This window comes from Streptomyces nanhaiensis (genome assembly GCF_046614825.1).
Lineage (GTDB): Bacteria > Actinomycetota > Actinomycetes > Streptomycetales > Streptomycetaceae > Streptomyces > Streptomyces radiopugnans.
Window position 1 is genome coordinate 1 of sequence record NZ_JBKJFM010000032.1, and the last position, 43,243, is coordinate 43,243.

Sequence of the window (43,243 nt, forward strand, 5' to 3'; positions counted from 1 at the left end):
TCCTCAACCACACCCGCTACAAGCAGGAGCAGGAAAACGGGCTGCATCTGCCGAAGCAGAGGAATGCGTCTCCGAAGCGGAGGAAGAAGGCAGATTCGGAGGAGGAAAAGTTCCAGGACGGGCTGTTCGCACCTCCCGGCGGACTCTTCTGACCGGTCTCACAGCCCGCGTCCCGCGCCCGGCCGGAGCCGGACGCGGGACGCGGGCTGTTGGGGTCAGCGGCCTGCCGTGCGCGACAGGAAGTCGGCCCATGCGGCAGGCGCGAAGGCGAGCTGCGGGCCCTGTATGTCCTTAGAGTCGCGGACATGGATGGCGCCAGGGGTGGCCGCGACCTCGACGCAGTCGTTGTTGTCGCTGCCGCTGTAGCTGCTCTTGACCCAGTTCGGCGCGGAACCGTCTCCGGCGGAGGGCTTGAGCGTCATGTGATCTCTCCCAGCAGTTTCTCGATGAAGGCCGAGGACTCCCGTGGGCTGAGAGCCTGGGCGCGGATGATGCCATACCGCAGCTCAAGCACCTGCACCTCTTTGGGGTCGGAGACCAGGTGGGTGATGAGCTGCGCCTCGGAGTACGCCACCGCTGTGCCGTCCTTCAGCTTCAACACCTGAAGCTGACCTCCCATCCCTGCGTGGTCCTCACGATCCAGCGGCATCACCTGGATCTCGACATGCCTCAACTGACCGATTTCCAGAAGGTGTTCGAGCTGGTGGCGCAGCACCATTCTGCCCCCGAGCGGGCGTCGGAGCGTCGCCTCGTCCAGGACAAAGCCCAGTGTGGGAGTGGGTGTCCGCTCGAAGATCCTCTGTCGAGCCAGACGCGCCGCCACATGCCGTTCGAGATCATCCTTGGAGTAGGCGGGGCGCCGCATGTTGAACAGCGCCCTTGCGTACTCCTCTGTCTGCAACAAGCCGTGGATGTTGTGGCTGCCGTAAGCGCCCAACTCAACGGCGTCGGCCTCCAGCTTGGCCAGATCCCGCACCTTCTTGGGGTACCGGGCTTCCTCCACGTCCTTCTTCAACGCGGCGAGCTTGCCGCCCGCGCCCACGACCTCGTCCGCCTTGCCCAGGAACTCCGGGTGCGGCAGGCGCCTGGCGCGCTCGACCGCCGAGACCATGCCCAGGCTGTAGCCGATGGCGTCGCCCAGCTCCTGCTGGGTCAGCCCGGCCGACTCCCGCCACAGCTTGATCTGGCGGCCGGCGGCCTTCACCACCGGTGCGTACTCGTCGTCCCAGTCCGGTTCCCAGGACGTGCCGTCCGCGCCGTCCGTGGTGTGGCTCCCGCGTGCCGCGCCCTCGTTGTCCACAGCCATGTGCACCAGCCCCTCCGTGTTCGCCGTGCCCGTGTCCAACAGGACCCGAACCGAAGCCGTCACGCCGTACAGGCCGCACAGTCCCGGCCCGCACCCGCACAGCCGCTCCCCGTTCGAGCACCGTCACCGAGAGTCACATTAGGCACGGAGGGTCCACTAACGCACTCATTCGGCGGAAAATCCCTCGAACAGGAAATTCCAGTTCATACAGTCGTTCCGTCGGAGCCATGAGCGGGACCGGCGGACTCGGGCGCGGCGGGACGACGAGGCCCCTGCCCGTCGCGCCGGTGGTCGCGTCCACCAGCGCTTCGGACAGGGGCCTCAGTGGCCGGCGTCCCCTACCGGGTCACGCCCTTACGAGTAGTTCCAGCGCTGCCCGTCGGCGCGCTGCTTGCAGTAGATGATCCGGCCGGCGGAGTTGTGCGTCTGCATACCGAGGTGCTTGTTGGCGCAGAACTGGCCCGCCTGGTAGCAGTTGCCCGCCGGGGAGGTCAGTTCGCACTGGCCGTTCCACTGGGCGGTACCGCCGGAGCCGCCCGAGGAGCCGGAACCGCCGGTGGAACTCGAACCACTGGCGGCCGGAGGCGGCGGCGGGGTGTAGTCGGGGTCGTTCTTCCGGTCCTTGTAGGTGCCCTTGCCCGACGGGCAGGAGTCACCCTCGACCAGGGTCAGCTTCGCCTCGGTGGCGGGCTTGACGTCCTTGCCCGCCGAGGGCGACTGGAAGCAGACCTTGTAGCCGTCCGCGTCGCCCTCCACGTCGGCGGCGGAGACGGACACGTCCTTGTACGCCGACTCGACGTCGATGTCGTCCTCGTCGATGCCCACCTCGGCCAGCGCCTTGACGGCCATGGCGTAGACCTTGCCGGTGACGTCGGGAATCCGGGGCCAGGCGAGCGGGCCGCCGTCCTTCTCCGGGCAGAGAGCGCCCTCCCGGACGGCCCCGTAATCGACGGTGCCGTAGCCGATCTCCTCGAAACACACCTTCCATTTCCCGGAAGGCTCGGCGTCGCCCTTGTTGGCATTGTGGGCGGTGACGTTGTAACCGGCGTCCTCGGCGGCCTCCCTGGCCGCTTCGAGGGCCTCGCCCTTCTGGGAGGAGATCATCTCCGGCTCCGCCGTCACGGTGGCGGTCGCGGTAGCCGTGACGGTGACGGTCTCCTTCGGTTCCGCCCCAGCACCACCGTCCGAGCAGGCCCCGAGCAGAAAGGCGCCGAAGACTCCGAAGGCGATGAACCTCCCGCGGATCGCGGCACGGCCCCCCGTCCGCTTTCCCCGTCCCGGAAGACTCCGGATCGTCTTCCGATCATGCGCTTGCTGTCCGCGCGATATGTTCCGCGCAGCGTGAAACAACGTCATCCCGCCCCCTGGCAGTGCCGTTCGTGCGGCGAACGCTAGCCGGGCGGAGCCGCCCGGGGCGGGCGATACGCAAAACCGGTTCTCACCCGTTTCGAGCGCCGAGGGTCGAATGCCGCGCGCAGCGGGGCGGGACGGGCCGGTGCTCACGCACCGGCCGCACAGGCCGGCACACGAGCCGGACAGGGTTCTCCTGATCAGGCGTCAGCCCTGGTCGGGGCGGACACGAGTGGACACGCTGGGTGACGTGACTCCAGAGACCACCCGAACCGAGAGCCCTGCCCCGGCCCCCGCCCAGAGCCTCTCCGTGCTGCTCTCCCCCACCCGCCGGGGAGCCCGGCTGGCACGGCTCCTGACCGTCGCGCACCTGGCCGACCAGGGGCTGCCCACCGAGGCGGCCGCGCAGATCACCGCCGAGCTGGCGGGCAACGCCGTCCTGCACGGACGCGTGCCCGGTCGGGATTTCCGGCTGGGCCTGCGCGTCACCGGGAACGGCGGTGACGGTGGCGGCGTCACGCTGCGCATCGAGGTCTCCGACGCGCGCGGCGACCGCCTCCCGACCGCGCCCGGCCCGCCGGCGCCCGAGGACGCGGAGGGCGGGCGCGGGCTGCTGCTGGTCGAGGCACTGGCCGACCGCTGGGGCGTGGAGACCTGGCCGCCGCCGCGCAAGACGGTCTGGGCGGAACTCGACCTCCGCCCCTGACCCGCTCGCACCCACCACACCCGCACACCGACCGCACGCACCACCATGGACACGCCCCCGATGACCAGCGAGACCGCCCGCGCCGCGCGCAACCGCCTCGGCGACCTCATCGACCGCGCGCTGCGCGGCGAGCCCACCGTGATCACCCGCAACGGCAAGGAGGCCGCGGCCGTCGTCCCCGTCTCACTCCTGCGCAGGCTGCGCCTGCTGGAGGACGCCGCCGACCGCCGCGCCGTCCTGGATGCCCTCCACGAGCGCACCTACGGCCTGGACGAGGTGCTGCGCGAGACGCTGGAGCGCGTCCGATGACGTACGACGTCCGCCTCGCCGCCACCGCCCGCGACCGGCTCCGCTCGCTCGACCGGGAACGGGCCCTGCGCATCCTGGGCAGGCTCACCGATCTGCTGGCCGACCCGTACGCGCCGGACACCACCGCCCTGCCCGGCTCGTACGAGAGCGAGCGACGGCTGCGTGCGGGCGACCACCGCGTGGTCTACACCGTCCACGACCGCCCGGCCCTGGTGCACGTCGTCCGCATCGCACACCGCGACGAGGTCCACCGGCCCGCCTGACGCCCGCCGGAGCCTGCGAGGCCGCCGCTCAGGCGGCGGAGGAACGTCCGGACGGCGCGTTCCCGCCGGACGGGCCGTCGCCGCCGCTGTGCGGGGTGAAGACGAACGCCGAGGCGTCACCGTCCAGCTCGACTGTCAGCGAGGCGTCCAGGGCCTTGGCCAGGCGGGTCAGCAGCGGCAGGGTCGGCACCGAGTCACCGCCCTCGATGGTGGAGATCTGCGGCTGAGTCATTCCGGCACGCCTGGCCAACTCGGTCTGAGACAAGCCAAGTTCGGTACGCCTGTCGTAGACCGCCTGGCCGAGCGCGAAAGCGTGCCCGGCCTCGGCGTAGGCCGGGGACTCCTCGACCGTCTCGCCCAGGAGCCTCCTGGTCCGGCGGGTCCTCCACTGCGCGTGATTCACAACCCCTCCTCCTCGGTCCGGCCGTAGGTGTGCTCTGCGGGGCCGTGCTCGGCCTCGCACACCTTCTGTGCCTGGCGGGCTCGCTCCACTTCGAAGACCTCGCGCTGCCTGGTCTTGCGGAACACCGTCAGCAGTACGATGCGTCGCTCGGGAGCGAGCCAGTAGGTGATGCGCACCGCGCTGCCGTCCATGGTGAAACGCAGCTCGCGCACCTTGCCACCGAGGTGGCGGGAGTACGGCTCGCCCAAGGTGGTCGGTCGCACTGCGAGCATGTCGGCCGCTCTTTCCAGCTTGTCGTACTGGTCGTCCGGCAGGAGTTCCAGCCACTGCCGGACCTCCGGCTCGATCTCGATGCGTCACCGCCCTGTCCGACGCCTCCCGCAGGCTGTTCCACCGACTCGCGGCGGAGCACGGCCCGGTGGAGTGAAGGGCGGTGAGACACGGTGTCAGAAGCGTCAAAGGACCGGGGAGAGAACCCCACCCAACCCAACCGGGCTCCTGTCACTCGTACGGGTGAGCTGCGGGGTCGGACCGGCGTGGCGGCCGACTCCCCGGCATAGGCTCGCCGCGACAGGCACCAGCGAGCACTGCGGGACACCGCGCAGAGCACCGCCGCCACCGCAGACATGCGACGGCCCCCGCCGGGACGGCCATCCCGGACGAGGGCCTGACCACCGAGGAAGAGGTAGCTTCCCGATGGCTGAGCCGCAGCCTAGCGCGCCCTCGCGCGCGCCGTCCGCCGTTCCGCGCGGCGGCGTCGTCCACGTCACCGCCCGGCACACCGAGCGCTTCACGGTCGTCGGCAACCACCTCGCCCAGCACCGCGAGCTGTCGCTGACCGCGATCGGGCTGGCCGTCCACATCCAGTCGCTGCCCGACGGCGCGCGAGTGGACATCCGCACCCTCGCCTCCCGCTTCGCCGAGGGCGAGACCCGCATCGCCGCCGCACTGCGCGAGCTGGAGGCGCACGGCTATCTGTCGCGGAAGCGGGAGCGGCTGCCGAGCGGCCGGATGGTCACCCGCACGGTGTCCTACGACAACCCGGCGGCACGTACGGCGGGGCGCGCGGCCGTCCGTCCCGCCGTCCCGAAGCCGCGCCCGTCCCGTACCGCCGCGCCCGAGCCGCTACCGGCTCCCGCTCCCCCGGCACCGGCGCCCGCGCCCCCACCGCCGCCGCCCGAGCCCCGCACCACCGGCAACCCGGTGCGCGAGCGGGCCGCCACCGCCATCCTGGCCGAGCTGCGGCGCGACGACCCCCGCCTGCTGCTCTCCGAGCGGGACGTGGCACGCCTGGCCCCCGCCGTGGCGGCCTGGCTGGAACGCGGGGCCGCACCCGACGCCGTACGCCGCACCCTGGCCGCCGGCCTGCCCGCAGAGCCGCTGCGCCACCCCGCCGCCCTGCTCGCCCACCGCCTCACCGCGCTGCTGCCGCCGCACCTACCGAGCGCACCGCCGGCCGCGCCCCGGCCACCGCGCCCGGACCCGCTCCAGAACTGCGACGGCTGCGACCGCGCCTTCCGCTCCCCCGCCCCGGGCCTGTGCCGCGACTGCCGCGAGGCCACCGCCGTTCCACCGTCGCTGGTGGCATGACCGCTTCGAGACACGTCCCGAAGGTGGAGGCATTTGTGTGGAGAGGCTGCTGTCAGGCCGTCTTCCCCGGCGGCCGGGCAGAGACAGGAACACGATCCGGCCATTCGTTTGTTGCGGTTGTTTCGTATGCTTCGAATAATGGAGGAGTGTCGAAGAAGGCCCCTGCCGGCATACACCCGCACCCGAGGGAGCCATACATGAGCAAGACAGACATCCGCCCCGTCCGCCTGCCCCCCGAGGAGACGGAAACGGCCAACCGTGCCCTGTCCCGGGTGCGCGGCTACCTGGAGAGGCACCGCGACACCCCAAAGATCGACGTCACGGTCGAAGGCGAAGGAGCAGAACCGCTGACACTGCCGCGAGAGGCGGTGGAGCTACTGGCGACCATGCTCGCCCACATGGCCGCCGGGCGCAGCGTCTCCATCGTTCCGCAGAACGCGGAACTCACCACCCAGCAGGCGGCCGACCTGCTCAACGTCTCACGGCCGTTCCTCATCGGGCTCCTGCAAGCCGGCGAGATCGAGTACCGCAAGGTCGGCAAACACCGGAGGATCCCGGCCTCCTCACTGCTGGAGTACAAGCGGCGCGACGACGAGCGCCGCCGCGAGGCCGCGGAGGAACTCACCCAACTGGGCCAAGAGATGGGACTGATCTGACGCATGGCCTTCGTCGCCCTGTACGACGCCAACGTGGAGCCTCCGACGAGGCACCGCTGTCACCGGGCATACGGTGCTCCTTCCGCACGGGCAGGTCGGCGCAGACGTCCGGAGCGGTCCTGCCACCGCTCGGCGTCACGTCAATCGTCCACGTACTGGAGGTGGAAACCGGTGACCCGCTCCATGCGTGCGGCGGTGCCGTGGACCGTGAGATCGCCTTCCACGATCACCTCGTGCCCTTCCTTGTGGGCAAGGGCGGCCCTGTCGTAGTGCTCCCTGCCGAGAGTCATCCGCACCCGGCGAGTCCGGTCGTCCTCGTCCACCAGATAGCCGGAGACCGTGACCTCGCCCGGGCCACGCGGGAAATCCCGACGCAACCGGACCACAGTGCCCCGCACCCTCACACCCCGCCGGCCGAGGCGTGCCCGCAGATCCTTGGCGCCCTCCTCCAGAGCCTCCAGGAGACGCTGACCGATGGCGACCGGGGGAGTGCTCTGTTCAACGGGCAGATCGGCGGACCAGGCGAAGCTCAACCGGTAACCCCTGCGTTCCTCGCCCGCGATCCTCACCAGGGCCTCGCAGAGGTTCGCGGAAAGCCCCGCGTGAACGTACCGGGCGAAATCGTCCAGCGAGTCGCCGGCCACCGAGCGTTCGGCGGCCTGACGGGCGCAGACCACACCCGCGTACAGGCGGCGGGACACCAGGCGCTCGAACGGCTCCTGCGGCAACGCGTCGGGCAGGGGCAGTTCCGGCTGGGCGGGCGGCTCGGACAGCGGAGTGTGCGCGGCGATCACGTAACTGCCGACCCGGGTCTGGTCCAGACGCACCGAGGCCACGTAGTCCTTGACTCTCTGCGGTTTCTGCGCGGGCTGCACCGGTTGCGGCTCGGTGGCCACCGTCGCCGCCGCGGCTGCCGTCATCAGGTCCCGCAGCCCTGCCAGCGCGGGTACCAGATCCACCAGCGGAGCCGTACCGGACGGGCCCGGCGGGGCGAGCCGCAGGTACTGCCAGTCGGCGGGGGGCAGGGACATCTCCCGCAGGATCTCGGCGGGGCGGCGCCCCTCCACGGCGGACAGCGTCTCCAGGAGATCGGCGACCCTGCCCTGGTAGTCGCGGACCTGCCGCTCCATCGGCACCAGGACCTGGAACGGCGGGCCGTGGTCGTCGGCCGTGCGCAGCTCCCACAGTTGTCCACGGCCGAAATCCCGGGCGAATCCCCAGCCACGTGCCCGCAGATACCTCAGAACGGCTTTCGGAGCCGTCCCGGCGGCCTGCTCGAACTCGGCGTCGGTGATCGCGGTCATGACCCCACCAGCGCTTCGCGGAAGTCCTCGGCGAACAGGCCGTGCAGCGCGTCGACGGTCAGCAGGTTCGCCCGGGGCACATCCACCGTGTACGTGCTGTTCTCACGCCTTTCCGACGGAAGCGGCTCCAGATCGTGGAAGGACGCCCAGTACGCGGCGTGGCGCATCAGCAGCGCGTCGGGAGTGACGCGGACCCACTGGCTCGCCTCCACCGGCGCGATGACGAGGAAGAGGAAGCGGGGGAGCTGCCAATCGCGCCCCGCGAGCCAGTTGAAGTTCTTGACCCTGAGCGGATAGCGCAGCGTCTCCGGGTCGTCGTTGGGCGTGGACCAGCACTTCACCTGGACCTCGATGGACGGAAACCTGCGGGTACCGGCCCGGCCGGGGTAGCCGAGGCTCCAGTCGACACCCACCCGGTCGCGGTCGCGGCGGGAGGCGTCCAGGTTGGCGGCGGCGGCCAGGGCCCGGACGAACTGCTCGCCGTAGTCACCCCGGTGGCCGCCGTCCCCCATGGGTAACTCCTCCAGAGCGCCACCCAGGGGGTACTGGTGCGGGAAACCCCCGTTCGGTCCGTCGGTCATCTGCTCCCCCGCATCTCCCCGTACGCGTACCGTGGCTCACGGTAGCGATCGTTCGGCCCTCCGGGGAAGAGTCTGATCACCTTGCGTGCCGGAAACCCTGCCCGTTGTCAGCGGCCGTCACTAGGGTGTGGCGGTGTGAGCCAGCACAGCGACATCTCCCCGCCCGCGGGCACCGGTGACCAGCCGGTCCTCGCCGCGCCCACACCGCAGCGGATCAGGGACGAGCTGGCCGAGCTCGTCGTCACCGACCTGCTCGGCCCCATCGGGGGCGAGACGGAGGAACTGCCCGGCAATCCGACCGACCACTACATCATCGGGCGGCTCGCGCCGGGCGGCGCTGTCTCCGACGGCGAAGTGACACCGGCCGGGCACGCGATCGAGCCGGACGAGCTGGACGAGGGCCCGGTGGCCGCGATCCCGGACGCCGAGGAGGGCGACCGCGACCCCGACGCGCCCAACGTGCCCAGCCTCCAGCCCTCCGCCCTGGGCCTGACCGTCCGTGTCGACGGCTCGGTGGACGAGCTGAGGGTGCACTGCTCGTGGGCCCGCTACGAGCCCGGCCCCTCACAGGACCCGGAGCAGGCGGGCAGGGTCTGGCACCGGCGGCCCTTCTCCGGCCCCGTGACGGTGAAGCTGCTGGAGGAAGGGCCCATCAAGGCGAAACCCGTACTGCGCGAGGAGTTCCCCCGCGTCGTCGTCCGCGGCAGGGCCCGCAGGCACGACGGGGACTGGCTCGTCTCCCTTTTCCTCGTCAACGGTCAGAAGGACGAGGGGCGCTCGGGCACCCGCAACTGGCTCTTCCAGGCCCGGCTGACCGTCGGCGGCGCTCCGGGAACCGCTCCCTTCCTCCCCCGCCGTGCCACCGACCGGCCCGGCGGTGACACCGCCGACCGGGCCGAACGCCGGTCGCTGGCGATGGCATACCGCTTCCACCCGGAATTCGCCGTCGGACACGGCACCGGGGTGCACGTCGTATCCGACCCCGACGACCCGCTGCGCGCCATGGAGATCTCCACCGTCGCCGCGCCCTCGTACGAGGTTCCGCACACCGACGTCCCGGACCCGCACTCGGAGCAGGACGCGGACCTCTCCGAACTGCGCGACCTCGTGCTGGACATGAAAGAACTGTGCGAGAAGGACAGCCCCGCGGCGCTGCAGGGCGCACTGCGACCCCTCGTCGAGGGGTACCGGTCCTGGATCGCCCGTGCCCAGGAGAGGACCGCGGACCCCTCCGCCCGCCTCGACGGGTACGGCGAGGAGGCCCGCAGAGCCCTGGAGCACGCGGGGGAGGCCGCCGAGCGCATCGAGGAGGGCATAGCCCTACTCGCGGAACCGGCCGCCTTCGACGCCTTCCGGTTCGCCAACCGCGCCATGTGGCTGCAGCGCGTCCACACCCTCGCCGCAGCCGCCCGCCGCCGCGACCCCGACCTCCCCCTGGACGCGGCCGTCGAGGCCGAGGACGTACCGAAGAACCGCAGCTGGCGCCCCTTCCAGCTGGCATTCATCCTGCTCGGCCTCCCCTCCCTCGCCGACCCGTCCCACCCCGACCGCGCCGACGACGACCAGGCCCTGGCCGACCTGCTCTGGTTCCCAACCGGCGGCGGCAAGACCGAGGCCTACCTCGGCCTCACCGCCTTCACCCTGGCCATACGGCGGCGCAGGCCCGGCCTCGGCGGTCTGGACGCCGAGCACGGCGTGGCCGTTCTGATGCGCTACACCCTGCGGCTGCTCACCATCCAGCAGTTCCAGCGCGCCACCGCGCTGATCTGCGCCTGCGAGACGATCCGCCGCCAGGAGCCGAACCGCTGGGGCGCCAACCCCTTCCGCATCGGCCTATGGGTCGGCGGCGGAGTCACGCCCAACACCACCGAGCAGGCGGACACCTGGCTCAAGGACCGCCGCAAGGACAGAGGGCGCGGCTTCCGGGGCCGCACCGGCTCCCCCCACCAGCTCACCAGCTGCCCCTGGTGCGGCACCAGGCTCGACGCCGGCCGGGACATCACCGTCGACCCCGTGCTCCGCCGCACCTTCATCACCTGTCCCGACATCTTCCACTGCCCCTTCGGCGAGGGGGCCTTCGGCGCGACGGCACCGGACGAGCGAGGACTCCCCGTCCTCGTCGTGGACGAGGAGATCTACCGGCTGCCGCCGAGCCTGGTCATCGCCACCGTCGACAAGTTCGCCCAGCTCCCCTGGCGGGGTGAGACCCAGACCCTGTTCGGCCAGGTCGCACGCCGCTGCACCCGGCACGGCTACGTCACCGCCGACGCCGCGGACAGCGAGTGGGAGCGCTCCAGCCACCCGGCCCACGGCAACCACCCGGCGGCCCGTACCGTCGACGCACCACGCGTACGTCCGCCGGATCTGATCGTGCAGGACGAGCTGCACCTGATCTCCGGCCCACTCGGCTCCCTCGTCGGGCTGTACGAGGCCGCCATCGACCGGCTCGCCACCTGGGACATCGAGCCGGGGCGCACGGTGAGGCCGAAGATCATCGCCTCCACCGCGACCGTCCGCCGCGCCCATCGGCAGATCAACGACCTCTTCAAGCGCCGCACCGCGGTCTTCCCACCTCCCGGGCTCGACGCCGACGACAACTTCTTCGCCCGCCGCCGGCCCACCTCGGTCAAGCCGGGCCGCCGCTACGTCGGCATCTGCGCGCAGGGGGTGCGCACCAAGTCGGTGGCCATTCGCGTGTACGTCGCACAGCTCGCCGCGGCCCAGTTACTCCATGACCGCTACGGCCGCAGCGAGATCACCGACCCGTACATGACCCTGGTCGGCTACTTCAACAGCCTGCGGGACCTGGGCGGCATGCGGCGCCTGGTGGAAGACGACATCTCCACCCGTCTGACCCGGACCGACCGGCGCGGCCTCGCCAGACGGCACGCCGACAACGTCGCCGAGCTGACCTCGCGCATGTCCTCGGACGCCATCCCCGGCGTCCTGGAGAAGCTCGAACTGACCTTCACCGACCGGCCCAAGGGGTCGCCCCGCCCCATCGACGTGCTGCTGGCCACCAATATGATCGCGGTGGGCGTGGATGTCTCCCGGCTCGGTGTGATGATCGTCAACAACCAGCCCAAGTCCACGGCCGAGTACATCCAGGCGACCAGCCGCGTCGGCCGACGGGATCCGGGACTGGTGTTCACCGTCCTCAACTGGGCCCGCCCGCGGGACCTGTCGCACTACGAAACCTTCGAGTCCTTCCACGCCTCCGTCTACCAGCACGTGGAAGCCCTCTCCGTAACCCCCTTCGCCGACCGCGCCGTCGACCGGGGGCTCACCGGCGTACTGGCCTCCCTCGTCCGCGACCTGAAACAGGAGTACAACGCCAACCGCGGCGCGCAGTTCTTCGACACCCGCGGCGAACTGGCCGACCACGTGGTGCGCTACCTCCAGCGCCGGGCTGAGGGCGTCACCGACGACCAGCGCGTGGGCAACGAGGTCCGCAACCGCCTCGATCAGCGCCTGGACTACTGGGAGCAGCGCCGCAAGGCGCCCGGCGCCGTCCTCGGCTACCGGACGGCGAGGCGCCAGGGCGATGTGACCCCCCTGCTGCGGGAGCCGGACGGCACCCGCTGGCAGTTGATGACCTGCCCCACCTCACTGCGCGAGGTCGAACCACCGGTCCGGCTGCTGTTCCTGGGCGACACCGGCCAGGAACACGCCGCGGAGCCGCCCTTCGTTCCCCGCCCGCAGACCGAAGAACCGAACGACGACTCCCGGGAGCAGCCGTGACCGCACCAGCCAACGGGCCGCTGCGCGTGGGCGAGCTCCGTCCCAGTCAGTTGCTGCACACCTACGGCATCGGCTCGGTCACCGACCTGCCCAACCTCTCCACCATCGTCCTCGGCCTCGACCACTGGGAACTGGAGAAGGCCAAGCCACTCACCGAGGACCGGCTGCTGGCCGCCGTGCGCCGACGCCTCGGCCCCCAGGTCGCCACACTGCGCACCCCGCCCCATCTGCCCGAGACCGCAAATCCCTTCGACGAGTGGGCCCGCGTCGGCGTCCCCGTCGCACTCTTCCCGCGTTGGCTGCGCTGTTCCCGTGAGCAGTGCAACCGGCTGGCGCCCGCCTCCTCCGGTCTGTTCGAGCTGGTCGAGAACTTCTACCGCCCCGAGGAGACGCGTTACGTCCACAACTGCCACGGCCAGGGCCGCCGCAGACCCACCGCGGTACCCGCCCGCTTCCTGCTCGCCTGCCCGGCCGGGCACCTGGACGACTTCCCCTGGATGTACTTCGTCCACCGCGGCGCCCCGCACCCGGACAGCTGCACCCTGGAGCTCCTCGAACGCGGCACCATGGGCGAGGCCGCCAACATCTTCGTCCGGTGCTCCTGCGAGGGGGTCAACGCACGTTCCATGGCCGAGGCGATGGGCGCACGGGGAGAGCGAGAACTGCCCGCCTGCCGGGGCCACCACCCCCACCTGGGCACCTTCGAGGAGTGTGGCGAGAAGGTGCGCACGATCGCGCTCGGCGCCACCAACAGCTGGTTCGCCTCCCAGCTGAGGGTGTTCAGCCTGCCCCGCGCCCTGGAGCCGCTGGCCCAGGCCGTGCGCGAGCACTGGCGCTTCCTCTCCCCACTGGCGGCCATCCCCGCCGAAGCCGCCAAGATGCTGCTGCCCACCCAGGCGTGCTGGCCCGAGCTGGAGCCGTACGGCGTCGACAGGGTGTGGACGGCGGTCACCGGAGAGGCTTCGCGCGTCGCCGCGGGAGAGGCGGGGCAGCCCTCCGAGGACGACGAGTTCGACCTGGCTACCCCCGAGTGGCGGGCCTTCACCGCACTCCACCGCTACGACCTGCCCGACTTCACCACCGAGCACGAACCGGCGCCCGCCAAGGCCTCGGGCTGGCTCCAGCGGGTCGTCCTCGTCCACCGGCTGCGTGAGGTCGCCGCGCTCACCGGCTTCACCCGCATCGACGCACCCGAGTGGCTGCCCCAGAGCGACGACCCGGCGGTACAGCGGGCCGCCCCGCTCTCCCGTGAGGCACCGACCTGGGTACCGTGCGCAGAACTGCGCGGCGAGGGCATATTCCTGGCCTTCGACGAGAAGCGGGTGGCCGCCTGGGAGAAGGACCCCGCCGTCCTCGACCGGGAGAAGGTCCTGCGCAGTGCCCACCGGACATGGTGCCTGGCCCGCGGCATCACCGAACCCCAGTGGCCCGGCATCCGCTACGTCCTGCTGCACACCTTCGCCCACACCCTGATCCGGGAGCTGGCCCTGGAGTGCGGTTACGGGGCCTCCGGCATCGCCGAGCGCGTCTACGCCCGCTCCGGGGACGAGCCCATGGCGGGCATCCTGCTCTACACCGCCGCGCCCGACAGTGAGGGCACCTTGGGCGGCCTGGTCTCACTCGGCCGGCACGAGAGCCTGGGAGCATCCATCGAGCACGCCCTGTCGGCCGCCCGGTTGTGCAGCTCCGACCCGATGTGCGCGGAGCACGACCCGCGGGTCCACGGACGCCTCCACGGCGCGGCCTGCCACGCCTGCCTCTTCGCCGCCGAGACCTCGTGCGAACGGGGCAATCACTACCTGGACCGTTCCCTCCTGGTCGAGACCCTCGCCAGTGGTCTCGGAGCCTTCCTTCCGTGACACCCACCCTGGCCGGGCTCCTCGCCGGCCTCGCCAGGCGGCTCCCGCGGGACCGGGTCGATGACTGGGCCGGGGCGTTGCGCGGTGCCCTGGGCCCCGACGACCCGGCCCTCGACCGGTTCGCCGCCGAACTCCTGGCCTCAGGGCTCACGCACCACCTGGACCACATACGGCGCGCCTGGCGGGAAGAGGTCCTGGAACTCACCGGGGCGTCCATGGCCCTGGCGCTGGAGGCCGCCGCCCTACAGTACGAGGTATGCCGTCCCGACCGGCTCGTCGAACCGGTCGTGAGCGGACCGGTGAGCCCGTCCGTACCGGTGCGGTTGACGAGCGGCGTGGCCGTCGACGTCATACGGTCCGCCCGGGAATCGCTGCTCGTCGCCAGCTTCGCCGCGTACGGCGTCGACGACGTTGTGCGCGAACTGCGTCAGGCCGTGCGGCGGGGCGTCCTGGTCGATCTGCTGCTGGAGGAGTCCACGGCGGCCGCCCGGGCCTTCGCATCGCTCCACGGACGCGTCCGGGTCTGGCACCGGGTGGACGGCACCCTACACGCGAAGGCGCTCGTCGCCGACCGGCACACCGCCCTGCTCGGCAGTGCGAACCTCACCGACAGGGCCCTGCGCGACAACATCGAGGTTGGCGTGATCATCCGCGATCCGCAGGCCGTGGGCCGGATAGCCGACCACCTCCGCTGGCTCATCCGACCTGCCGAAGGCTTCCTTCGGCTCGTGGACGCCAACGGCGTCTGACAGCGTCGGCCCCCGCCGGTCAGCGGCCCTTGCGCTACCGAAAGCGAGTCGCGGAAGATCTGCTGAGGTCCCTCACTTCACCTTGTGCTTGCAGCCCAGGACGTCCTTGCCGTCCTGGTTGTCGTCGACCTTCTCGCCGTCGACGGTGATGGTGCAGGGCGCGGGCCTGAGCATGCCGTCGTCGCCCGGGACCGAGCCGGGTACGACCGACACCAGGACGCCGACCTCCTGCTCGGCCTTCGTCAGGGAGAGCTCGACCGTCTTCTTCCACGGGAGCGTGACCTGCTCGGTCCTGTTCCCGTCGGCGACATAGGCGATCTGCGTCTTTCCGGTTCCCTGGACCTCAAGTGTCACCTCGCGCACCACCTCGCCGCCCGCGCCTCCGCCGCCCGTACCACCGCCCGGCTCCTCGCTCCCGGAGGCCGACGGGGCGGGCTTCCCCTCGGCTCCCCCGTCGTCCCCGCCGCCGCATCCCGTCAGCAGCACACCGGACACGATCAGGGCCAGTCCGGCGGTCGTCCTGCGCATTCCCGCTCCCCTCGCGAATCGGAGCCGCCCGGGGCGTCCCTGGGCGGCACCGGCGATCCTAGCCAGCCGGGACCGGCCGAACGGCCTTGGGAGACCGTTCTGTTCGCCTGTCGGAGCGGGCAGGAACAACGGTGGAGACCGGCTCGCGCCTGGACGGTTTCAGACGGTGCCGGAAAGCGACCGGAGGGTGACCGCCGTTTGCCCCACCACCGGATACCCGGACGGGTGGAAGCCCGCCGGACTCCGCGCGGGCTGCTTACCCACTCATGACGGCCCGTTACTTTCCTGCATGTTTAAAGCGATATCACACAGGTGTTGTCGTCTGTCCCGGTCAGGAAGGCGGGAGATTCATGAGAGCTGCGAAAGCCCTGCTCATCGGGTGCTCGGTGGGCACTCTGCTGCTGGGCGGCGTCACCGCCGCCGAGGCGATGGGCTGGGAGCACCCCGGCGCGAGGCACGGCGGACACGGCGGAGACCGGGGCGACCGCGGAGATCGCGGGCACGAGCACACCGGAGGCCACGGTCGGCATCCGGACCACTCCAAGCACCACAACACCGACAACTCCAAGCACCGCACGGAGATCTCCAAGCACTCCGTCGACAACTCACGCCGGAACAGCAAGTCGAAGTCCAACCGGGTCGACGGATGCCAGGGCGACAACAGCAAGCAGTGCACCCAGGACAACTCCAACCGCCCGGTCCTGGTCGGTATGTCCGGCGGCGGTCTCATCGGCCTCATCGGCGGCTCCAACGGCGGCACCACCACCAACGGCACGGCCACCAACGGCATGACCACCGGCATGACCACCGGCACGGCAACCAACGGCACGACCACCGGCATGACGACCAACGGCACCACCACCAACGGCGGCGCGGCCCAGTGGTGCTCGCCGGGCTTCTGGAAGAACAACTACCCCGAGGCCTGGGGGCCGACCGGCTACACCGGCAACGAGACCTACAGCAGCGTGTTCGGCGCGCCGCCCCCGCGCTCACCCCAGGGCATCAACCAGAACGCGCCGACCGACCCGACGCTGTTCCAGGTCGTCGACAACCCGCAGTGGTACGGAGGCGACGCCGCGAACAACGTGGCCGACCTGCTCAGCGACGCCCACCCCGACATCGACTACCAGGGCGTGCGCGTGGACAACTGCCCGCTCTCGGCCAACCAGGCGGCCGGCGGCGGAAACAACTCGTGACCGCGCTCCCGCGGCAGGAAACCGGCACACCGCCGGGCACGGCCTTCCCTCCCCCTCGCACGGCCTCCGGCGAGGGGGAGGGTCCGGTCCGCCGCGGCGGACCGGAGGACGGAACGGGCGGCGGCGCCCGCCGGCCCGCGCCGTGGTCGGCGGGCGTGTCGACCGGCGTGTCGGTGGTGGCCGCCCTCGTCCTGGCGGCCGTCACGCTGACGCACCTGGCCATGCTCTTCCTGAACGTCGCCCCGCCCAACGCCGTCACCGCCCGGTACGGCGAGCGGATCGACGCCTACGTCCAGCCCGAGTTCGGCCAGGACTGGAAGCTGTTCGCGCCCAACCCCCTGCAGCGCAACGAGGTCGTCCTGGCCCGGGTGCGGACCGGGGACGAGAACGGCGGCCACCGCACCTCGGCGTGGATGAACCTCACCGCCCGGGACATCGGGGAGATCAGGGGCAGCCTGGCCCCCAGCCATGTGCACCAGAACATGCTCCGCCGCGCCTGGGACTCCTACGTCGCCACGCACGGCACGAGCGACCGGGACACCGGCGTACGCGCGGAGCTGGCCACCGCCTACCTCAAGCGCGTCGCCCTCCAGCGGATCGGGCGCGAGTGGCGGGGGCGGCGGATCGTCGCCCTCCAGGTCGGCGCCCGCTTCACGATGGTGCCGCACCCCTGGCGGCCCGCTCAGGGAACGGGGCCGGGCGCCGTCTCGCACCGGACGCTGCCGTGGTGGCCCGTGACGGACCGAGACCACGAGGGACTGTGAGTTGAACACCACCACGGCGACGACCACCGACCCCGGCCCCGGCCCCGGCCCCGCGGCCACGGTCACGGCACAGCCCGCGTCCCCGGCCCACCGGCCTCGCACCCGCCTCGCACGGGCCGCCGATGCCGCCCGCACCACCCAGGCCCCGTACCAGGCCGCGCTGTTCCGCATCGCCTTCGCCGCCGTCGTCACGGCCTTCCTCCTGCGGGAGTGGCCGCACCGCCGTGTGCTGTACGGCGACCGCAGCCCCCTGTCGTTCGACATGGCCCTCACCCTCCTCCAGGAGGGCGGCGGCTTCACCGTGCTGAGCTGGTGGGGCGGGCGGCTGTGGTTCGAGATCGTCTACGCCCTGGCGATCGCGGCGGCCCTCGCCGTGCTGGTCGGCTGGCGCACCCGGACCGCGTCGGTGTTCCTCCTGGTGGGTGTGGTGTCGCTGGAGAACCGCAACACCCTGGTGGGGGACGGCGGCGACAACATCATCCGCATCATGGTGATCTACCTGGTGTTCGTCCGCTGCGCACAGGTGTGGTCCCTGGACGCGCGCCGCGCCCGCGGCCGGGGGGACCGGAACAGCCCCGACCGGACGGGCATCGCCCTGTGGTCGGTGACGGGCCTGCTCCTGCTGTGGGCGTTCGGCCCGGGAGCGGTCCTCGCGCCGGGCTGGCCGCTGCTGCTGTGGACGCTGTGGGCCGTCCACGGCCTCTGATACGCGGTGAACCGCCGGCTCCCCCGGCACGAGGTGCGCACCCTGCTGGACGGCTGCGCGGCCATGGTCCACAACTGCGCGCTGCTGGTGATCGCGGCGCAGGTCTGCCTGATCTACTCCACGGCGGGCTGGTACAAGATCCAGGGCGGCCGGTGGCAGGAGGGGACCGCCCTGCACTACGTGCTGCACCTGGACTACTTCACGCCCTGGCCGTGGCTGTCCGGGGCGCTCGCCGCCAACGCGGTGCTGGTCATGCTGCTGGGGCACCTGACGGTCGTGCTCCAGGTGGCCTTCCCCTTCACGCTCTTCAGCCGGATCAAGAACGTGCTGCTGGTGGCGCTGATCGCCGAGCACCTGGGGATCGCCGTCCTGCTCGGCATCCCCTTCCTGTCGCTGGTCATGGTCGCCTGCGACGCGCTGTTCCTGCCGACCGCGCTCCTGCTGCGGCTGGGTCCGCTGTGCGCGGCCCCGGTCCGATGGGCCGCGGGACGCCTGGCGGCCCGGCCGCCGGCGGCCGGGCCGCGCGAGGGCGCCCGGCCGGCCGGGCCGTGAGCCGCTCCGGCACCTCGGAGCACCGCCGGGCACGGGCAACGGGCAACGCGGTGGGCAACGGAAAGGGCCCGTACGACGTGAGTCGTACGGGCCCTTTCGCCGACCGAGAGGTCAGCGGTGCCTCAAGAGGCGGACCGGGTCACTTGACGATCTTGGTGACCTGGCCGGCGCCCACGGTCCGGCCACCCTCGCGGATGGCGAACTTCAGGCCCTCCTCCATGGCGACCGGCTGGATGAGCTCGACCTTCATCTCGGTGTTGTCGCCCGGCATGACCATCTCGGTGCCCTCGGGGAGGGTCACCACGCCGGTCACGTCCGTGGTACGGAAGTAGAACTGCGGGCGGTAGTTGTTGAAGAACGGGGTGTGGCGGCCACCCTCGTCCTTCGACAGGATGTAGGCCTGGGCCTCGAACTCGGTGTGCGGGGTGACCGAACCCGGCTTGATGATGACCTGGCCGCGCTCGACGTCCTCGCGCTTGATGCCGCGGAGGAGCAGACCGACGTTCTCACCGGCCTGGCCCTCGTCGAGCAGCTTGCGGAACATCTCGATACCGGTGACGGTGGTCGAGGTCTTCTCGGTCTTGATGCCGATGATGTCGACGTTCTCGTTGACCTTGAGGACACCGCGCTCGATACGGCCGGTGACGACCGTACCGCGACCGGTGATCGTGAAGACGTCCTCGATCGGCATCAGGAACGGCTTCTCGACGTCACGCTCGGGCTCCGGGATGGACTCGTCCACGGCCTTCATCAGGTCGAGGACGGACTGGGCCCACTGCTCGTCGCCCTCGAGCGCCTTCAGCGCCGAGACGCGGACGACCGGAACCTCGTCACCCGGGAACTCGTACTCGGAGAGCAGCTCACGGACCTCGAGCTCGACGAGCTCCATGATCTCCTCGTCGTCCACCATGTCGGCCTTGTTCAGGGCGACGACGATGTACGGAACGCCGACCTGGCGGGCCAGGAGCACGTGCTCCTTGGTCTGCGGCATCGGGCCGTCGGTGGCGGCGACCACGAGGATGGCGCCGTCCATCTGGGCAGCACCGGTGATCATGTTCTTGATGTAGTCCGCGTGACCCGGGCAGTCGACGTGGGCGTAGTGACGGGACTCCGTCTGGTACTCGACGTGCGCGATGGAGATGGTGATACCGCGCTGGCGCTCCTCAGGAGCCTTGTCGATGTTCTCGAACGCCGAGACCTCGTTGATGTCGGGGTAGGCGTCGTGCAGCACCTTGGTGATCGCCGCGGTAAGGGTGGTCTTACCGTGGTCGATGTGACCGATGGTGCCGATGTTGACGTGCGGCTTAGTCCGCTCGAACTTCGCCTTCGCCACTGGGGTCCTCCTGTGGACTGGTGCTGTACTCCCCCGCGCTCCGCGGAGGGGTTCAGGTGGTCGTGCCGAACCGGTCAGGACCCCGAGGGGACGCCCTTGACCGTTTCGTACCTGGGTGGGCGGGCTGCCGGGGCCCGTCACCGCGCGGCGCGCGCCCGGTGACGGGAGACCCCGAAGGCCTTGTTGTGCTCCAGCCTAATGGGTGGATAGCGCCACGAAACGTGCGCTACTCGCCCTTGGCCTTCGCGATGATCTCCTCGGCGACGTTCCTGGGAACCTCGGCGTAGGAGTCGAACTGCATCGAGTAGCTCGCGCGACCGGAGGTCTTGCTGCGCAGGTCACCGACGTAACCGAACATCTCCGACAGCGGAACCAGGCCCTTGACGACCTTGGCGCCGGCGCGGTCCTCCATGGCCTGGATCTGGCCACGGCGGGAGTTGATGTCACCGATCACATCGCCCATGTAGTCCTCGGGCGTGGTGACCTCGACGGCCATCATCGGCTCCAGCAGGGCCGGGCTGGCCTTGCGGGCGGCCTCCTTGAAGACCATGGAGCCGGCGATCTTGAACGCCATCTCGGAGGAGTCGACGTCGTGGTAGGCGCCGTCCAGCAGCGTCACCCGCACGCCGGTGAGCGGGTAGCCCGCCAGCACGCCGAACTCCATGGCCTCCTGGCAGCCGGCGTCCACCGAGGGGATGTACTCCTTGGGGATGCGGCCACCGGTGACCTTGTTGACGAACTCGTAGCCGTCGCCCTCGAGGGGCTCGACCGCGATCTGCACCTTCGCGAACTGGCCGGAACCACCAGTCTGCTTCTTGTGCGTGTAGTCGACCTTCTCGACGGCCTTGCGCAGGGTCTCGCGGTAGGCCACCTGCGGCTTACCGACGTTCGCCTCGACCTTGAACTCGCGCTTCATCCGGTCGACCAGCACCTCAAGGTGCAGCTCGCCCATGCCCGCGATGATGGTCTGCCCGGTCTCCTCGTTCGTCTTGACCTGGAAGGACGGGTCCTCCTCGGCCAGACGCTGGATGGCGACACCCAGCTTCTCCTGGTCGCCCTTGGACTTCGGCTCGATGGCGACCTCGATCACCGGGGCCGGGAAGTCCATGGACTCCAGGATCACCGGAGCGGACGCGTCGCAGAGGGTCTCGCCGGTGGTGGTCTGCTTCAGACCCATGACGGCGACGATGTCGCCGGCGCCCACGCTGTCGATCTCCTCACGCTTGTTCGCGTGCATCCGGTAGATCTTGCCGATGCGCTCCTTCTTGCCCTTCACGGAGTTCAGCACCTGCGTGCCGGACTCCAGGCGACCCGAGTAGACCCGGATGAAGGTGAGCTTGCCGAGGTGCGGGTCGCTCGCGATCTTGAAGGCGAGAGCGGCCAGCGGCTCGTCCTCGGACGGCTTGCGCTTGATGACCTCGTCGGCGTCGGAGGGGGACTGCCCCTCGATCGCCTCGATGTCGACCGGCGACGGCAGGTAGCGCACGACCGCGTCGAGCAGGGGCTGGACGCCCTTGTTCTTGAACGCGGTGCCGGTGAACACCGGGGTGACGGTGGTGCCCTCGCCCTTGCCGGACTCGATGGTGATACGGCGGATCGCCGAGTACAGCTGCTCCTCGGAGGGCTCCTCGCCCTCCAGGTACAGCTCCATCAGCTCCTCGTCGTTCTCGGCGACGGCCTCGAGCAGCTTGCCGCGCCACTCCTGGGCCTGCTCCTGCATGTCGGCCGGGATGTCGACGACGTCGTACATCTCGCCCTTGGCGGCCTCGGCCGACCAGACCAGGGCCTTCATGCGGACCAGGTCCACGACGCCCTGGAAGTCGGACTCGGCGCCGATCGGGAGCTGCATGACCAGCGGCTGCGCACCCAGGCGGCCGACGATCATCTCGACGCAGCGGAAGAAGTCCGCGCCGGTGCGGTCGAGCTTGTTGACGAAGCAGATACGCGGAACGCCGTAGCGGTCCGCCTGGCGCCACACCGTCTCGGACTGGGGCTCGACACCGGCCACCCCGTCGAACACCGTCACGGCACCGTCGAGCACGCGCAGGGAACGCTCCACCTCGACGGTGAAGTCGACGTGGCCCGGGGTGTCGATGATGTTGATGGTGTGGTCGACGTTGTCGAGCGGCCAGTGGCAGGTCGTCGCGGCCGACGTGATGGTGATGCCGCGCTCCTGCTCCTGCTCCATCCAGTCCATCGTGGCAGCGCCGTCGTGGACCTCACCGATCTTGTAGCTCACACCGGTGTAGAACAGGATCCGCTCGGTGGTGGTCGTCTTGCCCGCGTCGATGTGGGCCATGATCCCGATGTTGCGGACCCTGGCCAGGTCAAGTGAAGTGGTAGCCATAAGGCTCAGTCTTCTCTCGGTTCTCGATGGGGGAAGCGACTACCAGCGGTAGTGCGCGAAGGCCTTGTTGGACTCGGCCATCTTGTGGGTGTCCTCGCGCTTCTTCACGGCGGCGCCGAGCCCGTTGGAGGCGTCGAGCAGCTCGTTCATCAGACGCTCGGTCATCGTCTTCTCGCGGCGCGCGCGGGCGTAGCCCACGATCCAACGCAGCGCGAGAGTGGAGGAACGGCCGGGGCGGACCTCGACCGGGACCTGGTAGGTGGCGCCACCGACGCGGCGGGAGCGGACCTCGAGGGTCGGCTTCACGTTCTCGAGCGCGCGCTTGAGCGTGATGACCGGGTCGTTGCCGGTCTTCTCGCGCAGACCCTCCATGGCGCCGTACACGATGCGCTCGGCGGTGGAGCGCTTGCCGTGCAGCAGCACCTTGTTGATGAGGGAGGTCACCAGAGGAGAGCCGTAGACCGGGTCGATGATGACCGGCCGCTTCGGGGCGGGGCCCTTACGAGGCATGCTTACTTCTCCTTCTTGGCGCCGTAGCGGCTGCGAGCCTGCTTGCGGTTCTTGACGCCCTGGGTGTCGAGGGAGCCGCGGATGATCTTGTAGCGAACACCCGGCAGGTCCTTCACACGGCCACCGCGTACGAGCACGATGGAGTGCTCCTGCAGGTTGTGGCCCTCACCCGGAATGTAAGCGGTGACCTCGATGCCGCTGGTCAGACGCACACGCGCGACCTTACGCAGGGCCGAGTTCGGCTTCTTGGGGGTGGTGGTGAAAACGCGCGTGCAGACGCCGCGGCGCTGGGGCGAACCCTCGAGTGCCGGCGTCTTGTTCTTCTCGACCTTGTCCTGTCGGCCCTTGCGGACCAACTGCTGGATCGTAGGCACCGTTTCTCCGGTTTCTGTGTGCCAGTCTCGGTACAACTAACCCGGGCCACTCTCCGACCCACGCGGTCGGGTGTGTCGAAGGCTGCACACTCCCGCGATGCGGGGCCCACTGGGTGAGAAGCATGCAGATTTCGGTGTCCCCGTCCTCACATCCCGCGGCGTCTTGGCGCACACGAGAGCGCAGGGGATACCCCAGGCACAAGGTCAGAGCGTACCTACCGCATCGGCTCCGGTCAAAACAAATGCCCATGCCACCGTAGTGGGCGCGGAGCGGTAGCGGAAGAGCGCCCGAAGTCCCCCTCCGCTCCGGCGAACCGCCTTCCGTCTCCCCCTCCCGGCCCCCTTCGCTCAGCGGCCCGGCCCCGCCGGAGCGCTCACGGCGAGGCGGCCGCGATCACCACGATCGCCAGCAGGACCAGCGCCGCGACCCCGATCGTCAGCCAGCCCAGGACCAGGCCGGCCATGGCCATCCCCTCGCCCTTCTCGCCGGTGCGGCGGATCTCGGCGCGCGCCTTGTGCCCCAGGATCACCGCGGGAATGGCGGTCACCCCGTAGAACGGCGTGAGTACCCCGCAGACCAGGGCTCCGACCGCGGAGTTGTTCGTCTGGGGCGGGGGCGGCAGGAAGGTGCGCGGCACCGCCGGCTGGTACGGATGGGCGTACTGCGGCGCGGGCGCGGGCACCGCCATCGGCCCCTGCGGCAGATCGGCGATGAGCGCGTGCAACTCCCCGTACGTCTGCGCCTGGTGGGCCCGGCCCATGCGCTGCTCGTACTCGGCGAGGCTCAACCGGCCCTCGGCGTAACCGGCCTTGAGCACGTCCACGGTGCGCTCCCGGTCCGCGTGGGACGCGCGCATCATCGGCAGTTGCGACGCCTGGTGCGCGGCCTGCGAGGGCTGCGGCAGGTGCGGTCCCGCCCGCCCAGCCTGTCCCGGCGGCCCACCGTACCCGCCCTGCTGACCCGGCTGTCCCCATGGCTGGTACGACACCGGCTCCACCTCCCCACGTTCGGGCTGCCCCCATCATCCATGACGTCCGCACCGCTTGGGGAGTTCCGGGCGTCCGCGACACACCGCGCGCACCGGCGGGACCGGGCTGACCGAAGCGGAGGGAACGGCGGAAACGGCGGAAACGGCGGAAACGGCGGGAACGGCGGAGCGGGAACGGCGCGGGGCGGCCCCTCCGAAGAGGGACCGCCCCGCGGGCCTGCCCGACAGCCCGTGTCAACGGGCCGTGTCAACGGCCGTACGGCCTCGCTCAGCCGTTGTACGGACCGTAGTCGTAGTCCTCCAGCGGGACCGCCTGGCCGGAGCCGGTGCCGAAGGGCGAGTAGTCGATGTCGTCGTAGCCGACGGCCGAGTACATCGCGGCCTTCGCCTCCTCGGTCGGCTCGACCCGGATGTTGCGGTAGCGGGACAGGCCCGTACCGGCCGGGATGAGCTTACCGATGATGACGTTCTCCTTGAGGCCGATCAGGGAGTCCGACTTGGCGTTGATCGCCGCGTCGGTCAGGACCCTGGTCGTCTCCTGGAAGGACGCCGCCGACAGCCAGGACTCCGTGGCCAGCGAGGCCTTGGTGATGCCCATCAGCTGCGGACGGCCGGAGGCCGGCTGGCCGCCCTCCGCCACCACGCGGCGGTTCTCGCCCTCGAACTTCGAGCGCTCGACCAGCTCGCCGGGCAGCAGCTCGGCGTCGCCGGACTCGATGATCGTCACACGGCGCAGCATCTGCCGGATGATGATCTCGATGTGCTTGTCGTGGATCGACACACCCTGCGAGTTGTAGACCTTCTGGACCTCGCCCACCAGGTGCACCTGCACCGCGCGCTGGCCGAGGATGCGCAGCACGTCGTGCGGGTTGGTGGCACCGACCGTCAGCGGCTGGCCGACGTCGACGTGGTCGCCCTCGGAGACCAGCAGGCGGGCTCGCTTGGACACGCCGTAGGAGGTCTCGTCGGAACCGTCGTCGGGGGTGACGACGATCTTCTTGGTCTTCTCGGTCTCCTCGATCCGCACGCGGCCGGCGGCCTCGGAGATCGGGGCGACGCCCTTGGGGGTGCGGGCCTCGAAGAGCTCGACGACACGCGGCAGACCCTGGGTGATGTCGTCACCGGCCACACCACCGGTGTGGAAGGTGCGCATCGTCAGCTGGGTGCCGGGCTCACCGATGGACTGGGCGGCGATGATGCCGACGGCCTCGCCGATGTCCACCAGCTTACCGGTCGCCAGCGAGCGGCCGTAGCACATGGCGCAGGTGCCGACGGCGGACTCGCAGGTGAGGACCGAGCGGGTCTTGACCGTCTCCACGCCGTGCCGCACCAGCTCGTCGATGAGCACGTCGCCCAGGTCGGTGCCGGCCGGGGCCAGCACCTTGCCGTCGACGGTGACGTCCTCGGCGAGGCAGCGCGCGTACACGCTGGTCTCGACGTCGTCCGCCTTGCGCAGGACGCCGTCCGCGCCCTTGGAGGCGATCACGAGCTTCAGGCCGCGGTCGGTGCCGCAGTCCTCCTCGCGGATGATCACGTCCTGCGAGACGTCCACCAGACGACGGGTCAGGTAACCGGAGTCGGCGGTGCGCAGCGCGGTGTCCGCCAGACCCTTGCGGGCGCCGTGCGTGGAGATGAAGTACTCCAGCACGGACAGGCCCTCGCGGAACGACGCCTTGATCGGCCGCGGGATGGTCTCGTTCTTGGCGTTGGACACCAGACCGCGCATACCTGCGATCTGACGCATCTGCATCATGTTTCCGCGGGCGCCCGAGTCGACCATCATGAAGATCGGGTTGGTCTTCGGGAAGTTCTCCGCCATGGCCTCGGCGACCTCGTTGGTCGCACGGGTCCAGATGCCGATGAGCTCGTTGGAGCGCTCGTCCTTGGTGATCAGACCGCGCTCGTACTGCTTCTGGACCTTCTCGTCCTGCGCCTCGTAGTTCGCGATGATCTCCTTCTTGGCCTCGGGGACCACGACGTCGGAGATCGCGATGGTGACGCCGGAACGGGTCGCCCAGTGGAAACCGGCCGACTTCAGGTTGTCCAGCGCCGCGGCGACGACGACCTTGGGGTAGCGCTCGGCGAGGTCGTTGACGATCGCGGAGAGCTGCTTCTTGCCCACGGTGTAGTCGACGAACGGGTAGTCCTCGGGCAGCAGCTCGTTGAAGAGCGCGCGGCCCAGGGTGGTGCGCAGCCGGAACGGGTCGCCGGACTGCCACTCGGGCTCGCCCTCCTCCGCGGCCGGCGGGGTCCAGCCGCGGGGCGGGACCGAGCCGACGGGGAAGCGGACGTCGATCTTCGCCTGGAGCGACAGCTCCCGGGCGTCGAACGCCATGATCGCCTCGGCGACCGAGTTGAACGACCGGCCCTCGCCCTTGACCTCGCCCTCCACCTTGTCGGTGGTGAGGAAGAACAGGCCCAGCACCATGTCCTGGGTCGGCATGGTGACGGGGCGGCCGTCGGCCGGCTTGAGGATGTTGTTCGAGGACAGCATCAGGATGCGGGCCTCGGCCTGCGCCTCCGCGGACAGCGGCAGGTGCACGGCCATCTGGTCGCCGTCGAAGTCCGCGTTGAACGCGGTGCACACCAGCGGGTGGATCTGGATGGCCTTGCCCTCGACCAGCTGCGGCTCGAAGGCCTGGATGCCCAGGCGGTGCAGGGTCGGCGCGCGGTTGAGCAGCACCGGGTGCTCGGCGATGACCTCTTCGAGCACGTCGTACACGACCGTGCGGCCGCGCTCGACCATGCGCTTGGCCGACTTGATGTTCTGCGCGTGGTTGAGGTCCACCAGGCGCTTCATCACGAACGGCTTGAACAGCTCCAGCGCCATGGCCTTGGGCAGACCGCACTGGTGCAGCTTGAGCTGCGGGCCGACGACGATCACCGAACGCGCCGAGTAGTCGACGCGCTTGCCCAGCAGGTTCTGGCGGAAGCGGCCCTGCTTGCCCTTGAGCATGTCGGACAGCGACTTCAGCGGACGGTTGCCGGGACCCGTGACCGGGCGGCCGCGGCGGCCGTTGTCGAAGAGCGCGTCGACGGCCTCCTGGAGCATGCGCTTCTCGTTGTTCACGATGATCTCGGGCGCGCCGAGGTCGAGAAGCCGCTTCAGGCGGTTGTTGCGGTTGATGACACGGCGGTACAGGTCGTTCAGGTCACTGGTCGCGAAGCGGCCACCGTCCAGCTGCACCATCGGACGCAGGTCCGGCGGGATGACCGGCACGCAGTCCAGCACCATGCCCTTGGGGCTGTTGCGGGTCTGCAGGAAGGCGGAGACGACCTTGAGGCGCTTGAGCGCACGGGTCTTCTTCTGGCCCTTGCCGGTCCGGATGATCTCGCGGAGCTTCTCCGCCTCCTCCTCCAGGTCGAAGGTCTCCAGCCGCTTCTGCAGCGCGGCGGCGCCCATCGAGCCGTCGAAGTAGGTCCCGAAGCGGTCGCGCAGCTCGCGGTAGAGCAGCTCGTCGCCCTCCAGGTCCTGGACCTTGAGGTTCTTGAAGCGGTTCCAGACCTCGTCCAGGCGGTCGATCTCGCGCTGGGCGCGGTCGCGGATCTGCTTCATCTCGCGCTCGGCGCCCTCGCGCACCTTGCGGCGCACGTCGGCCTTGGCACCCTCGGCCTCGAGCTCGGCGAGGTCGGCCTCCTGCTTCTTGGCCCGGGCCTCCAGGTCGGCGTCGCGGCGCTGCTCGATCTGCTGGCGCTCCACGGAGACGTGGGCCTCCAGGGAGGGCAGGTCGCGCGTGCGGCGCTCCTCGTCCACCCACGTGATCATGTAGGCGGCGAAGTAGATGACCTTCTCCAGGTCCTTCGGGGCGAGGTCGAGCAGGTAGCCCAGACGGGAGGGCACGCCCTTGAAGTACCAGATGTGGGTGACGGGGGCGGCGAGCTCGATGTGGCCCATCCGCTCACGGCGCACCTTGGCGCGGGTCACCTCGACGCCGCAGCGCTCGCAGATGATGCCCTTGAAGCGGACGCGCTTGTACTTGCCGCAGTAGCACTCCCAGTCCCGGGTCGGACCGAAGATCTTCTCGCAGAAGAGCCCGTCCTTTTCCGGCTTGAGGGTGCGGTAGTTGATGGTCTCCGGCTTCTTGACCTCGCCGTGGGACCACTGACGGATGTCGTCAGCGGTGGCCAGGCCGATTCGCAGCTCGTCGAAGAAGTTGACGTCGAGCACTCTCGTCAATCCCTCTCAGGGTTTGTGCCCCTCGCGTCGGTGGGACCGAGGAGCTCTGTGGTGGTCTGAACGGGGGTCCCGGGGAGGCCGGGGAGCCGCCCTTCCGCCTCAGGCTGGAAGGTGCGGCGCCCCGGCCGGCCCGTCAGACCTCTTCGACGCTGCTCGGCTCTCGCCGGGACAGGTCGATGCCGAGCTCTTCCGCGGCGCGGAAGACGTCCTCGTCGGTGTCGCGCATCTCGATGGACATGCCGTCGCTGGACAGCACCTCCACGTTGAGGCACAGGGACTGCATCTCCTTGATGAGCACCTTGAAGGACTCGGGGATGCCGGGCTCGGGGATGTTCTCGCCCTTGACGATGGCCTCGTAGACCTTCACGCGGCCGGTGACGTCGTCGGACTTGATGGTCAGCAGCTCCTGGAGGGCGTACGCGGCGCCGTACGCCTCCAGCGCCCACACCTCCATCTCACCGAAGCGCTGGCCACCGAACTGAGCCTTACCGCCCAGCGGCTGCTGGGTGATCATGGAGTACGGACCGGTCGAGCGGGCGTGCAGCTTGTCGTCGACCAGGTGGTGCAGCTTGAGGATGTACATGTAGCCGACCGAGATCGGGTCCGGGAACGGCTCGCCGGAGCGGCCGTCGAAGAGCCGGGCCTTGCCGGAGGGCAGGACCATCCGCTCGCCGTCGCGGTTGGGCCGGGTCGCCGTGAACAGACCGGCGATCTCGTCCTCGCGGGCGCCGTCGAACACCGGGGTGGCGACGTTGGTGCCGGGGGCGACGTCGTCGGCGCCGATCGAGGCGAGCCGCTTCTGCCACTCCTCCTCGATCCCCTCGACCTTCCAGCCCTGGGAGGCGAGCCAGCCCAGGTGGATCTCCAGGACCTGGCCCGGGTTCATCCGGGACGGGACGCCCAGCGGGTTGAGGATGACGTCGACCGGGGTGCCGTCCTCCATGAACGGCATGTCCTCGATCGGCAGGATCTTGGAGATGACGCCCTTGTTGCCGTGGCGGCCGGCGAGCTTGTCACCGTCGGTGATCTTGCGCTTCTGGGCCACGTAGACGCGGACGAGCTGGTTGACGCCCGGAGGCAGCTCGTCGCCCTCCTCGCGGTCGAAGACGCGGACGCCGATGACCTTGCCGGTCTCGCCGTGCGGCACCTTCAGCGAGGTGTCGCGGACCTCGCGCGCCTTCTCGCCGAAGATCGCGCGCAGCAGCCGCTCCTCCGGGGTCAGCTCGGTCTCGCCCTTGGGAGTGACCTTGCCGACCAGGATGTCGCCCGCCTCGACCTCGGCGCCGATGCGGATGATGCCGCGCTCGTCGAGGTCGGCCAGGACCTCCTCGGAGACGTTCGGGATGTCCCGGGTGATCTCCTCGGGGCCCAGCTTGGTGTCGCGGGCGTCGACCTCGTGCTCCTCGATGTGGATCGAGGAGAGGACGTCGTCCTGGACGAGGCGCTGCGACAGGATGATCGCGTCCTCGTAGTTGTGGCCCTCCCACGGCATGAACGCCACGAGCAGGTTCTTGCCGAGCGCCATCTCGCCCTGCTCGGTCGAGGGGCCGTCGGCGAGGACCTGGCCGGTCACCACGCGGTCGCCCTCGTCCACGACGACCTTCTGGTTGAAGGAGGTGCCCTGGTTGGAGCGGAAGAACTTGGCGACCCGGTACGTGGTGTACGTGCCGTCGTCGTTGGCCACGGTGACGTAGTCGGCGGAGACCTCCTGGACCACGCCGTCCTTCTCGGCCTTGATCACGTCACCGGCGTCGACCGCGCAGCGGTACTCCATGCCGGTGCCGACCAGCGGGGCCTCGGCCCGGATCAGCGGGACGGCCTGGCGCATCATGTTCGAGCCCATGAGCGCGCGGTTGGCGTCGTCGTGCTCCAGGAACGGGATCATGGCGGTCGCGACCGACACCATCTGGCGCGGCGAGACGTCCATGTAGTCGACCTCGTCGCCGGGGATGAGGTCGACCTCGCCGCCGCGGCGGCGGACCAGGACGCGGTCCTCGGCGAACCGCATGTCGTCGGTCAGCGGCGCGTTGGCCTGGGCGATGACGTAGCGGTCCTCCTCGTCGGCGGTCAGGTAGTTGACCTCGTCGGTGACCACGCCGTCGACCACGCGGCGGTAGGGGGTCTCGACGAAACCGAACGCGTTGACCCGGCCGTAGGAGGCCAGCGAGCCGATCAGGCCGATGTTCGGGCCCTCGGGGGTCTCGATCGGGCACATGCGGCCGTAGTGCGAGGGGTGCACGTCGCGGACCTCGAAGCCCGCCCGCTCACGGGACAGACCGCCGGGGCCCAGCGCGGACAGACGGCGCTTGTGGGTCAGGCCCGACAGCGGGTTCGTCTGGTCCATGAACTGCGACAGCTGGCTGGTGCCGAAGAACTCCTTGATGGAGGCGACGACCGGCCGGATGTTGATCAGGGTCTGCGGCGTGATCGCCTCGACGTCCTGGGTCGTCATCCGCTCGCGGACGACGCGCTCCATACGGGCCAGGCCGGTGCGGACCTGGTTCTGGATGAGCTCGCCGACGTTGCGCAGGCGGCGGTTGCCGAAGTGGTCGATGTCGTCGGTCTCGACGACGATCGTCCGGCCGTTCTCGCCGACCGTCTCGGTCTCGCCGGCGTGCAGCTTGACCAGGTACTTGATCGTGGCGATGACGTCGTCGACGGTCAGCACGCCGGCGTCCAGCGGCTGGTCGCCGCCGAGCTTCCGGTTGATCTTGTAACGGCCGACCTTGGCCAGGTCGTAGCGCTTGGGGTTGAAGTAGAGGTTCTCCAGCAGCGTCTGCGCGGCCTCGCGCGTCGGCGGCTCGCCCGGACGCAGCTTGCGGTAGATGTCGAGCAGCGCGTCGTCCTGGCCCTGGGTGTGGTCCTTCTCCAGGGTGGCGCGCATCGACTCGTACTGGCCGAACTCCTCCAGGATCTGCTCGGTGGTCCAGCCGAGCGCCTTGAGGAGGACGGTGACGGACTGCTTGCGCTTGCGGTCGATGCGGACACCGACCATGTCGCGCTTGTCGATCTCCATCTCCAGCCAGGCGCCGCGAGACGGGATGATCTTGGCGGAGAAGATGTCCTTGTCGGACGTCTTGTCGATGTTGCTGTCGAAGTAGACGCCCGGCGAGCGCACCAGCTGGGAGACCACGACACGCTCGGTGCCGTTGATGACGAAGGTGCCCTTGTTGGTCATGAGCGGGAAGTCGCCCATGAAGACCGTCTGGGACTTGATCTCGCCGGTCTCGTTGTTGGTGAACTCGGCGGTGACGAACAGGGGCGCGGCGTAGGTGAAGTCGCGCTCCTTGCACTCGTCGATCGAGTTCTTCGGCGGCTCGAAGCGGTGATCGCGGAAGGTGAGCGACATCGACCCGGAGAAGTCCTCGATCGGGGAGATCTCCTCGAAGATCTCCTCCAGACCGGACTTGGTGGGGACATCCTCACCGCGCTCCAGCGCCGCCTCGACGCGAGCCTTCCAGGCGTCGTTGCCGAGCAGCCAGTCGAAGCTCTCGGTCTGCAGCGCAAGGAGGTTCGGAACCCCGAGGGGCTCCTTGATCTTCGCAAAGGAGATACGCAGCGGGGCGGTGCTGGCGCCGTTGTTCGAATGGGCGGTCGAGGCGTTGCGCGAGGCGGCCAAGAGGGGGTCCTTCCGAGGGCTCGGACTCACTACGCGCGCCGTGCCCCTGGTGACGGGCAGGGGACAGTTAATAGGCAGCGCAAAGGGTCAGTGTAGCCACAAGGCCCACTGATGTCCAGTGCGATATCCGGAGACCGGCACGCGGTACCAATCTCTCCCTCCGGAGGGGCGAGCCCCTCGCCAGTTGTTCAACGCCTGCCGCAAGGTTTCCCACTTCGCCGGCGATCCATGCCTCGGATTGTGGATCGGTGTGACGACGCGTCCTGAGAATTGCGCGCTACGTGCGGTTCGTCAAGGCCCCACCCTCTTCCGAACCACAGGGAGCGTACGGCCCGACGGCGTTGATCACCATACCCGCAGGCCCTCGCCAGGCGATACGGCCGTCGCGGAAACGACCGAAGGCGACCACCCGCACGGGTGATCGCCTTCGGAAGGACGGGAGTCAGCGGACTCCCGAAGTGACCTGGGTCACTGGGTTCACTTGACCTCGACGGAGGCGCCGGCGCCCTTGAGGGACTCGGCGGCCTTGTCGGCGGTCTCCTTGTTGACCTTCTCCAGGACCGGCTTCGGGGTGCCGTCGACCAGGTCCTTGGCCTCCTTCAGGCCGAGGGAGGTCAGCTCGCGCACGACCTTGATGACCTGGATCTTCTTGTCACCGGCGCCGGTGAGGATGACGTCGAACTCGTCCTTCTCCTCCGGAGCCTCGGCGGCCGGGCCACCCTGGGCGGGGCCGGCGGCGACGGCGACCGGGGCGGCGGCCTCGACGTCGAACTTCTCCTCGAAGGCCTTCACGAACTCGGAGAGCTCGATGAGGGTCATCTCGCTGAACTGCTCGAGCAGCTCTTCCTGGCTGAGCTTCGCCATGATGGCGGTCCTTCCACTAAGTCGGCTGGTGCCGGGTTGTTCATGTCGGCGGGCGTACAGGGGCCCGCTGCGACCGAGTGCGCCTGGGGTGGGTTACTCGGCCTCGGCGGGAGCCGGCGTACCGGCACCGCCCTGCTCCTGCTTGGCGCGAAGGGCGTCCGCGGTGCGGACGAACTTCGACAGCGGGGCCTGGAAGGTCGCCGCGGCCTTGGCCATGGACGCCTTCATGCCACCGGCCAGCTTGGCGAGCAGCACCTCACGGGACTCGAGGTCCGCGAGCTTCTTGATCTCGTCGGCGCTGAGCGCCTTGCCCTCGAGGACACCGCCCTTGATGACGAGCTGGGGGTTGTCCTTGGCGAAGTCACGCAGACTCTTCGCCGCCTCGACCGGGTCACCGGTCACGAAGGCGACGGCGGTGGAGCCGACGAAGAACTCGTCGAGCTCGGTGACCCCGGCCTCGTTGGCCGCGATCTTGGTAAGCGTGTTCTTCGCCACACGGTACTGAGCGTTCTCACCGAGAGAACGGCGCAGGTCCTTGAGCTGAGCGACGCTGAGACCGGTGTACGCGGTCACAACGGCGGCGTTGGAGTTCTGGAAGTTCTCCCTGATCTCCTCGACAGCTGCGACCTTGTCGGGACTCGCCATGAGCCTCGGCCCTCCTTTCCGGGTGATGCGATCCTCGACCGTGCCTTTCGGCAGGTCATGACGCCGGACCGCCCACGTCGGGCGCACGAGGAAGGGGTTTTGCGCAAAACGAAACGCCCCGGCGCAGGCGCACGGGGCGTGACTCGACCGGCGTGTACGGCCGGGAGTCCTCCACTGTCACCTGCGCAGGTCGCCCGCTCCAAGCGGATCCTTCGGCCACCGGCCCCGGATCTGCGGAAGATCTGGAAGCACGGCAACGACCAGCGGTCTTTGGCTTCTGTCGAAGAGTACGCGAACGCCGTCACGGCAGGCAAATCCGCGGGGTCGGACTCCGCCGCCGCCCTTTCCCGGAGCCCTGCCCGCGCCCTCGAAGACCTCCGCCGGGCCGGCCGTCCCGCCCGCCGGACCGCCCGTCACCGGCTCGGGGACCCCGCACCGCCTGCGCAGAGGGCCGGGCCCCGCCTCCCTCTCGGAAGCGGGGCCCGGCCACCGTACTGGACCGCCCTCGGGGACGCGCGCCGGATCAGGCGGCGACATCCTCCTCGGCGAGGAGGTTGCGGGTGCGGTTGGGGTCGACGGGGACGCCGGGGCCCATCGTGGTGCTGATGACGGCCTTCTTGATGTACCGGCCCTTGGCCGCGGACGGCTTCAGCCGCAGGACCTCTTCCAGCGCCGCCGCGTAGTTCTCCACCAGCTGCTTCTCGTCGAACGAGACCTTGCCGATGATGAAGTGGAGGTTGGCGTGCTTGTCGACGCGGAACTCGATCTTGCCGCCCTTGATCTCGGTGACGGCCTTGGCGACGTCCGGGGTGACGGTGCCGGTCTTCGGGTTCGGCATCAGACCACGCGGACCGAGCACACGGCCGAGGCGGCCGACCTTGCCCATCAGGTCCGGGGTGGCGACGACGGCGTCGAAGTCCAGGCGGCCCTTGGCGACCTCGTCGATCAGTTCGTCGGAGCCGACGATGTCGGCGCCGGCGGCCTCCGCGGCCGCGGCACGCTCACCGGTCGCGAAGACCAGGACCCGGGCGGTCTTGCCGGTGCCGTGCGGGAGGTTCACGGTGCCGCGCACCATCTGGTCGGCCTTGCGCGGGTCGACACCCAGGCGCATGGCGATCTCGACGGTCGCGTCGAACTTGGTCGGGGAGGTCTCCTTGGCGAGACGGACGGCCTCCAGCGGGGCGTAGAGCCGCGTCCGGTCGACCTTGGCGTCCGCGTTGCGGAGAGCCTTGCTGCGCTTCACTTCTGCTCCAGTTTTCTGGTGTACGGAGTCGTGGTCCAGGGGGCCAGCGCCTGACCCTGCCACTTCCATCTGTCTGTGCCGGGTGCGCCTGTACGGCTCGCCCGCCCCGAGGGGGAGGACGGAACCCGGCGTGCCCGGCGGGTACCGCGAGCGGAGCCGCTCAGCCCTCGACGGTGACGCCCATCGACCGGGCGGTGCCGGCGATGATCTTCTCGGCGGCGTCCAGGTCGTTGGCGTTGAGGTCGGGCATCTTGGTGGTGGCGATCTCACGCACCTGCTCGCGCGTGATCTTCGCGACCTTCTTGGTGTGGGGCTCGCCGGAGCCCTTCTCCACGCCCGCGGCCTTGAGGATCATCTTCGCGGCCGGCGGGGTCTTGGTGATGAAGGTGAAGGAGCGGTCCTCGTAGACCGTGATCTCCACCGGGATGACCCAGCCGCGCTGCGACTCGGTCGCGGCGTTGTAGGCCTTGCAGAACTCCATGATGTTCACGCCGTGCTGACCCAGCGCGGGGCCGACCGGCGGGGCCGGGTTCGCGGCGCCGGCCTGGATCTGGAGCTTGATCAGCCCCGTGACCTTCTTCTTCTTGGGAGGCATGTTCTCTCCGGGTCCTGGTGAGAGGTGTCGAATCCTCCGGCGGGCTGATCCACCCGTACGGAGGCATACCGCACCACGATAGCCCGTATCACGGTGCGGTCGGAAACCGGCCAGGCCGGGCGGCCCCGGAGGGCTGCCCGACCTGGCCGGAAATCGGTGACCGGAAGAACCGCGTCAGTTCTTCTGGATCTGGTCGAAGCTCAGCTCGACCGGGGTCTCGCGGCCGAAGATCTCGACGAGGCCCTTGACCTTCTTCGAGTCCGGGTTGATCTCGTTGATCGTCGCCTGGAGGGTCGCGAACGGGCCGTCGGTGACGGTGACCGAGTCCCCGACCTCGAAGTCCAGCACCTGGACCTCGACCTTGCGGCTCGGCGCCGGCAGGCCGGCCTCGGCGGCGGCCTCCGCGGCGGCGCGCTCCTCCGCCTCGGGGGCGAGCATCTTGACGACCTCGTCCAGGGTCAGCGGGTAGGGGTCGTAGGCGTTGCCCACGAAGCCGGTGACACCCGGGGTGTTGCGCACGACGCCCCAGGACTCGTTCGTCAGGTCCATGCGCACCAGCACGTAGCCGGGGAGCTTGTTCTGGCGGACGTTCTTGCGCTCGCCGTTCTTGATCTGGACGATCTCTTCCTCGGGGACCTCGGCCTGGTAGATGAAGTCCTCGACGTTGAGCGAGACGGCGCGCTGCTCCAGGTTGGCCTTCACGCGCTTCTCGTAGCCCGCGTAGGTGTGGATGACGTACCACTCGCCGGGGAGGTGACGCAGTTCCTCGCGGAGGGCGGTGACCGGGTCGACCGGCTCCTCCGCCTCCTGTGCCGCCTCGGTCTCGGCCTCGTCGGCGGACTCGGCGGGGGCGGCCGCAGCCTCGGCCGACTCGTCCTCCCCGGGGGCGTCGGCAGCTTCGGCCTGGTCGACGCCGTCCGCCGCCTCGTCCGCCGTCTCGACGGCGTCGGGCGCGGTGTCGTCACCCTCGACGGGGTCGACGGCGTCGTTCAGGTTCGGGTCAGACACGGTGGCTGCTTCTTCCTGGCTTCAAGGGGTCGAACATGCGGAAAAGTGCCCCGGAGGGGCACTCCGCGGGCGGATCAGCCGAAGACGAACTTGACGACCTCGGTGAACCCCCAGTCAATCACGGTCACCAGACCGATGACGACGAGGACGAAGATGATCACCACGGTCGTGTAGGTGGAGAGCTGCTTCTTGGTGGGCCAGACGACCTTGCGCAGCTCGGCGATGATCTGCCGGTAGAACAGGGCGAGACGGCCCAGCGGGCCCTTCTTCGCGCGCTTGCCACCGCGCCGGGGCTTGTTGTCGTCCTGCGACCGCCCGGGCTCGGGGACCTCGATGGAGTCCGTGATCTCCGCCACTCGTCCTCACCTGATCCGGGTCCTGGCCGCGTGCCGTGCCGCGTCCGGCCCGGCCGTACGGCGGTGCGTCCAGTTACGTACACGTGCACGCATCCCTGGTCCAGATGCGTGAAGCAGGGCCGGAGGGACTTGAACCCCCAACCGCCGGTTTTGGAGACCGGTGCTCTACCAATTGAGCTACGACCCTTTGCCGTTCCCAACCTACCGCATCCGGTCGGTGCCGCGGAGTGCGCGGACCGCCGGTGATCGGCCGGGACCAACGACGGTGAGTGTACGTGCTTCCCGCGCCGCCGTCGAACACGTAACCCGTATCGCCCCCGAACCTCCGGTTCCTCCCGGCCGTCGGCCGGCGTCCTCCGGCGTCCGCTCCCCCTCCGGCCCGCGTGCTCCGGCGACCCCCCGTCTGCGACGATGCCCCCATGACCGCTGCAACCCCTTCCAACCAGTCACCCACCGAGCGCCGGGTCTCGGCCCGCGTCGGCTCGATCTCCGAGTCCGCCACGCTCGCCGTCGACGCCAAGGCCAAGGCCCTCAAGGCCGCCGGGCGGCCGGTGATCGGCTTCGGTGCGGGCGAGCCCGACTTCCCGACCCCCGACTACATCGTCGAAGCCGCCGTGGAGGCCTGCCGGAACCCGCGCTTCCACCGCTACACCCCGGCCGGCGGGCTCCCCGAGCTGAAGGAGGCCATCGCGGCGAAGACGCTGCGCGACTCCGGATACTCGGTCGAGGCCTCCCAGGTGCTGGTCACCAACGGCGGCAAGCAGGCCATCTACGAGGCCTTCGCCGCCATCCTCGACCCGGGCGACGAGGTCATCGTCCCCGCGCCGTACTGGACCACCTACCCCGAGTCGATCCGGCTGGCCGGAGGCGTCCCGGTGGACGTGGTCGCCGACGAGACCACCGGCTACCGGGTCTCGGTGGAGCAGCTTGAGGCGGCCCGCACCGAGCGCACCAAGGTTCTGGTGTTCGTCTCCCCCTCCAACCCGACCGGCGCCGTCCACTCCCGCGCCCAGGTCGAGGAGATCGGCCGCTGGGCGGCCGAGCACGGTCTGTGGGTGCTCACCGACGAGATCTACGAGCACCTGGTCTACGGCGACGCCGAGTTCTCCTCGCTGCCGGTGGTCGTGCCCGAACTGGCCGACCGCTGCGTGGTCGTCAACGGCGTGGCCAAGACGTACGCCATGACCGGCTGGCGGGTGGGATGGATCATCGGCCCGAAGGACGTGGTGAAGGCCGCCACCAACCTCCAGTCGCACGCCACCTCCAACGTCTCCAACGTCGCCCAGGCCGCGGCGCTGGCCGCCGTCTCCGGTGACCTGGAGGCCGTGGCGAGCATGCGCGAGGCGTTCGACCGCCGCCGCAGGACGATCGTGCGGATGCTGAACGAGATCGACGGCGTCACCTGCCCCGAGCCGGAGGGCGCCTTCTACGCCTACCCGTCGGTCAAGGGCGTGCTGGGCCGGGAGATCCGCGGCCGGCGTCCGCGGTCGAGCGTGGAGCTGGCCGAGCTGATCCTGGAGGAGGCCGAGGTCGCGGTCGTCCCCGGTGAGGCGTTCGGCACCCCGGGCTACCTGAGGCTGTCCTACGCCCTGGGCGACGAGGACCTGGTCGAGGGCGTCTCGCGGATCCAGAAGCTGCTGGCCGAGGCCAAGGCCTGATCCGGTCCGGCCTGATCCGGCCCCCTGCGGAGCCCCGGAACACGCACGGCGGGCCCGCGGAGCACGGCTTCCGCGGGCCCGCTCGCGTGTTCCGGCCCGCCCCCGATCGTGGCCGGCGGCTTCCGGGCGTGTCGCGGGTGCGGCAAAATCTTCGGATGGAAAGCGCTCGTGACGTCCGCAAGCTCCCGAAGGCCCATCTCCATCTGCACTTCACCGGGTCCATGCGCCCGGGCACACTCCTGGAGCTCGCCGACAGACACGGCGTCCACCTCCCGGACGCGCTGAGCAGCGGCCGCCCCCCGAAGCTGCGGGCCACCGACGAGCGCGGCTGGTTCCGCTTCCAGCGGCTGTACGACGCCGCGCGCTCCTGCCTGCGCACGCCCGACGACATCCGGCGGCTGGTCCGCGAGGCCGCCGAGGAGGACGTGCGGGACGGGTCGCGCTGGCTGGAGATCCAGGTCGACCCGACCTCGTACGCGCCGCGCCTGGGCGGGCTGATCCCGACGATGGAGATCATCCTGGACGCGGTGGAGAGCGCGTCCGGGGAGACCGGGCTCGGCATGCGCGTGCTGGTCGCCGCGAACCGTGTGAAGCACCCGCTGGACGCCCGCACCCTGGCCCGGCTGGCCGTGCGCTACGCCGACCGCGGCGTGGTCGGCTTCGGCCTGTCCAACGACGAACGGCGCGGTTTCGCCAGGGACTTCGACCGGGCCTTCGCCATCGCGCGCCGGGGCGGCCTGCTGGCGGCCCCGCACGGCGGCGAGCTGTCGGGGCCGGGGTCCGTGGCCGACTGCCTGGACGATCTGCGCGCGGGCCGCATCGGGCACGGGGTGCGTGCCACCGAGGACCCGCGGCTGCTGGCGCGGCTGGCCGCGCAGGGCGTCACCTGCGAGGTCTGCCCGGCCTCCAACGTGGCGCTGGGGGTGTACGACCGGCACGAGGACGTACCGCTGCGGGCCATGTTCGAGGCGGGGGTGCCGCTGGCGCTGGGCGCCGACGACCCGCTGCTGTTCGGCTCCCGGCTGGCCGCGCAGTACGAGATCGCGCGGCGGTACCACGGCTTCACGGACGACGAACTGGCGGAGCTGGCCCGCCAGTCGGTGCGCGGCTCGCGCGCGCCGGAGGACGTCCGGAAGGCGATCCTGGCGGACATCGACGCCTGGCTGGTGGAGGAGCCGGAGCAGGCCCCGCCCTCGCACCCGTCCCCGGAGGCCGTCTGAGGCCGTCCGGGACGGCCCTCAGAGCGAGCAGCCGACGGTCACCGGCTCGTTGACCAGCGTCACGCCGAAGGCCTCGCGCACCCCGTCGCGGACCTCCCGGGCCAGGGCGAGGAGGTCGGCGGTGGTGGCCGAGCCCCGGTTGGTCAGGGCGAGGGTGTGCTTGGTGGAGATCCGGGCCGGGCCGTCGCCGTAGCCCCTGGTGAAGCCGGCTCTGTCGATCAGCCAGGCGGCGGAGGTCTTCACCAGGCCGTCCCCGGCCGGATAGGCGGGCGGGACGGTGTCCGGCCCCAGCCGTTCGGCGACGCGGGCGAGGAAGGCGGCGTGCTCGGCCTCGGTGAGGACGGGGTTGGTGAAGAAGGAGCCGGCCGACCAGGTGTCGTGGTCCTCCGGGTCGAGCACCATGCCCTTGCCCGCGCGCAGCTTCAGAACGGTCTCGCGGGCCCGCTCCACCGGCACCCGCTCGCCGGTCTCCACGCCCAGCGCCCGGGCGGTCTCGGCGTAGCGCAGGGGTGCCGAGAGGCCTCCGGCGTCCTCCAGTTCGAAGCGGACGCGCAGTACGACGAAGCGGGCGGGGTCGGCCTTGAAGCGGCTGTGCCGGTAGGAGAAGCCGCACTCGGCGGCGGGGATGGTGACTGTCTCGCCGGAGCGGCGGTCGTAGGCGACGACCCCGGTGATCGTGGAGGAGACCTCCTGGCCGTACGCGCCGACGTTCTGGATGGGCGTGGCGCCCGCCGATCCGGGGATGCCGGCCATGCACTCGACGCCCGCGAGCCCGGCCTCGACGGTGCGTGCGACGGCCTCGGACCAGTTCTCGCCCGCGGCCAGCTCCAGGCTGGTGCCCTCCAGGCGGAAGCCGGTGGTGGCGATGCGCAGGGCGGTGCCGGCGAACCCCTCGTCGGCGATGACGAGGTTGCTGCCGCCGCCGACGACCAGCAGCGGGGTGCCGTCGGCGTCGGCGGCCCGTACCGCCTCGGTCACCTCCTCGTCGGTGGTGGCCGTGACCAGGCGGGCCGCGGGGCCGCCCAGGCGGAAGGTGGTCAGCGGGGCGAGGGGCGCGTCGTGGAGTTCCTGCACGCGCTCAAGGGTACGAGAGCGGCCGTACGCGCAACCGTACGGCCGCTCCTCCCAGGCGTGTGCCCGCGGCGGCGCGGCGGCGCTCAGGCGAGCCGGACCACCGCGCGGGACATGCCCAGAACCTTCCGCCCGTCACTGGTGACCGTGAGGTCCACCCGGACGGTGCGGGCCTCGTCGTCGAGCTTGGCGGCGACCTTGCCCGAGACCTCGATCACGGCGCCCAAGCCGTCGTCGGGGACGACGACGGGCCTGGTGAAGCGCACCCCGTACTCCACGAGCGCGCCCGGGTCGCCGGTCCAGTCGGTCACCACACGGGCGGCCTCGGCCATGGTGAACATGCCGTGCGCGATGACGTCGGGGAGACCGACCTCACGCGCGAACCGCTCGTTCCAGTGAATCGGGTTGAAGTCGCCGGAGGCTCCCGCGTACCGCACGAGCGTGTCGCGGGCCACGGGGAAGCTCTGCGCGGGCAGCTCGGTGCCGACCTCGACGTCCGCGTACGCGATCCTCGTCGTCATCCGCCTCACTCCCCCTGCTTCCCGGCCGTGTCGTCGGCCTTGCGGGCCACCAGCTTGGTCCAGGCGGTCACCACGTGCTCGCCCGCCTCGTCGCGCACCTCGCCGCGGATGTCCAGGACCTCGTTGCCCGCCAGGGACTTGACCGACTCGATGGTGGAGGTCACCGTGAGCCGGTCGCCGGCGCGCACCGGCCGCGTGTAGGCGAACTTCTGGTCGCCGTGCACCACCCGGCTGTAGTCCAGTCCCAGCTTCGGGTCCGCGACGACCTGTCCGGCCGCCTTGAAGGTGATGGCGAAGACGAAGGTGGGCGGGGCGATCACGTCGGGGTGGCCGAGCTCCCCGGCCGCCTCCGGGTCGGTGTACGCGGGGTGGGTGTCACCGATGGCCTCGGCGAACTCGCGGATCTTCTCCCGGCCGACCTCGTACGGCGCGGTGGGCGGATAGCTCCGCCCCACGAAGGACTGGTCGAGCGCCATGGCCCGGTACCTCCATACGGCTTGCTGGTGGTTGCTGATCGGACGGCTCGGACGGGCGCAAAGCCGTGAGGCCGCCCCCGCGAACGGGGGCGGCCTCACGGCTTTGCGTGTCTGTGCGCGGCGGCCTGGCCGGTCGCGGCTTTTATCGCGTCTCGCGGTGCGCGGTGTGCGCGTTGCAGCGCGGGCAGTGCTTCTTCATCTCAAGACGGTCCGGGTTGTTGCGCCGGTTCTTCTTGGTGATGTAGTTCCGCTCCTTGCACTCCACGCAGGCCAGCGTGATCTTCGGGCGGACGTCGGTGGCAGCCACGTGAGTGCTCCTTGACGGCTGGGACGGGTTTAACGCAGAAAGAGTAGCCGATCGGAGGACCGACCCCGCAATCGGCTACTGGGTTTGGTAGCGGTGACCGGACTCGAACCGGTGACACAACGATTATGAGCCGTTTGCTCTACCGACTGAGCTACACCGCCGCGATGCGGGCACCCCCCGCCTCTCGACGGGGAGCATCACACATCAGAGCCCCAATACGGAATCGAACCGTAGACCTTCTCCTTACCATGGAGACGCTCTGCCGACTGAGCTATTGGGGCGAGCGATGAAGACATTACACGCTCCGGGCGCCGAACGTGAAATCCGTATGGGTCGCACCTCCGTACGGCGGTGCCGTCCGGGGCCCGCGCCCTCCTTCCGGCGTAGCGGAGCGGCCACCGGTACGACTATTGGGCCCCCGCGTGATGGCGGCGCGCCCCGGGCCCGCCCTGGTCCTAGGCTTCGGTGCACCCCAGCGATCATGAGCGAAACGCGGGAGCCCCATGCCCGACAGCCAGCCGCAGGAACCGGCGCAGCCCGATCGCGACGCACCCCCTCCCCCGGGTCCTCCCGGCGGCCCCTCCGGCGCCGCTCCGGAGGGCGCCCCGGCACCGGCCGCGCTCGTACTGTGCGGCGCCCGGCTCGCCGACGGCCGCACCGTGGACGTGCGGATCGGCGGCGGGCGGATCGAGGCGGTCGGCACCGCCGGCAGCCTCTCCTGCCCCGCCCCTCCGTGGGTCACCCGGATCGACCTCGACGGCTATCTGCTGCTGCCCGCGCCCGCCGAGCCCCACGCCCACTACGACACCGCGCTGACCGCGGACGGTGACGCGCACGGCGGCCCCGGCGGCCCCGGCGTCTCCGGCGCCTCCCCGCACGGCCCCTGGGACCCGTACGACCCCGGGCACGTCCAGCGGCGCGCCGCCGAGGCCGCACTGCTCCAGCTCGGCCACGGCGCGACCGCGGTGCGCACCCACGTACGCGTCGGCGACGTCGCCGGGCTGCGCGCCCTGCGGGCCGTGCTGCGCGCCCGGCGCGCCCTGCACGGGCTGACCGACCTCACCGCCGTCGCCGTACCCCGGCTGCTGACCGGCGCGGCGGGGGCGGACGGCCTGGCGATGCTGCGCGAGGCGGTGGGCATGGGGGCCACGGCGGTGGGCGGCTGCCCGGACCTCGACCCCGATCCGGCCGGTTACACGGAGGCCGTGCTGGAGGTGGCGGCCGAGCACGGCTGCGCGGTGGACCTGCACACCGACGGCTCCGACCCGGTCCGGCTGTCCCGCCTCGCCTCGGTGGCCGGCGGCCTGCGGCCCAGGGTGGCCGTCGGACCGTGCGACGGCCTGGCCCGGCTGCCGCGGGAGACCGCG

General features: G+C 70.3%; 40 protein-coding genes and 3 tRNA genes. 15 read left to right on the forward strand and 28 right to left on the reverse strand.

Features of this window, described 5'->3' with window-relative positions:
• Positions 1-215 precede the first annotated feature (215 nt).
• From ACLIYP_RS10485 to ACLIYP_RS10495, 3 genes are all read right to left on the reverse strand, one after another.
• A complete protein-coding gene (locus ACLIYP_RS10485; protein ID WP_412712862.1) occupies positions 216-422 on the reverse strand; it encodes a DUF397 domain-containing protein in 207 nt (68 codons plus the stop codon).
• Positions 419-1,306, reverse strand: a complete 888-nt coding sequence (locus ACLIYP_RS10490; RefSeq protein WP_412712863.1) for a helix-turn-helix domain-containing protein — start codon at positions 1,304-1,306, stop codon at positions 419-421. The genes ACLIYP_RS10485 and ACLIYP_RS10490 overlap by 4 nt, the downstream gene beginning before the upstream one ends.
• A gap of 354 nt (positions 1,307-1,660) precedes the next feature.
• Positions 1,661-2,410 carry a PASTA domain-containing protein gene (locus tag ACLIYP_RS10495; protein WP_412712864.1) on the reverse strand — a complete coding sequence of 250 codons (750 nt, stop codon included), beginning with the start codon at positions 2,408-2,410 and terminating at the stop codon, positions 1,661-1,663.
• A 496-nt stretch (positions 2,411-2,906) separates the two neighbouring features.
• Here ACLIYP_RS10495 and ACLIYP_RS10500 point away from each other — a divergent pair, with 496 nt between their 5' ends.
• Genes ACLIYP_RS10500 through ACLIYP_RS10510 form a run of 3 tightly spaced genes read left to right on the forward strand, consistent with a single transcriptional unit; the run spans position 2,907 to position 3,934 of the window.
• Positions 2,907-3,362 (forward strand): ATP-binding protein, encoded by a 456-nt coding sequence (locus ACLIYP_RS10500; protein ID WP_412712865.1) that lies wholly within the window; start codon positions 2,907-2,909, stop codon positions 3,360-3,362.
• Positions 3,363-3,422: 60 nt separating this feature from the next.
• Positions 3,423-3,671 carry a type II toxin-antitoxin system Phd/YefM family antitoxin gene (locus ACLIYP_RS10505; protein WP_412712866.1) on the forward strand — a complete coding sequence of 83 codons (249 nt, stop codon included), beginning with the start codon at positions 3,423-3,425 and terminating at the stop codon, positions 3,669-3,671.
• Positions 3,668-3,934 carry a type II toxin-antitoxin system RelE family toxin gene (locus tag ACLIYP_RS10510; protein ID WP_412712867.1) on the forward strand — a complete coding sequence of 89 codons (267 nt, stop codon included), beginning with the start codon at positions 3,668-3,670 and terminating at the stop codon, positions 3,932-3,934. Before ACLIYP_RS10505 ends, ACLIYP_RS10510 begins: the two co-directional genes overlap by 4 nt.
• Positions 3,935-3,962: 28 nt before the next feature.
• On the opposite strand, the gene ACLIYP_RS10515 is transcribed toward ACLIYP_RS10510, so the two are convergent.
• A complete protein-coding gene (locus tag ACLIYP_RS10515; RefSeq protein ID WP_412712868.1) occupies positions 3,963-4,337 on the reverse strand; it encodes a helix-turn-helix domain-containing protein in 375 nt (124 codons plus the stop codon).
• Positions 4,334-4,690: a type II toxin-antitoxin system RelE/ParE family toxin gene (locus tag ACLIYP_RS10520; protein WP_412712887.1), complete on the reverse strand. Its 357-nt coding sequence runs from the start codon at positions 4,688-4,690 to the stop codon at positions 4,334-4,336. The genes ACLIYP_RS10515 and ACLIYP_RS10520 overlap by 4 nt, the downstream gene beginning before the upstream one ends.
• Before the next feature lie 343 nt (positions 4,691-5,033).
• On the opposite strand from ACLIYP_RS10520, the gene ACLIYP_RS10525 reads away from it, so the two are divergent.
• Positions 5,034-5,927 carry a helix-turn-helix domain-containing protein gene (locus tag ACLIYP_RS10525; RefSeq protein WP_412712869.1) on the forward strand — a complete coding sequence of 298 codons (894 nt, stop codon included), beginning with the start codon at positions 5,034-5,036 and terminating at the stop codon, positions 5,925-5,927.
• Between the two features lie 197 nt (positions 5,928-6,124).
• The gene (locus tag ACLIYP_RS10530; RefSeq protein ID WP_394635110.1) at positions 6,125-6,583 is read left to right on the forward strand and encodes a helix-turn-helix domain-containing protein; all 459 of its coding nucleotides are present in this window, start codon (positions 6,125-6,127) and stop codon (positions 6,581-6,583) included.
• Positions 6,584-6,723: 140 nt separating this feature from the next.
• Here the strand turns inward: ACLIYP_RS10530 and ACLIYP_RS10535 are convergent, their stop codons facing one another.
• Together ACLIYP_RS10535 and ACLIYP_RS10540 are read right to left on the reverse strand one after the other, a co-directional pair.
• Entirely contained in the window at positions 6,724-7,887 is a 1,164-nt protein-coding gene (locus ACLIYP_RS10535; RefSeq protein WP_412712870.1) for a hypothetical protein, read from the reverse strand.
• Positions 7,884-8,399, reverse strand: coding sequence for a DUF4365 domain-containing protein (locus tag ACLIYP_RS10540; protein WP_412712871.1), 516 nt, complete (start codon positions 8,397-8,399; stop codon positions 7,884-7,886). Before ACLIYP_RS10540 ends, ACLIYP_RS10535 begins: the two co-directional genes overlap by 4 nt.
• A 204-nt stretch (positions 8,400-8,603) precedes the next feature.
• On the opposite strand from ACLIYP_RS10540, the gene drmA reads away from it, so the two are divergent.
• Genes drmA through drmC form a run of 3 tightly spaced genes read left to right on the forward strand, consistent with a single transcriptional unit; the run spans position 8,604 to position 14,817 of the window.
• Entirely contained in the window at positions 8,604-12,209 is a 3,606-nt protein-coding gene (drmA, locus tag ACLIYP_RS10545) for a DISARM system helicase DrmA (protein WP_412712872.1), read from the forward strand.
• Complete coding sequence (gene drmB / locus ACLIYP_RS10550) at positions 12,206-14,068, forward strand: DrmB family protein (RefSeq protein ID WP_412712873.1); 1,863 nt, start codon at positions 12,206-12,208, stop codon at positions 14,066-14,068. Before drmA ends, drmB begins: the two co-directional genes overlap by 4 nt.
• Complete coding sequence (drmC, locus tag ACLIYP_RS10555) at positions 14,065-14,817, forward strand: DISARM system phospholipase D-like protein DrmC (RefSeq protein WP_412712874.1); 753 nt, start codon at positions 14,065-14,067, stop codon at positions 14,815-14,817. Before drmB ends, drmC begins: the two co-directional genes overlap by 4 nt.
• Positions 14,818-14,889: 72 nt before the next feature.
• Here the strand turns inward: drmC and ACLIYP_RS10560 are convergent, their stop codons facing one another.
• Positions 14,890-15,345 carry a hypothetical protein gene (locus tag ACLIYP_RS10560; protein WP_412712875.1) on the reverse strand — a complete coding sequence of 152 codons (456 nt, stop codon included), beginning with the start codon at positions 15,343-15,345 and terminating at the stop codon, positions 14,890-14,892.
• A gap of 350 nt (positions 15,346-15,695) precedes the next feature.
• On the opposite strand from ACLIYP_RS10560, the gene ACLIYP_RS10565 reads away from it, so the two are divergent.
• From ACLIYP_RS10565 to ACLIYP_RS10580, 4 genes are all read left to right on the forward strand, one after another.
• The gene (locus ACLIYP_RS10565; protein ID WP_412712876.1) at positions 15,696-16,541 is read left to right on the forward strand and encodes a hypothetical protein; all 846 of its coding nucleotides are present in this window, start codon (positions 15,696-15,698) and stop codon (positions 16,539-16,541) included.
• A gap of 155 nt (positions 16,542-16,696) precedes the next feature.
• Positions 16,697-17,305, forward strand: a complete 609-nt coding sequence (locus ACLIYP_RS10570) for a DUF5819 family protein (RefSeq protein ID WP_412712877.1) — start codon at positions 16,697-16,699, stop codon at positions 17,303-17,305.
• A 1-nt stretch (position 17,306) separates the two neighbouring features.
• Complete coding sequence (locus tag ACLIYP_RS10575) at positions 17,307-18,011, forward strand: hypothetical protein (protein ID WP_412712878.1); 705 nt, start codon at positions 17,307-17,309, stop codon at positions 18,009-18,011.
• A 6-nt stretch (positions 18,012-18,017) separates the two neighbouring features.
• A complete protein-coding gene (locus ACLIYP_RS10580) occupies positions 18,018-18,563 on the forward strand; it encodes a hypothetical protein (protein ID WP_412712879.1) in 546 nt (181 codons plus the stop codon).
• Positions 18,564-18,702: 139 nt separating this feature from the next.
• Here ACLIYP_RS10580 and tuf read toward each other — a convergent pair whose 3' ends face one another.
• From tuf to ACLIYP_RS10650, 14 genes are all read right to left on the reverse strand, one after another.
• Positions 18,703-19,896: an elongation factor Tu gene (gene tuf, locus ACLIYP_RS10585; RefSeq protein WP_279557020.1), complete on the reverse strand. Its 1,194-nt coding sequence runs from the start codon at positions 19,894-19,896 to the stop codon at positions 18,703-18,705.
• Positions 19,897-20,122: 226 nt separating this feature from the next.
• Entirely contained in the window at positions 20,123-22,243 is a 2,121-nt protein-coding gene (gene fusA / locus ACLIYP_RS10590; protein ID WP_093660566.1) for an elongation factor G, read from the reverse strand.
• A 39-nt stretch (positions 22,244-22,282) separates the two neighbouring features.
• Positions 22,283-22,753, reverse strand: a complete 471-nt coding sequence (rpsG, locus tag ACLIYP_RS10595; protein WP_093660564.1) for a 30S ribosomal protein S7 — start codon at positions 22,751-22,753, stop codon at positions 22,283-22,285.
• A 2-nt stretch (positions 22,754-22,755) separates the two neighbouring features.
• Positions 22,756-23,127 carry a 30S ribosomal protein S12 gene (gene rpsL, locus ACLIYP_RS10600; RefSeq protein WP_003948652.1) on the reverse strand — a complete coding sequence of 124 codons (372 nt, stop codon included), beginning with the start codon at positions 23,125-23,127 and terminating at the stop codon, positions 22,756-22,758.
• 374 nt (positions 23,128-23,501) lie between these two features.
• Positions 23,502-23,984 carry a DUF1707 and DUF4190 domain-containing protein gene (locus ACLIYP_RS10605; RefSeq protein ID WP_412712888.1) on the reverse strand — a complete coding sequence of 161 codons (483 nt, stop codon included), beginning with the start codon at positions 23,982-23,984 and terminating at the stop codon, positions 23,502-23,504.
• Positions 23,985-24,384: 400 nt separating this feature from the next.
• Positions 24,385-28,284, reverse strand: a complete 3,900-nt coding sequence (locus ACLIYP_RS10610; RefSeq protein ID WP_412712889.1) for a DNA-directed RNA polymerase subunit beta' — start codon at positions 28,282-28,284, stop codon at positions 24,385-24,387.
• A 142-nt stretch (positions 28,285-28,426) separates the two neighbouring features.
• A complete protein-coding gene (gene rpoB / locus ACLIYP_RS10615; protein WP_093660560.1) occupies positions 28,427-31,912 on the reverse strand; it encodes a DNA-directed RNA polymerase subunit beta in 3,486 nt (1,161 codons plus the stop codon).
• Positions 31,913-32,389: 477 nt separating this feature from the next.
• Positions 32,390-32,776 carry a 50S ribosomal protein L7/L12 gene (gene rplL / locus ACLIYP_RS10620; protein ID WP_093660558.1) on the reverse strand — a complete coding sequence of 129 codons (387 nt, stop codon included), beginning with the start codon at positions 32,774-32,776 and terminating at the stop codon, positions 32,390-32,392.
• Between the two features lie 93 nt (positions 32,777-32,869).
• Positions 32,870-33,421, reverse strand: coding sequence for a 50S ribosomal protein L10 (rplJ, locus tag ACLIYP_RS10625; RefSeq protein WP_412712880.1), 552 nt, complete (start codon positions 33,419-33,421; stop codon positions 32,870-32,872).
• A gap of 523 nt (positions 33,422-33,944) precedes the next feature.
• Positions 33,945-34,664: a 50S ribosomal protein L1 gene (gene rplA, locus ACLIYP_RS10630; protein WP_093660554.1), complete on the reverse strand. Its 720-nt coding sequence runs from the start codon at positions 34,662-34,664 to the stop codon at positions 33,945-33,947.
• 160 nt (positions 34,665-34,824) lie between these two features.
• Positions 34,825-35,259 carry a 50S ribosomal protein L11 gene (gene rplK / locus ACLIYP_RS10635; RefSeq protein ID WP_093660552.1) on the reverse strand — a complete coding sequence of 145 codons (435 nt, stop codon included), beginning with the start codon at positions 35,257-35,259 and terminating at the stop codon, positions 34,825-34,827.
• A 174-nt stretch (positions 35,260-35,433) separates the two neighbouring features.
• Positions 35,434-36,267, reverse strand: a complete 834-nt coding sequence (gene nusG / locus ACLIYP_RS10640; RefSeq protein ID WP_412712881.1) for a transcription termination/antitermination protein NusG — start codon at positions 36,265-36,267, stop codon at positions 35,434-35,436.
• Positions 36,268-36,341: 74 nt separating this feature from the next.
• Entirely contained in the window at positions 36,342-36,623 is a 282-nt protein-coding gene (secE, locus tag ACLIYP_RS10645; RefSeq protein WP_412712882.1) for a preprotein translocase subunit SecE, read from the reverse strand.
• Positions 36,624-36,737: 114 nt separating this feature from the next.
• Positions 36,738-36,810: transfer RNA gene (locus tag ACLIYP_RS10650), tRNA-Trp, on the reverse strand.
• Between the two features lie 232 nt (positions 36,811-37,042).
• Here ACLIYP_RS10650 and ACLIYP_RS10655 point away from each other — a divergent pair.
• Both ACLIYP_RS10655 and ACLIYP_RS10660 read left to right on the forward strand, forming a co-directional pair.
• Entirely contained in the window at positions 37,043-38,281 is a 1,239-nt protein-coding gene (locus tag ACLIYP_RS10655) for a pyridoxal phosphate-dependent aminotransferase (RefSeq protein ID WP_412712883.1), read from the forward strand.
• Between the two features lie 155 nt (positions 38,282-38,436).
• Positions 38,437-39,501, forward strand: a complete 1,065-nt coding sequence (locus ACLIYP_RS10660) for an adenosine deaminase (RefSeq protein WP_412712884.1) — start codon at positions 38,437-38,439, stop codon at positions 39,499-39,501.
• Positions 39,502-39,519: 18 nt separating this feature from the next.
• On the opposite strand, the gene ACLIYP_RS10665 is transcribed toward ACLIYP_RS10660, so the two are convergent.
• From ACLIYP_RS10665 to ACLIYP_RS10690, 6 genes are all read right to left on the reverse strand, one after another.
• Positions 39,520-40,662, reverse strand: coding sequence for a UDP-N-acetylmuramate dehydrogenase (locus ACLIYP_RS10665; RefSeq protein WP_412712890.1), 1,143 nt, complete (start codon positions 40,660-40,662; stop codon positions 39,520-39,522).
• On the reverse strand, positions 40,659-41,093 hold the full coding sequence (locus tag ACLIYP_RS10670; RefSeq protein ID WP_412712885.1) for a MaoC family dehydratase: 435 nt from the start codon (positions 41,091-41,093) through the stop codon (positions 40,659-40,661). Before ACLIYP_RS10670 ends, ACLIYP_RS10665 begins: the two co-directional genes overlap by 4 nt.
• 5 nt (positions 41,094-41,098) lie before the next feature.
• Positions 41,099-41,569, reverse strand: a complete 471-nt coding sequence (locus tag ACLIYP_RS10675) for an FAS1-like dehydratase domain-containing protein (protein ID WP_412712886.1) — start codon at positions 41,567-41,569, stop codon at positions 41,099-41,101.
• Between the two features lie 142 nt (positions 41,570-41,711).
• The gene (gene rpmG / locus ACLIYP_RS10680) at positions 41,712-41,876 is read right to left on the reverse strand and encodes a 50S ribosomal protein L33 (RefSeq protein WP_003948671.1); all 165 of its coding nucleotides are present in this window, start codon (positions 41,874-41,876) and stop codon (positions 41,712-41,714) included.
• An 85-nt stretch (positions 41,877-41,961) separates the two neighbouring features.
• A tRNA-Met gene (locus tag ACLIYP_RS10685) sits at positions 41,962-42,037 on the reverse strand.
• Between the two features lie 47 nt (positions 42,038-42,084).
• Positions 42,085-42,157 (reverse strand) — tRNA-Thr (locus ACLIYP_RS10690).
• 222 nt (positions 42,158-42,379) lie between these two features.
• Here ACLIYP_RS10690 and ACLIYP_RS10695 point away from each other — a divergent pair.
• On the forward strand, positions 42,380-43,243 hold an 864-nt coding region (locus tag ACLIYP_RS10695; protein WP_459076344.1), incomplete at its 3' end, for an amidohydrolase family protein.

Excerpts from the sequence above, each read along its gene's own strand:
- ACLIYP_RS10605 (WP_412712888.1), bottom strand. The coding sequence starts at position 23,984 with ATGCGCGCGTCCCACGCGGACCGGGAGCGCACCGTGGACGTGCTCAAG.
- ACLIYP_RS10660 (WP_412712884.1), top strand. The coding sequence starts at position 38,437 with ATGGAAAGCGCTCGTGACGTCCGCAAGCTCCCGAAGGCCCATCTCCAT.
- rpsG (WP_093660564.1), bottom strand. The coding sequence starts at position 22,753 with ATGCCTCGTAAGGGCCCCGCCCCGAAGCGGCCGGTCATCATCGACCCG.
- ACLIYP_RS10495 (WP_412712864.1), bottom strand. The coding sequence starts at position 2,410 with ATGATCTCCTCCCAGAAGGGCGAGGCCCTCGAAGCGGCCAGGGAGGCC.
- ACLIYP_RS10560 (WP_412712875.1), bottom strand. The coding sequence starts at position 15,345 with ATGCGCAGGACGACCGCCGGACTGGCCCTGATCGTGTCCGGTGTGCTG.
- rplJ (WP_412712880.1), bottom strand. The coding sequence starts at position 33,421 with ATGGCGAGTCCCGACAAGGTCGCAGCTGTCGAGGAGATCAGGGAGAAC.
- rplK (WP_093660552.1), bottom strand. The coding sequence starts at position 35,259 with ATGCCTCCCAAGAAGAAGAAGGTCACGGGGCTGATCAAGCTCCAGATC.
- ACLIYP_RS10525 (WP_412712869.1), top strand. The coding sequence starts at position 5,034 with ATGGCTGAGCCGCAGCCTAGCGCGCCCTCGCGCGCGCCGTCCGCCGTT.
- rplL (WP_093660558.1), bottom strand. The coding sequence starts at position 32,776 with ATGGCGAAGCTCAGCCAGGAAGAGCTGCTCGAGCAGTTCAGCGAGATG.
- ACLIYP_RS10565 (WP_412712876.1), top strand. The coding sequence starts at position 15,696 with ATGAGAGCTGCGAAAGCCCTGCTCATCGGGTGCTCGGTGGGCACTCTG.
- ACLIYP_RS10485 (WP_412712862.1), bottom strand. The coding sequence starts at position 422 with ATGACGCTCAAGCCCTCCGCCGGAGACGGTTCCGCGCCGAACTGGGTC.
- ACLIYP_RS10670 (WP_412712885.1), bottom strand. The coding sequence starts at position 41,093 with ATGACGACGAGGATCGCGTACGCGGACGTCGAGGTCGGCACCGAGCTG.
- ACLIYP_RS10510 (WP_412712867.1), top strand. The coding sequence starts at position 3,668 with ATGACGTACGACGTCCGCCTCGCCGCCACCGCCCGCGACCGGCTCCGC.
- ACLIYP_RS10505 (WP_412712866.1), top strand. The coding sequence starts at position 3,423 with ATGACCAGCGAGACCGCCCGCGCCGCGCGCAACCGCCTCGGCGACCTC.
- ACLIYP_RS10490 (WP_412712863.1), bottom strand. The coding sequence starts at position 1,306 with ATGGCTGTGGACAACGAGGGCGCGGCACGCGGGAGCCACACCACGGAC.
- ACLIYP_RS10655 (WP_412712883.1), top strand. The coding sequence starts at position 37,043 with ATGACCGCTGCAACCCCTTCCAACCAGTCACCCACCGAGCGCCGGGTC.
- ACLIYP_RS10675 (WP_412712886.1), bottom strand. The coding sequence starts at position 41,569 with ATGGCGCTCGACCAGTCCTTCGTGGGGCGGAGCTATCCGCCCACCGCG.
- ACLIYP_RS10535 (WP_412712870.1), bottom strand. The coding sequence starts at position 7,887 with ATGACCGCGATCACCGACGCCGAGTTCGAGCAGGCCGCCGGGACGGCT.
- fusA (WP_093660566.1), bottom strand. The coding sequence starts at position 22,243 with ATGGCTACCACTTCACTTGACCTGGCCAGGGTCCGCAACATCGGGATC.
- ACLIYP_RS10540 (WP_412712871.1), bottom strand. The coding sequence starts at position 8,399 with ATGGGGGACGGCGGCCACCGGGGTGACTACGGCGAGCAGTTCGTCCGG.
- ACLIYP_RS10530 (WP_394635110.1), top strand. The coding sequence starts at position 6,125 with ATGAGCAAGACAGACATCCGCCCCGTCCGCCTGCCCCCCGAGGAGACG.